The organism is Bradyrhizobium embrapense (genome assembly GCF_001189235.2).
Taxonomy (GTDB): domain Bacteria; phylum Pseudomonadota; class Alphaproteobacteria; order Rhizobiales; family Xanthobacteraceae; genus Bradyrhizobium; species Bradyrhizobium embrapense.
The window spans coordinates 675,893-732,008 of sequence record NZ_LFIP02000004.1 but is presented as its reverse complement, the minus strand read 5'-3'; the positions used below and the strand labels follow the sequence as shown (position 1 = coordinate 732,008).

Here is a 56,116-nt window from a genome sequence, read left to right as displayed (position 1 = left end):
TGCGATCGCGGCCAACATCTCGTCGAAGGAAAACCTGCAGAACCTGGTCGACGAGAGCAACCGCGCCTTCGGCAAGATCGACGTGCTGGTCTGCAACGCGGCATCCAACCCCTACTATGGCCCGCTCGCCGGCATCTCCGACGATCAGTTCAGAAAAATCCTCGACAACAACATCGTCGCCAACAACTGGCTGATCTCGATGGTGGTGCCGCAGATGATCGAGCGCAAGGACGGCTCGATCATCATCGTGTCCTCGATCGGCGGCCTCAAGGGCTCGACCGTGCTCGGCGCCTACGCGATCTCGAAGGCCGCCGACATGCAGCTCGCGCGCAACCTCGCCTGCGAATACGGCAAGCACAATATCCGCGTGAACTGCATTGCGCCCGGCCTGATCAAGACCGACTTCGCCAAGGCGCTGTGGGACAATCCGGACACGCTGAAGGCTTCGACCGCGCGCTCGCCGCTGCTGCGCATCGGCGTGCCCGACGAGATCGCCGGCGCCGCCGTGTTCATGGGCTCGCGCGCCGGCGACTTCATGACCGGGCAGACCATCGTGATCGACGGCGGCGCGACGATCAGCTGACGCGCGTTGCTGAAGGCGGTTGTCGTCATGGCCGGGCTTGTCCCGGCCATCCACGTCTTCCTTCGTGGCCTCAAAGACGTGGATGCCCGGTACTAGGCCGGGCATGACGGAGAAGGAGTGGCGCGCAGCCTCACTCCACCGCCGCATACACCCCGTTGCGGACCAGCGAGCGGGTGTATTCGCGCTGGCCCGGACCCTGCATCATGAATACCGCGATGAGGTCTTCGCGCGGATCGATCCAGAAGAACGTGCCGGCCATGCCGCTCCAGAAGTACTGGCCGACCGAGCCGGAGAACGGCGCGACACCCTGCTGCATGCGCACCGCGAAGCCGAGCCCGAAGCTGTGGCCGGGCGACACCAGCGTGCCCTGAACCTTAACGCCTGCGCCGAGGTGATCGGACGCCATGAATTCCAGCGTCTTGCGTCCGATGATCCTGGTGCCGTCGAGCGCGCCGCCATTGAGTAGCATTTGTGCGAAGCGGGCATAGTCCATCGTGGTCGAAACCAGTCCACCGCCGCCGGATTCCATCGCCGGCTTCTCCAGCATATTGAACAGCTGCACCTTCTCGTTGGTCCAGGGATCGTTGGCAAAGGCCTCGGCGAGCCGGCCGGCATTGGCTTCCGGCGTGTGGAAGGCAGTCTCGTTCATCTGCAGCGGCGAGAGGATGCGCTCGGTGAGGAAAGCGCCGAGCGTCTGGCCGCTGACGACTTCGATGATGCGGCCGAGGATGTCGGTGGAACGGCTGTAGTTCCATTCGGCGCCGGGCTGGCAGACCAGCGGCATGGCGGCCAGCATGGTGGCGTGCTCGGCATTGGTGATCTTGCGGCTGCGCAGCCGCGACTGCTTGTAGAACTGCTGCACCGGGCCGTTGCCGGTGTGGTCATACGTCAAGCCCGACGTGTGGCGCAGCAGGTCCTGGATCGTCATCTGCCGCTGCACCGGGACCAGCTCCAGCTTGCCGTTGTGCTCGACGCCGACCTTGGTCTCGGCGAATTCGGGGATGAACTTCGCGACGGGGTCGTTGAGCAGGAAGTGGCCGTCCTCGAGCAGCTGCATGATGCCGACCGAGACGATCGGCTTGGTCATCGAGAAGATGCGGAAGATCGTGTCGTGCGCCATCGGCGCAGCGGCGGCCGGGCTTTGCCGGCCGATCGCGTCGAACCAGCCGATCTGGCCGCGCCGCGCCACCAGCACCGTGAAGCCCGGCGCGGTTCCCTTGTCGACCTCGCGCTTGAAGGTGTCGGACAGCGCCTGCAGCCGCGCGCGCGACAGCCCGATCGATTCGGGCTTGACGAGGGGGAGGGACGGGGTGATCTGGCTGGCGGCATGCTTGGCGGCGGTCTGGGCGTTCATGGTCTCTCCCGGTTCTGGATTCTTGGGTTCTTGATTCTTGCGGCGCGGTGCCGACGTGGCGTGATGGCCGAACTGTGGCGCAGAAGTTTTGCAATGAACAGGAGCTTCGCTGCTTCGCCCTTGCAAACCGGCCATGCCCTGTGCTTGAAACGGCGCGAACCGGCGGCCACGCTGGTTCCCTGCAGGAGTGTAGCTCAATTGGTAGAGCACCGGTCTCCAAAACCGGGGGTCGCAGGTTCGAGCCCTGCCACTCCTGCCATAAAAATCAAATACTTAGCCAGAATCGCGCAGCGAACGCACCAAGAACGCTGAACACGCGAGATCCGGTTCGGACCCAAACATGTTCGGTCGCCTCGCGGACGGCAGCCGATCGGCCGATGCAAGGGGTGCGTTCCGGATGCGTCCGACGTGGGGTGAAGACGTCCTGCGGATCAGCTTCGCTAGGATTGCATTGGGACGTATTTCGTTCTCCGTACGAAGAACTGCTCGTACAATTTGTCGTCGCCAATGTCCCTGCCGACCTCCCTCAACGCGAAGAACGGCATTAGGACCACGAACATGATCAGCGTGACGACAAGCATTTCCTCCGGCCTTCCTCCGCCTAATGCAGCGATGCTTTCGCCGAGCGCCTTGCCGCGCCACAGGCCCACGAGAGTATCCTCAACCACGTGAAAGGACATCAAGATCACGGCATACACGGCCGACTTGTATACGATCGGATAGATCAGTGGCCTGTGCTTCATGTCTTCGGCGACGTTAAACGCCTCTGCGACGAACATGATCTTGGCCAGCACCAACGCATTGATTAAGGCAAAGCCCTGATGATACAGCAGGCTTTGCTGGTTCAGGACGATTGATCTGTGAACGGCAAATAGGCCGAGCAGAACCCAAAGGTAGAGAACAATCCAGAACAGCTTCCGCGCCTCCGCGACGCCCTTCTCCTTGATATGAGCGAGTTGTTGGTCGTGCATTGGCCGGTCTCCGACTTTGAGGCACCAATCAAGGTTCTGCACCAATTCGCCGCCGCCGCTCCAATTCATCGGCAAGGATCGGCACGCCGAGATTGCAGGCTTGCACGCCTTGAACAACGCAGCGCTTCAGCACCTCCATGATTTCCTCCATGGTCGCGCCTGCCTCGAGGGCACCCTTGATGTGCCGTCGCGTACCGGCGCGTACATGTGGGTGTAGGAGGCATCGAAGGCGATGCTGAGCGCGGATGTGACGCCGTGTTCCGTCTGGATCGAGATTTGTGAGGCGGCATTCAGTGCGACGCCGACGAGCTCGACAGGTTTCCGAGGCAGTACCTCGTGGGTCCACAGGCTGGTCGTCATCTTCACGCACGCGCGTGCCCAGGTTGGGTCCCATTCGTGGAGTGTACCGACCGCCGCATCCCATGGACCCGTCTGATGCGGCGAGCGGGTTGCGGTGCTCGTTTCAGTTTGCAGATTGCCGGTCATGTCCTCGCCTCAACAAGTGTCGAGCAAATGCTGCGGGTCCCGCATCAATGCATGCGAGACCCGCAGCAGGGATCTACTCCGCCGCCATCTGTGTCGGAGGCACCATGCAGTAGGCCATCGGATGGGAATCGCCGCCGGTCTTTGCGACCGCCTTCTTGCCGTCGGTCTCCCACACCAGGAACCCGGTCTGTCCGTCCTTGCGGGTCGGCGGCAGGCCGAGGTTGTGCAGCGTCTCCTCGACGCTGTCATACCAGACGCCGATCTTCATGATCTGGCGAGCTTCTTCCGCGGTTGCGAGCTTGCGGCCGAACTCCTTGCATATCCGCACGGCACCTTCGATCTGCTGCACTGTGGTCCGGCGCTTCTTGTCCGGCCCCCACAGATTGTCCTCATTGCCGACGCGCACGTGCTGCCCGAGCACGATCGCCATGGCGGAGATCGGGATCAGCCCGCGCATGCTGGTCCAGAAGGTCGCAGACGCTCCCTGTGGGACCTGACGAAGGAACTCCATCCAGTGATAGGGATTGCGGCCGAGCGTGCCGCCACCATAGCCGGCAATCGCAAGGTTCATCGGCCCCATATAGACGCCGGCGCGGATCAGCCGCTCTATGAGCTCGAGCTGATGGACGTGGGCCGGGACGAAATACGGTTGAATCCGATTCTTCCGCAATCGCTTCAAGTGTTCGAGGTAGAAGGCCGGCCCAGCATCAACCCACATGCCTGCCCATGCCGCCTGGACCTTAGCGTTATTCTCGAGGTGGGTGCCCTTGATATCGTCGGCTGACATCCAAGACATGATGTCCCATTGGGTTGTGCCGGTCGCGATCGTGACGCATTCCGGCTTTGGATCGAGCTCCGTCAGCATGTGTCTCGTATCATAATCGAGCCATTTCGCCTTGGCATCGGCCGACTTGGGGGCAAACGAGATCGAGCCGCCGACCTGCAGGATCATCTTGGGTACGGCCTGCTTCAGCCGGCCGATGAAGTAGTTGAACTGGTCGAAATCGACCGATCCGTGCCCGGTGGCGGGGTCACGCACATGCACATGGAGCATCGTGGCTCCGGCATTGTAGCAGTCCACCGCGGCCTGAACCTGTTCATCCCACGTCACCGGGATGTCGGCGTCGCCGGGAATCCACTCCGGCCCATATGGGGCCGCGGTGATGATCAGTGGCGCCATGTTCTCTGGCAGAATCGAATCGTCAGTATAGTACATCTGCGTCTCCTCTATTGTGTGATCGTTCCCTTTCACTTCAAAACTGCGCACTGGCGCGACAGGAAGGTGGTTCAGTCTGGTTCTGGCGATGGAAATGCAGTGCGATCCGCCTGCCAGATGGCAAAGCAGTTTCCCTCAGGATCCGTGAGCACCGCATACCACCCGGTTCTGGGCACCGCTGTCTTGGGACGCACGATATGTGCGCCGATGCGCTGCGCTTCCGAAAGGGTGTCGTCCAGCGCGCTGACCGTCACGTAGGGCAGCCATGAACTCGGGCCATCCGCTGCGCGGTATGTGAGACCGCCCCCGAAGCTCTTGCCATTCGCCGGTTCGGTTTGAATTCGCCAATAGTCGACGCCCGGCGCCTTCTCGATCTGCCAGCCGAACAGGCTGGCGTAGAACCGCGCGAGTTGCGCAGGAGCTTCGCCGTAGACTTCAAAGTGAGTCACCGGGCTGGTCATCGATCCACTCCCTCCATTGTTTGGCCGCAAGCCGTCGTCGCTGCAGGTTGCGGCTCTCGACCGGAATACGTCGGGAGGCTAGCTGCGCTCTCCTGTTCCGCCTCTTGCAACCTGCAACACACAAAGTGCAAGAAGCGCAGAGATCGCCCATCCCGCCTTGTTGAACTTGACCAACATTGCGGCCAACAACATCGCTAAAATCGTTATCGATGCAGGCAATTGCGGACCTTTCGTCAGAATACCGAATAGCCTTTTCATGCCAGCCATCCGATTTTGATCAAACAAGCTCGCGTTAAAGCTTGTGACCCTTCTGCCGTAGCGCTTCCGTTAGCCGCTGACGTAAATCCTCGCTTGCCTTGCGGCCGACGTCCTGACCGATTTGAGCGGTTTGCTGCGACATCGCAGACCATTTTTCGATTAGCTTTTGTCCTGCCGGCTGACGAAAGAAAGCGTCCATTTGACGCAATTCGTCGAGCGTGAAATTGGCGGCGTAGACGGCTGCCGCCTGCTCACGCATTTCATTGTAGTAGGGCGCATAGAGATCGCCGGCTTTGGTGACGATGAGATCGTAGTCGCTTTCGAGCTCCGCTCTCTCTTGCGTGACCAGAGGTTTGATGCGGAACAGGATAGCAGGAAGCAGCGCCTTGTACTGATCCCCGAGCTTCAGGGTGACCACCAGGCTTCTCGCCACCGTCATTGCGTCGGGCGGCGGTGTTTGTGCGGACGTGGTCAAAGTTAAACCAAGAAGAATGCCGCCGATGACCAATGAATGTCTGGGCATGGAAAACCCCGCAAGGTTGCGTATCCAAGCAATCGTCGCCTATTGGGCCGCAACTTGCGCCCCCTCGATGATGGTTTCTCCGACCTCGGGTGCGGGTTGGCCGCTCTCCGCACGGACAAACAGGTCGGGCACCTTTGCCGCGCGGTCCAGGAACCAAGCTATGACCACCATGATCAGAACGCCGGCGAAACTAACCGCAAGCTGCTCCCAGGCACCCTTGGTGTACTGCGTCAAAATCCAGTGCGCCGAAAATGACAGCAGCACTCCGATACAGAAGATCGGCAGGGAATGCTGACCGCATAGGATCGTCGGGTGCAGCCACTTTGATTTCAGCGGCTTCCACTTGGGTGAAATAAAGAGTGTGACGACGGTGGCGAGCGCCAGGAAGTGCGTGAAGCGCAGCATGTCGAGGTCGGTCTTGTCGATAGGATAGATCGCCTTGACCATCCATTTCGGGATCAGGGATTCGAGGAATGCGCTGTGCCAGGTCATGACGATGACGAACGCGAACAATATCCAGGCCGCGGCTATCGTGAGCGCGGTCTTCGACCACACCCATTTCGAGTACTTGGCGATTTCTCCATGCCCGCACCAGGCGGCGAACACGAACAGGAGCTGCCAGCAGAACGGATTGAAGTACCAGGTCGTGCCCGGCGGATAGGACGCGATGTTCCAGTCGAAAAGCCGCGACAGGATATAGAGCACCACAGAGCCGGCCAGGGTCAGGTTGGGACGGCGCACCAGGCACCAGACCATGAAGGGCGCAGCGAGTACCAGCACAATGTAGAGCGGCAGCACGTCGAGATTGACCGGCTTGTAACGCAACGTAATCGCCTGCTGAATCAGCACGTCTGGATGCTGAAGGAAGTTGAACACGTTGAATTCGTTTTCGTACATTGGATTGTCGAACCGCCGCGCAGTGCGCGCGATCTGCGCCGTAAAGATCAGAAACAGCATGATATGCGCGACGTACATCTGAGTTGCTCGCTTCCACAGACGTTTCATCGCCGCCGCGAACTGGCCACCGCGAATAATCGGGGTATAAATCCATCCGACCAGATAGCCGGAAATGAAGACGAAGAATTCGGCTGCGTCGCTGAATCCATAATTTCGCAATGTCAGCCACGACACGACGTCGTGGGGGATGTGATCAAGAAAGATCATCCACAGTCCGATTCCACGAAAGAAATCGAGCCGAAGATCGCGCTCGACTGGCCTGAAAAGAGCTAACGAGTCTTGCTCAAGCATGTCACGCTCCATTTGCTGGATGACGCGCCATCGCGCTGCGACGCCTCTCGAACGCGGCGGGGGCAAACTTGTCGGGCGGATCTACCGGAAATGCCCGCGCCGTCGCGTACGCGAGGTCGCGGGCTGCGCCGGAGGCACCCGGCCTTGCGCCTGAAATACCCATGCCAGACCTCTACTCGTTACAAAATGCACGGTTGGATTGTCAGGGTACCGCGTCATCTGACGGGACGTCTCAGTTTGACATGTTGATCAAGATCAACTCGTGCCGCTTGTTATTTTGCGACACGTCCCATGGTCTTGTGTCCCCGAAGTGTAGTTAACCCGCAGGCGTCAAGCTGAGGTGCCGCGAATGGAAGGGCAGCAACGCGTCGGAGCTCTGGTTGAGCTTCCCCAGGTCTTGCGCGAACTGGGCAAGGATCCCGCGGGCGTCATCGCGGGCGCGGGCATCAATCCCGACTTGCTGCGCAACCCTGAAAACTCGATCTCATTCATCGAGTTGGGCAGGCTCATCGAGGCCGGCGTAGCGGCGACCGGATGCAAGCATTTCGGATTCCTGGTCGGGCAGCGGTCAGGGACCGCCAGCCTTGGGCTCGTCGGGCGACTGATGCATACTGCTCCGACGCTCAAGGATGCGATCCTGGACCTCTGCACCAACCAGCGACGCTATGTCCGCGGGGCAGTTACTTACCTTGTGATCCAGAACGACGTAGCTTTTTGGGGTTATGCCGTCCACTATCCGGGTGTGCAGGCCGTTGACCAGATCAGTGACGGAGCGATCGCGATCGGGTTCAATATGATGAGGGAGCTGGTGGGTGCAGCGCCCGAAGAGGTGCGCACCTCTCATCGAACCCCAAGCAACGTTGAACCCTATCGCCGTTTCTTTGGATTCGTTCCACGATTTGACGCAGAACAGCATGCGCTGGTGTTTCCGGCCAGTCTCCTCGACAGTCCTGTTCGCGGCGCAAACGAGGAACTGCGCCGAATACTGCAGAAGTCGATCGCCGCTTATTGGGCCGTCGAACAACCCTGCGTCACCGACACGGTTACCCGCATGTTGCGCGCAAGAGTGATATTTCGGGACGTCTCATTGGAAGAGGTCGCTAGCGAACTGTCGGTGCGACCCCGGACGCTGAACCGCCGGCTGCAGGCGGAGGGCAAGAGCTTTCGTGAACTGGTGAACCAATCACGGTTCGAAGTTGCCCGCCAGCTGCTCGCGGGTACGCGGATGGATATTACCGACATAGCCCTTGCGCTCGGCTACGCTGAGACGAGCGGCTTTAGCCATGCCTTTCAGCGCTGGTCCGGTGTGGCGCCCAGCGAATGGCGGAGCAACTGATTGGCTTTGGCCCAATCCGGTTCTTGACGTGGCCTGTATGTTGAATTGGTAGCGAAACGCTGACCGCCCGCGAGCAAGCAAGCCCGTAAGAGAGCCGCATCTGGCCGAGGTCCCGGACCCCGGCCATGATAACTTTGACCTACTTGATCAGCGGGCAGCCGCCGTCCTTCAGCGGCCGGAACGCCTGGTCGCCGGGGACCTCGGCGAGCACCTTGTAGTAATCCCACGGCGCCTTCGATTCCTCGGGCTTCTTGACCTCGAACAGGAACATCGAGTGCACCATGCGGCCGTCCTCGCGCACTACGCCGTTGTCGGTGAAGGCGTCGCGCACCGGGGTCGCGCGCATCTTGGCCAGCACCGGCTTGGTCTCCTTGGTGCCGGCGGCCTTCACTGCGTTGAGGTAGTGCAGGGTGGCGCTGTAGGTCGCGGCCTGGTTCATGGTCGGCATCCGCTTCATGCGCTCGAAGAAGCGCTTGCCGAAGGCGCGGGTGCGGTCGTTGAGATCCCAGTAGTAGGCCTCGGTGATGATCAGGCCCTGCGCGAGCTTCAGCCCCAGGCTGTGGATATCAGAGATGAACATCACGATACCAGCCAGATTCTGCCCGCCCGCCACGATGCCGAATTCGGCGGCCTGCTTGATCGCGTTGATGGTGTCGCCGCCGCCATTGGCGAGGCCGACGATCTTGGCCTTCGACGATTGCGCCTGCAGCAGGAAGGACGAGAAGTCCGGCGTGTTGAGCGGATGCCGGGCGCTGTCGAGCACCTTGCCGCCGGCGGTGCGGACGACGTCGCCGGTGTCGCGCTCGATCGAATGGCCGAACACGTAATCCGCGGTGATGAAGAACCAGCTGTCGCCGCCGTTCTTTACGATCGCGCTGCCGACGGTATGGGCGTTGGCGTAGGTGTCGTAGGTCCAGTGCAGCGTGTAGGGCGAGCAGGACTTGCCGGTGATGTCGGAGCTTGCCGCATCCGTCACGATCATGATCTTCTCGAACTGCTTCGACATCTCCATGCCGGCGAGCGCGGTCGCCGAGGTCGGCATGTCGATGATCATGTCGACATTCTCGGCCTCGTACCATTTGCGGGTGATGGTGGCGGCGACGTCGGCCTTGTTGAGGGCGTCCGCGGTGACGAGCTCGATCGGCTTGCCGAACATCGAGCCGCCGAACTCCTCGATCGCCATCTTGGTGGCCTCGACATTCCCGGCTCCGCCGATGTCGGAATAGACCGACTGGAAATCGGTCAGCACGCCGATCTTGAGCGGCGCCTGTTGCGCGAGCGCGGGCCCTGCCAGTGCGGCGGCGATCAGGCCGGCAGCGGACAGACTCGTGACGATGGATTTCATGGTGGTGCGCCTCCCAGGATGTTCTTATCGGCTTGTCCGACAAAGCTAGATTTGCCCAGTTCCGCTGTCAATTCTCGACGGCCGGTGCGACAATCCGGCCGCAGAGAGCCCATTTGACGCTTCAAGGGCCTTCGCCTATCTTTTGTCCGACAAACGACAATGGGGAGCTCAAGTGCCCGCCACGCCGCTGTTCCGGCGCATCGACGTCGCGCCGGCCTACCAGAAGGTCGCGGACGCGATCGAACGCGAGATCATCAACGGCCGGATCAAGCCGGGCGAGCCGATCGGCACCGAGCAGCAGCTCGTGGCGCAGTTCGGCGTCAACCGCTCGACGGTGCGCGAAGGCATTCGCGTGCTCGAGGAGGGCGGGCTGATCCGCCGCGACTCTAGCCGCCGCCTGCAGGCTTGCCTGCCGCGCTACAACAAGCTCGCCACGCGGCTGTCGCGCGCGCTGATCCTGCACGAGGTGACGTTCCGCGAATTGTTCGAGGCCTCGATGACGCTGGAGGTGGCGAGTGTCGAGGGCGCCGTGGAGCGCGCGAGCGATGACAACATCGCCGAGCTCGCCGGCAATCTCGAGCGCAGCGCTGCCGTCGTCGGCAATCCCGCAGATCTCGCCGAGCTCGATGCGGAATTCCACGTCCTGATGGCCAAGGCCTCGCAGAACCGCGTGCTGCAGCTCGCCCGCGAGCCAGCCGCGCAATTGTTCTTTCCGACCACCGAGATGATCGTCGGCCGCGTGCCCGAGGGCGGCGCTCGCCTTGTCGAGGCGCATCGCCACATCCTCGATGCGATCAAGCGGCGCGACAAGGAGGCCGGCGTGCTGTGGACGCGGCGGCATTTGCAGGACTGGCGGCGCGGCTTCGAGAAGATCGCCTCGCTCGATCGTTCGGTCGAGCACACCTACATGGAACACGCCTACGCCGCCCGGCAATAGGGACGGCAGGGCGAAGACAAGACAACGACAAAAAGCACATTCGGGAGGGACAAATGAGCGGAAACATCGCAGCAACCATCCAGCGCGCCCGCGAGCACAGCATCGGCGATCTGCTGCGCCGGTCGGCCAAGCGCTACCCCAGCAAGACCGCGCTGATCTGCGGCGAGGTCAGCTGGAGCTTCGCGGAGATGGACGCGATCTGCAATCGGCTCGGCCGCGGCCTGCTCGGTCTTGGCGTTGCGAAGGGCGACCGCGTCGCGGTGCTGTCGCGCAACTCGCACGGCTTCGCCGCGTTGCGCTTCGCGGTGGCGCGGATCGGCGCGATCCTGGTGCCGATCAACTTCATGCTCAATCCGGACGAGATCAATTTCATCCTGGCCAATTCCGGCGCGAAGCTGCTCGCAGTCGGCCCCGATTTCGTGGAGACCGGGCACGCCGCGGCCGCCAGGGGTTCGGCGGTCGAAACCCTGATCTGGCTGCCGGGTGAGGATCCGGCCACCGCGCCTGAAGGCATCACGACGTTCGACAGCCTGCTGCACAGCGACGCCTCGGCGCCGGATACGTCAGTCGACAGCCGCGATCCCGCGCAGATCATCTACACCAGCGGTACGGAGTCGCTGCCGAAGGGTGCGATCCTCACCCATGAAGCCGTGATGTGGCAGTATGTCAGCTGCATCATCGACGGCGGCATGGCGGCCGACGACACCGTGCTGCACGCGCTGCCGCTGTATCACTGTGCGCAGCTCGACGTCTTCCTGGGGCCCGCGATCTATCTCGGCGCGACCAGTCTCATTACCGGCAAGCCGGTGCCCGACAATGTCTTGGCGCTGATCGCGGCCCACAAGATCAACGCGTTCTTCGCGCCGCCGACGATCTGGATCGCGATGCTGCGCTCGGGCGCGTTCGATCGCACCGATCTCTCGACCCTGCGCAAGGGCTATTACGGCGCCTCGATCATGCCGGTCGAAGTGCTGCTCGAATTGCAGCGGCGTCTGCCCGACGTAAAATTCTGGAATTTCTACGGCCAGACCGAGATCGCGCCGCTCGCGACCGTACTGGCGCCGGCGGACCAGCTGCCGAAGGCGGGGTCGGCCGGCAAGCCCGCGATCAATGTCGAGACGCGGGTGGTCAAACCGGACATGACCGACGTGAAGGTGGGCGAGGTCGGCGAGATCGTGCACCGTTCGCCGCACCTGCTGTCCGGCTACTACAATGATCCGGTCAAGACCGCGGCGGCGTTCGCCGGCGGCTGGTTTCATTCCGGCGATCTCGCGACCGTCGACGCCGACGGCTACATCACGGTCGTCGATCGCGTGAAGGACATGATCAAGAGCGGCGGCGAGAACGTCGCGAGCCGCGAGGTCGAGGAGATGATCTACCGGCTGCCCGGCGTGTCGGAGGTCGCGGTGGTCGGGCTGCCCGATCAGCGCTGGATCGAGGCGGTGACGGCGATCGTCGTGGTCAAGGCCGGCGCGAACCTCGATGCTGGCGCCGTGATCAAGCACTGCGCGGCGTCGATGGCCCATTTCAAGGTGCCGAAGCGGGTCATCTTCGTCGATGCCCTGCCGAAGAACCCGAGTGGCAAGCTGCTGAAGCGCGAGCTGCGCCAGCGCTATGTCGGCGGCGCCACGCTGGATCAGGCGGTGCAGAAGAGCTTTGCCGGGTGATCTGCCCGGCTTCCGCGGTAGGCGGCCGGGGCAACGGACATCGTGCCGTCAGCCTAAGTGCTTGATTCGAGAGGCCCCGTTCCGGCCTGCTGGGACCCGGGCGGGGCGGGGCGTGACCCCGCCGACCTTGACGTTTGGCCGGTCTCGCAGTAGATACCGCCCACTCGCAGCCGGCCCGCTTTGATCGCGGATATCCGGCGCGGCCTAATTCCCCGAACATTCGAGCTCGTTTATCGGCTCAACCTTCCAAACGAGGGCTGGGTCCGCAAGGTCGGCTGTTCGGATTCCTTGAAACGTTGCAATCGTCCGGAGACGGACGCGGATCTCACGATGGCTTTCAGCCCGTTCAAATTCCTGCAGGAAGTGCGCTCGGAGACCGCCAAGGTCACGTGGCCGACGCGCCGCGAGACGACCATCACAACCATTATGGTGTTCGTGATGGTGGCGCTGGCCTCGATCTTCTTCTTCGCCGCAGATCAGATCATCCGCTATCTGATTACCCTGATACTGGGCATCCACTGATGAGCACGGGAACTCAATTGATGGACAAGCGCTGGTACATCGTTCACGCCTATTCGAACTTCGAGAAGAAGGTTCAGGAATCGATCCGCGAGCAGGCCAAGCAGCGCGGGCTGGAAGAGCTGTTCGAGCAGATTCTGGTACCGACCGAGAAAGTCACCGAGGTGCGCCGCGGCCGCAAGATCGACGCCGAGCGCAAGTTCTTCCCGGGCTATGTGCTGGTGAAGATGAAGCTGACCGACGAGGCGTTCCATCTGATCAAGAACACCCCGAAGGTGACCGGCTTCCTCGGCGCGGAAAACAAGCCGATGCCGATCTCGGAGGCCGAGGCGATGCGCATCCTGCATCAGGTGCAGGAGGGCGTGGAGCGTCCGAAGGCGTCGGTGTCGTTCGAAATCGGCGAGAATGTGCGCGTGGCCGACGGCCCGTTCGCCTCGTTCTCAGGCGTCGTGGAAGAAATCGACGAGGCACGCTCGCGCGTGAAGGTCGCGGTGTCGATCTTCGGCCGCGCGACCCCGGTGGAACTGGAATTCGGTCAGGTCGAAAAGGTGGTCTGACCGGACGGCGCGGGGTATATCCCCCTGCGTCAAGTGAGAGGCCGTGGGAGGGAGGAGGCGGTCGCCAGCCCCTTCAACCGAACCACGGAACCTGAAACCGCCGGCACCGTCCGGCACAACAGGAGTGATAAATGGCAAAGAAGGTGACCGGATACCTGAAGCTTCAGGTCCCGGCCGGTGCGGCGAATCCTTCGCCCCCGATCGGTCCCGCGCTTGGTCAGCGCGGTCTCAACATCATGGAGTTCTGCAAGGCGTTCAACGCGCAGACCCAGAAGGAAGAGAAGAATACCCCAATCCCGGTGGTGATCACGATCTACGCCGATCGTTCGTTCACCTTCGAGATGAAGACCCCCCCGATGTCGTTCTTCCTCAAGCAGGCTGCCAAGATCCAGTCCGGCTCGAAGGCGCCGGGCCGCGACAAGGCCGGCAAGGTGACCAAGGCGCAGGTGCGCGAGATCGCCGAGAAGAAGATGAAGGACTTGAATTGCGATACCATCGAATCGGCCATGAAGATGGTCGAGGGCTCTGCCCGTTCGATGGGTCTGGAAGTTGCGGGGTAACGGGCCATGGCAATCGGAAAGCGTTTGAAGAAGGCCCGCGAGGGCGTCGATCGCGAGAAGCTCTACCCGCTCGCGGACGCCATCAAGATGGTCAAGGAGCGCGCCAAGTCGAAGTTCGACGAGACGATCGAGATCGCGATCAATCTCGGCGTCGACCCGCGCCACGCCGACCAGATGGTCCGCGGCGTCGTCAACCTGCCGAACGGAACCGGCCGTACGCTCCGCGTCGGCGTGTTCGCGCGCGGCGCCAAGGCTGAGGAAGCCAAGGCCGCCGGTGCCGACGTCGTCGGTGCCGAAGACCTGGTCGAGAAGGTGCAGGGCGGTGCGATCGATTTCGATCGTTGTATCGCCACGCCCGATATGATGCCGCTGGTCGGCCGTCTCGGTAAGGTGCTCGGCCCGCGCGGCATGATGCCGAACCCGAAGATCGGCACGGTGACCATGGACGTCACCAACGCCGTGAAGGGCGCCAAGGGCGGCTCAGTCGAGTTCCGCGTCGAGAAGGCCGGCATCGTGCAGGCCGGCATCGGCAAGGCCTCGTTCTCCGAGGACAAGCTGGTCGAGAACGTCAAGGCGCTCGCCGACGCGGTCTCCAAGGCAAAGCCGGCGGGTTCCAAGGGCACCTACATCCAGCGCGTGGCGGTTTCCTCCACCATGGGCCCGGGCGTGAAGGTCGAGCCGGGCACGATCCTCGGCTGAGGTATCCGGCCGTGATGAGATAAAGAGGGCGGGATCGGGCAACCGGTTCCGCCCTTTGTTTTTGTCAGCGCGTTTTCGAGTGAGGAAGCGCAGACAAGATCTGAAGCGTCTCGCAGGAAACAAGAACGATGCCCGATAAGGTCCTGGTCTATTCGCGCTTTCCCAAGGCCCAGCTGATCCGCTTCGGCGAGCGCTATGAGCTGCTGAACGCGGCCGGCAGGCGGCTCGACGAAGCGATCCCGGCAACCGAGCTCGCCGACGTCAGAGCCATGATCACTGCGGGCGGCACGGCGCTCGGCGCAGGTGCCATGGAGATGCTGCCGAAGCTCGGCGCTATCGTCTGCTACGGCACCGGCTATGACGGGGTCGATCTCGCTGCCGCCGCGAAGCGCGGCATCGCGGTCGGCCACAGCCCGGGGGCGAACGCGGCCTCGGTCGCCGACACGGCGCTGACCCTGATGCTGGCGTCGGTGCGGCGCCTGCACGTCGCCGACAATTATGTCCGGAGCGGCGAGTGGGCCGGGGCAAAGCCATCGCCGATGATGCGGCCGCAGGCCGGCATGCGCGGCCGCAAGGTCGGCGTCTACGGCATGGGCGAGATCGGCCGCAAGATCGCCAGCCGCGTCGCTGCCTTCGAGACCGAGGTCGGCTATTTCAGCCGCACCCGGTACGACCTGCCGTACCAGTACCTGCCGAGCCTGGAGGCTCTCGCCGACTGGTGTAGTGTGCTGATGATTGCGGTGCGTGCCGGCGCCGACACCGAGCATGTGGTCAATGCCGACATCCTACGCCGGCTCGGCAGCGACGGCTTTGTCGTCAATATCTCGCGCGGTTCCGTCATCGACGAGGCCGCGTTGGTCGCTGCGCTGACCGAGGGGGTGATCGCCGGCGCCGGCCTCGACGTGTTCGCCAGGGAGCCGCACGCGCCGGACGCGCTGACCGCGCTGCCGAACGTCGTGCTGTCGCCGCATCTTGGCGGCCACACCCTTGAATCGCACGTCGCGATGCAGGACTGCGTGCTCGCCAACCTCGACGCGTTCTTCTCCGGCAAGCCGCTGCCATACCAAGTGAGGGCGCCTAGGCAGCCGCCGGTTCCGGCCTCGGAACCAGCTCCAGCCGCCAGATGAAACTGGTCTGAAATTTGCTCTTGGCAAGCCGGGCAGGACCAGCTAAATAGCGCCTTCCGGGCGTGCTGGCACTTGCTGGCATGTCCGTGCTCGCATTCCGAAAACCTGAGATGATAGGAGATCATTCCTTTCCGCATGCCCGCAAGGATGCTCGAAAGGAAGGAGACCCGTCGCCTCCACCGGAATGAGGGCAGGGCGTTCGGCCCCGGCCGATAGCCCGATCCTGTCCAAGACTGCAGGCGCCCGCGAGAACTTCGTGTTTTCAACGGCTTAATCGAATGGCCTGCATAGACGGGTGAAGACCGGATTTTGCGTTCCAGTTCGCGGCTGGGAGGCTGGTTTGGTTCGAACCTCGACAGCCCATGGCCGCAAGGCTTTGGGAGGGCAGGCTTCTAGATGTCGTCTTGCCCGGCATGTCCGAAGGGTCTTGCACCCTGCGGATCAGGTTTAGGGCGGGACGATGGGTGCAACCCGGCGGTCCTGCCTTCGCGGAAAGGCCGCCAACCGGAAAGAGCTTGCTGTGGAACGAGCGGCAAAAAAAGAGTCGGTCGAACAACTCAACGAGGTCTTCAAGACCACGTCGGTTGCGATCGTTGCTCATTATTCCGGCCTCACCGTGGCCCAGATGCAGAAGCTGCGCATGCAGATGAAGCAGGCGGGCGCATCGGTGAAGGTCTCGAAGAACCGTCTCGCCAAAATTGCTCTTGAAGGCACTGACGTCGCTGCCATCGGCTCCCTGCTGAAGGGACCGACCGTGATCGCTACTTCGAACGATCCGGTTGCGGCGCCAAAGGTTGCCATCGAATTCGCCAAGGCGAACGAGAAGTTCGTCATCCTCGGCGGTTCGATGGGTAAAACCGTCCTGAATGTCGACAGCGTGAAGGCGCTTGCCTCACTGCCGTCGCTCGACGAGCTGCGCGGCAAGATCGTTGGCCTCCTCGTGGCGCCGGCGACCAAGCTTGCTCAGCTGTCCAACGCGCCTGCGGCCAAGCTCGCACGCGTCATTCAGGCTCATGCCTCAAAGAGCGAAGCGGCCTGACCCCTTCGCTAATCTCAAACCTGGTTCGAACCAAACGTTTAAGGAACTGAACAATGGCTGATCTGCAGAAAATCGTCGACGACCTCTCGAGCCTCACCGTGCTCGAAGCGGCCGAACTCGCCAAGCTCCTCGAAGAAAAGTGGGGCGTGTCCGCCGCTGCCGCCGTCGCGGTTGCCGGCCCGGCTGCCGGCGGCGCTGCCGCTGCTCCGGCTGAAGAGAAGACCGACTTCACCGTCGTGCTGGCTGCCGCCGGCGACAAGAAGATCGAAGTCATCAAGGAAGTCCGCGCCATCACCGGCCTGGGCCTGAAGGAAGCCAAGGACCTCGTCGAAGGCGCTCCGAAGCCCGTCAAGGAAGGCGTCAACAAGGAAGAAGCCGACAAGATCAAGGCCCAGCTCGAGAAGGCTGGCGCCAAGGTCGAGCTCAAGTAATGCGCGATCCGGGAGCGCCGCAGGGCGCTCCCGGACCATGCAACCGGCGTGCGACAGGTTGTCGCGTGGCGCGCCAGACACAAAAAAGTGCGGGGATCCGTGGACTTAACCCTCGAATCTCCTTTATTGCCATCCCATATCGGGTTGGCAGCGGAAAAACACGGTAGGCGGCGGGGGCGGCAGGGCACCCGGCGGAAGCCGTTGGGAGACAGTCAGATTTCGGGCTTTTTCAGTCCGTAAAGCGGAGCGTTTGGACGAGCGGGTGCAGTGATGTGCCTCGCGCGTCGTTTTGCGTTTTGGAGGTGATGGGGGCCGGGCCGGGGATTTAATTCCTGACTTTGCGCTTCGTTCCTTCGGGACGATTCGAAATTCAACCCGGGGCCGATGGCAGTCGCTCCCGGAAGGTTCGCCCCACAAAGGCGACGAAAATGAGAGGCCACGATGGCGCAGCAGACATTCACCGGTCGCAAACGCGTACGCAAGTTTTTCGGTCACATCAAGGAAGTCGCCGAGATGCCGAACCTCATCGAGGTTCAGAAGGCGTCCTACGACCAGTTCCTGATGGTTGACGAGCCGGCCGGCGGTCGCCTCGACGAGGGCCTGCAGGCGGTGTTCCGCTCGGTGTTTCCGATCTCGGATTTTTCGGGCACCTCGATGCTCGAATTCGTCCGCTACGAGTTCGAACAGCCGAAATATGACGTCGACGAGTGCCGCCAGCGCGGCATGACCTTCGCTGCCCCGCTCAAGGTGACGCTGCGCCTCATCGTGTTCGATATCGACGAGGAAACCGGCGCCAAGTCGGTGAAGGACATCAAGGAGCAGGACGTCTACATGGGCGACATCCCGCTCATGACGATGAACGGCACCTTCGTCGTCAACGGCACCGAGCGCGTCATCGTCTCGCAGATGCACCGTTCGCCCGGCGTGTTCTTCGACCACGACAAGGGCAAGACCCATTCGTCCGGCAAGCTGTTGTTTGCTGCGCGCGTGATTCCCTATCGCGGTTCCTGGCTCGACATCGAGTTCGACGCCAAGGACATCGTGTTCGCGCGCATCGACCGCCGCCGCAAGATCCCCGTGACCTCGCTGATGTACGCGCTCGGTCTCGACGGCGAGCAGATCCTGTCGACCTTCTACAAGAAGATCACCTACAAGCGGACCAAGGACGGATGGCGCGTGCCGTTCGACGCCAACCGCTTCCGCGGCTACTCGACCGTCAACGACCTGGTCGACGCCGACACCGGCAAGGTGGTGCTCGAGGCGGGCAAGAAGCTGACCGTGCGCCAGGCGCGCCAGCTCCAGGAGAAGGGCCTCAAGGCGCTGCGGATGTCGGACGAGGAGCTCGTCGGCAACTATCTCGCCGAGGATCTCGTCAACCCGAAGACCGGTGAGATCTACGCCGAGGCCGGCGAGGAGATCACCGAGAAGTCGCTCAAGGTGCTGAACGAGCAGGGCTATAAGGACCTGCCGCTGCTCGACATCGACCACGTCAATGTCGGCGCCTACATCCGCAACACGCTGTCAGCCGACAAGAACATGACGCGTGAGGACGCGCTGTTCGACATCTACCGCGTGATGCGTCCGGGCGAGCCGCCGACGCTGGATTCGGCGCAGGCGATGTTCCAGTCGCTGTTCTTCGATGCCGAGCGCTACGACCTCTCCGCGGTCGGCCGCGTCAAGATGAACATGCGCCTCGAGCTCGATGCGCCCGACACCCATCGCACGCTGCGCAAGGAAGACATCCTGGCGGTGATCAAGACGCTGGTCGACCTGCGCGACGGCAAGGGCGAGATCGACGACATCGACCACCTCGGCAACCGCCGGGTGCGCTCGGTCGGCGAACTGATGGAGAACCAGTACCGGATCGGCCTGCTCCGCATGGAGCGCGCCATCAAGGAGCGCATGTCGAGCGTCGATATCGACACCGTGATGCCGCAGGACCTGATCAACGCCAAGCCCGCGGCCGCCGCGGTGCGCGAGTTCTTCGGTTCCTCGCAGCTGTCGCAGTTCATGGACCAGACCAACCCGCTGTCGGAGATCACCCACAAGCGGCGCCTGTCGGCGCTTGGCCCAGGCGGTCTGACCCGCGAGCGTGCCGGCTTCGAAGTCCGCGACGTGCATCCGACGCATTACGGCCGCATCTGCCCGATCGAGACGCCGGAAGGTCCGAACATCGGCCTGATCAACTCGCTGGCGACGTTCGCGCGCGTCAACAAGTACGGCTTCGTCGAGACGCCCTATCGCAAGATCAAGGAGGGCCGGGTCACCGACGAGGTGGTCTATCTGTCGGCGATGGAAGAGGGCCGCTACCGCGTCGCGCAGGCCAACGTGCCGCTCGATGCCAAGGGCCGTTTCACCGACGATCTGGTGGTCTGCCGTCATGCCGGCGAAGTGCTGCCGGTGACGCCGGACAAGGTCGACTACATGGACGTGTCGCCGAAGCAGCTGGTTTCGGTCGCCGCGGCGCTGATCCCGTTCCTCGAGAACGACGACGCCAACCGCGCGCTGATGGGCTCGAACATGCAGCGCCAGGCGGTGCCGCTGGTTCGCGCCGAGGCGCCGTTCGTCGGCACCGGCATGGAGGGCGTGGTCGCCCGCGACTCGGGCGCGGCGATCGCCGCGCGCCGTTCGGGCGTGATCGACCAGATCGACGCCACCCGCGTCGTGATCCGGGCCACCGAGGATCTCGATCCGACCAAGTCGGGCGTCGATATCTACCGGCTGATGAAGTACCAGCGCTCCAACCAGTCGACCTGCATCAACCAGCGTCCGCTGGTGAAGGTCGGCGACGTCGTCAAGAAGGGCGACATCATCGCCGACGGTCCGTCGACCGATCTCGGCGAGCTCGCGCTCGGCCGCAACGTGCTGGTCGCGTTCATGCCGTGGAACGGCTACAACTTCGAAGACTCGATCCTGCTCTCCGAGCGGATCGTGAAGGACGACGTCTTCACCTCGATTCACATCGAGGAGTTCGAGGTGATGGCCCGCGACACCAAGCTCGGTCCTGAGGAAATCACCCGCGACATTCCGAACGTCTCGGAAGAAGCGCTGAAGAACCTCGACGAAGCCGGTATCGTCTACATCGGTGCGGAAGTCCGCGCCGGCGACATCCTGGTCGGCAAGATCACGCCGAAGGGCGAGAGCCCGATGACGCCGGAAGAGAAGCTGCTGCGCGCCATCTTCGGCGAGAAGGCCTCCGACGTCCGCGATACCTCGCTGCGCGTGCCTCCGGGCGTGCAGGGCACCATCGTGGAAGTCCGCGTGTTCAACCGCCACGGCGTCGACAAGGACGAGCGTGCGCTGGCGATCGAGCGGGAAGAGATCGAGCGTCTGGCCAAGGACCGCGACGACGAGCAGGCGATCCTGGACCGCAACGTCTACAACCGCCTCGCCGAGCTCTTGGAGAACCGCCAGGGCATCGCCGGTCCGAAGGGCTTCAAGAAGGATACCAAGATCACCCGTGCGGTGCTCGACGAGTATCCGAAGTCGCAGTGGTGGCTGTTCGCCTCGCCGAACGACAAGCTGATGGCCGAGATCGAGGCCATGCGGAAGCAGTACGACGAGTCGAAGAAGGGCCTCGAGCAGCGCTTCCTCGACAAGGTCGAGAAGCTGCAGCGTGGCGACGAATTGCCGCCCGGCGTGATGAAGATGGTCAAGGTCTTTGTCGCGGTGAAGCGCAAGATCCAGCCCGGCGACAAGATGGCCGGCCGTCACGGCAACAAGGGCGTGGTGTCGAAGATCGTGCCGATCGAGGATATGCCATTCCTCGAGGACGGAACGCATGCCGACATCGTGCTCAATCCGCTCGGCGTGCCGTCGCGCATGAACGTCGGTCAGATCCTCGAGACCCATCTCGGTTGGGCCTGCGCCGGCCTCGGCAAGCGCATCGGCCAGACCATCGACGCCTACTATCAGAAGCAGGATCTCAAGCCGCTGCGCGAGACCCTGAAGAAGATCTACGGCGAGGATGAAACCATCAAGTCGCTGAACGACAACGAGCTGGTTGAACTCGGCCGCAATCTGAGCCACGGCGTGCCGATCGCAACGCCGGTGTTCGACGGCGCCAAGGAAGCCGACATCGAGGAGATGCTGAAGCTCGCGGGCTTCGACGCCTCCGGCCAGTCGACCGTCTATGACGGCCGCACCGGCGATGCGTTCGATCGCAAGGTGACGATGGGCTACATCTACATGCTCAAGCTGCACCATCTCGTGGACGACAAGATCCACGCGCGTTCGATCGGTCCGTACTCGCTCGTCACCCAGCAGCCGCTGGGCGGCAAGGCGCAGTTCGGCGGCCAGCGCTTCGGCGAAATGGAGGTCTGGGCGCTGGAAGCTTACGGCGCCGCCTACACGCTGCAGGAAATGCTGACCGTGAAGTCGGACGACGTCGCCGGCCGTACCAAGGTGTACGAGGCGATCGTGCGCGGCGACGACACCTTCGAGGCCGGCATTCCGGAATCGTTCAACGTGCTGGTCAAGGAAATGCGCTCGCTCGGCCTCAACGTCGACCTGCACAATTCCAAGGTGGGACCGGCGCCGACGTCGGAAGCGGCCGAGTAACGCTGTGATTGACGCCCGGCGCGAAAGCGCCGGGCCTTCGCGCTCCGCTCGGACGTTGAGTGGGGCGCGCGTTGAATAAAACTTTCGAATTTGCTGCCGGTGACGATCGGCACGCGAGGAGAAGACCATGAATCAAGAGATTATGAATCTTTTCAATCCGACGACGCCGGCTCAGGTCTTCGACCAGATCCGGATTTCGATCGCGTCTCCGGAGAAGATTCTGTCCTGGTCCTACGGCGAGATCAAGAAGCCGGAGACCATCAACTACCGCACCTTCAAGCCGGAGCGTGACGGCCTGTTCTGCGCGCGCATCTTCGGGCCGATCAAGGACTACGAGTGCCTGTGCGGCAAATACAAGCGGATGAAGTACAAGGGCATCATCTGCGAGAAGTGCTCGGTCGAGGTGACGCTGTCGCGCGTCCGGCGCGAGCGCATGGGCCATATCGAGCTGGCTGCTCCCGTCGCCCACATCTGGTTCCTGAAGTCGCTGCCGTCGCGCATCGGCCTGTTGCTCGACATGACGCTGAAGGATCTCGAGCGGATCCTGTACTTCGAATACTACGTCGTTCTCGAGCCGGGTCTGACCGCGCTGAAGGACCGCCAGCTGCTGTCGGAAGACGAGTATCTGAAGGCGCAGGACGAGTACGGCCAGGACAGCTTCACCGCCATGATCGGCGCGGAAGCGATCCGCGAACTGCTGAAGGGACTCGAGCTCGAGAAGCTCGAGGCGACGCTGCGCGCCGACATGGCGGAGACCGACTCCGACATCAAGCACAAGAAGCTCGCCAAGCGTCTGAAGATCGTCGAGGCCTTCCGCGTCTCCGGCAACAAGCCGGAATGGATGATCATGACGGTCGTGCCGGTGATCCCGCCGGACCTGCGTCCGCTGGTGCCGCTCGACGGCGGCCGGTTCGCGACCTCCGACCTCAACGACCTGTATCGCCGCGTCATCAACCGCAACAACCGCCTGAAGCGGCTGATGGAGCTGCGTGCGCCCGACATCATCATCCGCAACGAAAAGCGCATGCTGCAGGAGGCCGTCGACGCGCTGTTCGACAACGGCCGCCGCGGCCGCGTCATCACGGGCGCCAACAAGAGACCTTTGAAGTCGCTCGCCGACATGCTGAAGGGCAAGCAGGGCCGGTTCCGTCAGAACCTGCTCGGCAAGCGCGTCGACTATTCGGGCCGTTCGGTGATCGTGGTCGGTCCCGAGCTGCGCCTGCATCAGTGCGGCCTGCCGAAGAAGATGGCGCTCGAGCTGTTCAAGCCGTTCATCTACTCGCGGCTCGACGCCAAGGGTCTGTCCACCACGGTGAAGCAGGCCAAGAAGCTGGTCGAGAAGGAGCGTCCGGAGGTCTGGGATATCCTCGATGAGGTGATCCGCGAGCATCCGGTGCTGCTGAACCGCGCGCCGACGCTGCATCGCCTCGGCATCCAGGCGTTCGAGCCGGTGCTGATCGAGGGCAAGGCGATCCAGCTGCATCCCTTGGTCTGCGCCGCCTTCAACGCCGACTTCGACGGCGACCAGATGGCCGTGCACGTTCCGCTGTCGCTCGAAGCGCAACTGGAAGCGCGCGTCCTGATGATGTCGACCAACAACATCCTGCATCCGGCGAACGGCCAGCCGATCATCGTGCCGTCGCAGGACATCGTGCTCGGTCTCTACTACGTCTCGATCATGCGCGAAGGCCTGCCCGGCGAGGGCAAGATCTTCGGCGACATGGCCGAGCTCGAGCACGCCCTGCATTCGAAGGTCATCCACCTCCACACCAAGATCAAGTATCGGTGGGAGAGCCTCGACGACGAAGGCAAGCTGACCAAGCGGTGGATCGAAACCACCGCCGGCCGCGTCATGCTCGGCAATTTGCTGCCGAAGAGCACCAAGATCTCGTACGACATCATCAACAAGCTGATGACCAAGCGCGAGATCTCGGGCGTGATCGACCAAGTCTACCGTCACTGCGGTCAGAAGGAGACGGTGATCTTCTGCGACCGCATCATGGCGCTCGGCTTCTACAACGCCTTCAAGGCGGGCATCTCGTTCGGCAAGGACGACATGGTCGTGCCGGCGTCGAAGTGGAAGATCGTGGACCAGACCCGTACGCTGGCAAAGGATTTCGAGCAGCAGTACAATGACGGCCTGATCACCCATGGCGAGAAGTACAACAAGGTCGTCGACGCCTGGTCGAAGGCCGGTGAAGAAGTCGCCAAGGCGATGATGAAGGAGATCTCGTCCACCAAGAAGACGGCGGCGGGCGCGGATGCCGACATCAACTCGATCTACATGATGGCGCACTCCGGTGCGCGTGGTTCGCCGGCCCAGATGCGCCAGCTCGCCGGCATGCGCGGCCTGATGGCCAAGCCGTCGGGCGAGATCATCGAGACGCCGATCATTTCCAACTTCAAGGAAGGTCTGTCGGTGCTCGAGTACTTCAACTCGACCCACGGCGCCCGCAAGGGCCTTGCGGACACCGCGTTGAAGACCGCGAACTCCGGCTACCTGACCCGCCGTCTGGTCGACGTCGCGCAGGACTGCATCATCACGCAGACCGACTGCGGCACCACGCTCGGCATCAAGATGCGCGCCATCGTCGACGCCGGCACGGTCGTTGCCTCGCTCGGCTCGCGCATCCTGGGCCGCACGGCCTGCGATGACGTGCGCGATCCCGCCACCAACGAGGTCATCATCAAGCGTGATACCTTGATGGAGGAGAGCCACGTCGACGCGATCCAGCAGGCCGGCATCCAGGAAGTGAAGATCCGCTCGGCGCTGACCTGCGAGCTGATTAACGGCATCTGCGCCAAGTGCTACGGCCGCGACCTGGCCCGCGGCACCCCGGTCAACCACGGTGAGGCCGTCGGCGTCATCGCGGCCCAGTCGATCGGTGAGCCCGGTACGCAGCTGACGATGCGCACGTTCCACATCGGCGGCGCCGCTCAGCTCAACGAGCAGTCGTTCGTCGAATCGAACTTCGACGGCAAGATCGTGATCAGGAACAAGGCGATCGCCCGCAACAGCGAGGGCAGCCTGATCGCGATGGTGCGCAATATGGTCGTTGCGATCGTCGATGCCGACGGCACCGAGCGTGCAACCCACCGTATTCAGTACGGTTCGAAGATGCACGTCGACGAAGGCGACATGGTCAAGCGCGGCCAGCGCATCGCGGAGTGGGATCCCTATACCCGCCCGGTGCTCACCGAAGTCGAGGGCACGATCGGGTTCGAGGACCTGGTCGAAGGCCAGTCGATCTCGGAAACGCTCGACGAGTCGACCGGTATCGCCAAGCGCGTGGTCATCGACTGGCGCACGACGCGCGGCGGTTCGGACCTGCGCCCGGCCATCGTGGTCAAGGGCAAGGACGGCAAGGTGATGAAGCTCGCGCGTGGCGGCGATGCCCGCTACATGCTGTCGGTCGACGCCATTCTGTCGGTCGACACCGGCGCGAAGGTGATGCCCGGCGACATCCTGGCGCGTATCTCGACCGAGAGCGCCAAGACGCGTGACATCACCGGCGGTCTGCCGCGGGTGGCGGAACTGTTCGAGGCTCGCAAGCCGAAGGATGCGGCGATCATCGCGGAGACCGCGGGAACGATCCGCTTCGGCCGCGACTACAAGAACAAGCGCCGCATCTCGATCGAGCCGATGGACAAGACCGAGGAGCCGCGCGAGTACCTGATCCCGAAGGGCAAGCACATCCACCTTCAGGACGGCGACATCGTCGAAAAGGGCGATTTCATCGTCGAAGGCAATCCGGCGCCGCACGACATCCTGGCGATCAAGGGCATCGAGGAGCTCGCTGCCTACCTGGTCAACGAAATCCAGGAGGTCTACCGGTTGCAGGGCGTGCTCATCAACGACAAGCACATCGAGGTGATTGTCCGTCAGATGCTGCAGAAGGTCGAGGTCACCGATCAGGGCGACACCGACATGATCTCGGGCGAGCAGGTCGACAAGATCGAGTTCGACGCGCTCAACACCAAGGCCAAGGAGGAGGGCAAGAAGCCCGCCACGGGTACGCCGGTTCTGCTCGGCATCACCAAGGCGAGCTTGCAGACCCGCTCCTTCTTCTCGGCGGCGTCGTTCCAGGAGACCACACGCGTGCTCACCGAAGCGGCGGTCAACGGCAAGATCGACCCGCTCGAGGGCCTCAAGGAGAACGTCATTGTCGGCCGCCTGATTCCGGCCGGCACCGGCGCCTCGATGGCGCGGATTCGTGAAGTCGCGGTCAAGCGCGACAAGCTGATCCTCGACGAGCGGGAGAAGCAGCAGGCGGCGATCGTGCCGACGGCCCCGGAAGCGGAGCCGCTGGCGCTGCCGCCCGCGGAATAGGCATCCGCAAGATTACGGGTGCGACGAGAAGGCCGGCGTTCTGCCGGCCTTTTTGTTGCTTTCTTGCCTTGCTGCGGTGCAGGGACGCAGTTTGTTCATCTTCCCTTCAGGCAAAAAAGTGCCTTTGCTAGGGTGACTTAGACCGGCTGTTTGGCTCGAGCCGGAGACGACGGAATCGATATGCTCGACTTGGCGATTGTAGGCGGCGGCCCCGGGGGGCTGATGAGCGCCTGGTATCTGAAGCGCAAACTCGGCGACCTCTGCCGCATCACCATCTTCGAGGCGTCGAACCGCCTCGGGGGCAAGATCGTCACGCGCAAATTCGACACCGCGCCCGCGATGTACGAGGCCGGCGTCGCCGAGATCTACGATTACTCGATGACGGGACCGGACCCGCTGCGCGAGCTGATCCAGCATTTCGGCCTGCAGACCATCCCGATGGATGCCGAGCAGGTGCAACTCGACGGCGAGCTGCTGGCTGACGTTCCCGGCATGCGGCGCAAATACGGCGCCAAGACCGCGGCCGCGATCGAGGCGTTCCGCAAGCGCTGCACCGAGCTGGTGTCGCCGATCGAATATTACGAGGGCGTCGGCGCCCACGACAACGAACATCCGTGGGCCTACAAGACCGCCGAGCAGATCCTCGACGAAGAGGTCGAGGATCCGACCGCCAAGCGGTTCTTCAAGGTAATGGCGCGCTCCGACCTCGCGACCGAGAGCCACAACACCAACGGCCTCAACGCGCTGAAGAACTACGTGATGGACGTCGACGGCTATATCGGCCTGTACTCGATCCAGAACGGCAACGAGCAGCTGATCGATTGCCTGCGCTCGGAGGTCAGCGCCGACATCCAGCTCAACCATCGCGTCCTCAAGGTCGGCAAGACCGAAGGTGGCCGCTACCAGCTCAACATGATGAACGGCAAGGGACCGGAGACGCGCGACTTCGACCTCGTGCTGGTCTGCCTGCCGCATTCCTGGCTCGCCACCATGCGCTGGGACGGCGAGCAGCTGCGCAAGTCGATGGTCAAGCACGTCGCCTATTTCGATCGTCCCGCGCACTATCTGCGCGTCTCGATCCTGTTCGACGAGCCGTTCTGGGGCGAGAAGATCCCGGGCGCCTGGTTCATGTCGGAGGCGTTCGGCGGCTGCTGCGTCTACAATGAGGGCGCGCGCCACGATGTCGGCAAGCACGGCGTGCTGAACTGGCTGATCGCCGGCTCCGACGCGCTCGCCTTCGCCAATCTCAGCGATGAGGAGCTGATCGACGCTGCGCTGAAGTCGCTGCCGGCTTCGTTCGGCGATGCGCGTGCGCATTTCCTCGAGGGCAAGACCCATCGCTGGCTGTCGTCGGTCAATGCGCTGCCGGGCGGCCTGCCGGTGCGCGACGTCATGACCAACCACCGTCCCGATCCGAAGGAGCACCCCGGCATCGTGGTGGTCGGCGACTATCTGTTCGATTCCACGCTGAACGGGCTGCTCGATTCCTCCGATGCCGCGACCGACATCGTCGTCACCGAGATGATGCGGCTGCGTCGCGCCCGGGCGCAGGACGAAGGTGCGCAGTCCGACAAGATCGACCGCGACTATTTCGAGAATTATCGCGGCGCCGGTCCCTACAGCGAAGTCTGGCGCAACTTCACCGACCCGGCCTATCTGACCGACCTGATCAAGACGGTGTGGGGCAGGGCGAAGGGCTACAAGCTGCTGATCGCCGGCTCGGCCAGCGGCGAGCTGGTCGGTGCGCTGCGCGAGCGCGGCATCGACGCCTGGGGCATCGAGAACAACCGCTACATCCACGGCAAGACGCCGAAGGCGCTCAGGAAGTACAACAAGCTCGGCTCGATCGCCGACATGCCGTTCAAGGACAACGAGTTCGACTTCGTGTTCGAGACCGCGCTGTGCCATCTCGGCGAGAAGCAGGTCGTGCGCGGGGTGCGCGAGCTCAACCGCGTGGTCAAGACCGGCGTCGTGTTCGCGTCGGTGACCTCGGACATGGCGCCGGCGGTGATCGATCGCTACGACCTGTTGCGCGGCGTGAAGAAGCTTGGCACCTGGTGGGAATGGTCGGAACTGTTCTTCGGCAACGGCTTCGACCTGTCGATGCACCGCCGCGACTGCACCGATGCGCTGTGGACCTTGACGCTGGCCGCCAACAAGGGACCGGGGCAGTGGTACGCCGACTCCGACAGCCTGCGCTATTCCTTCTTCGACAAGGTCGAGGCGGATCACGACGACTAGCAGCCCCGACGCGCGGCGCGCCAAACGCTTTGCCGAATTCATTGTGATCGCATAGGATTGTACCGGCAGCGTTCGCCCGCTGCGGTTTCGATTTGCGGTCATGCCGGCCGTGGAGCATCGGTTGGTTTCATGGCGCCAAGACCTCCTGCATCAAGACCTCCTGCATCAGACGATCCGAATCGATCGGCGGCGGACGATCCCGAGCTGAAGAAGAAGCCTGCGGCCGCGGCCGGTCCGCCTGCGGCAGGCGCCTCTGCCAGGCCGGCTGCTGCGCCGGCCGACGATGAGGATGATGAGGACGAGGACGACGAGTTCGAGCTCGACGACGATGATGACGAGGACCTCGTCGTCTTTACCGCCAAGGAAGCCGCCGGCGCGCTCTCCACGATCTTCGGCTTCGTCAGGCCGATCCTGGCCAACTACAGAAAGCCGCTCGCTTTCGTCACCATCGGCGTGCTGGTCGAGACGTTGTTCAACGTCATCATGCCGCTCAGCCTGAAATTCCTGATCGACGACGCGCTCGGCGAGGAGGATTTCGGGGCCCTCTACAAGATTCTCGGCGTGCTTGCGGTCGCCGGCATCGTCACCTCGATCATCGCGGTCTGGTATGAGCGCTGGGATGCCCGGCTCGGCGCGGGCATCATCGCCGACGTCCGGACGCGCATCTTCGAGCACGTCCAGAACCTTCCGTCGGCCTATTTCGCGCGCACCAAGCGCGGCGAGATCCTGTCGCGCTTCTCGATCGACCTGTCGGCCTTCGAGGGCTCGATCAAGACCTTCGCCAACAGCGCGGCGCTGCCAGGCTTCGAACTGGTGGCCGGCATCATCCTGATGCTGTTCCTGAACTGGCAGCTGGCCGCGGTCGCCCTGCTGGTGTTTCCGATCACGCTGATCGGGCCGCGCATCCTGACGCCGAAGGCGGTGCAGGCGAACTACGAGCAGAAGCAGAACGAAGCCGCACTGCTCGGAATGGTGCAGGAGAACGTCGCCGCCCAGGCGGTGGTGAAGGCGTTCAACCTGCAGCGCCGGGCGCTCGGCTGGTTCACGCTGCGCAACCGCGATGTCCGCGCCAAGGCCGCGTCAGCCATGTTCCTGTCGACCATGGTGGAGCGCACCGTCACCATCGCGGTGCTGCTGCTCCACCTCGTGGTGCTGGCGATCGGTGCCTATCTCGCCACCAAGGGCCAGATCACGGTCGGCACCTTCGTGACCTTCGAGAGCGCGTTCTGGGAGGTGTCGTACAACATCGCCCATCTGATGCATTTCATCCCGGTCTCGATCCAGTCGGCGGCGGCGGTGCGGCACATCCAGGAGCTGCTCGACGAGCCGACCCGCGGCGCCGACCGTCCCGGGGCGCCGGATCTGCCGCGCATCACCAACGACATCTCGTTCGACCGCGTCACCTTCCAGTATGAGGGGGCGCAGACGCCGGTGCTCGACAATCTCAGCCTCAAGTTGAAGGCCGGCAAGAGCATTGCGATCGTCGGTCCCAGCGGCTCCGGCAAGAGCACGCTGATCAACCTGATCCTGCGGCTCTACGTGCCCAACGAGGGGCGCGTCGCGATCGACGGCGTCGACATCCGCCGGGTGACGCGGGAGTCGCTGCGCGCCAGCATGGCGGTCGTGTTCCAGGAGAACATGCTGTTCAACATGTCGATCCGCGAGAATATCCGGCTCGGCAAGGAAGGGGCGACCGACGCGGAGGTCGAGGACGCCGCGAAGAAGGCCGAGATCCATCGCTACATCATGAGCCTGCCGCAGCGCTACGACACGCCGGTCGGCGAGCGCGGCGATACCTTGTCCGGCGGTCAACGGCAGCGCATCGCGATCGCGCGGGCGATCATCCGCAACCCGTCGGTGCTGCTGCTCGACGAGGCCACCTCGGCGCTCGACCAGACCACGGAGGCGGCAATCAACCGCACGCTGCTCAAGGTCGCCGAGGGCCGCACCATGATCTGGTCGACGCACCGTCTGACTTCGGTGGTCGAGATGGACGAGATCATCGTCATCGCTGGCGGCAGGGCGATCGAGCGCGGTTCGCACGAGGAGCTGCTGGCCAAGAACGGCGTCTACCGCAAGCTGTGGGACGACCAGGGGCATAAGCATCACGACGCGGACGACGAGGACGACGACGCGAACGATGATGAAGACGACGAGGATGAGGACGAAGACGAGGAGGCGTGATACCTGCTCGTCGACGTCCCAGGCTACGCCCTGTCGGCTGCGTGCGGACGTTGCCGGAAGTGATCGGCCGGCCGTGTCGCTGACGCCGCTTGCGGGCGTTGCAGCCGGCGCAGCGAGCCCCGGCCGAGATAGCCGAGGAAGCGCGCCCAGCGCTGGGCCTGCCAGTAGGGCCCGCTGCCGATCGACACCTCGCGGAAGTTGAATGCCTTGGCATTCGACCAGGCGTCGCATTCCGTCTTGACCGGATCGTCGTAGAACGCCGTGATCTTCTCCTCGCCCATGCCGTCGCTCGCAAGCCAGGCCGGGATATGGACGTTGCAGAGCTGGGACACGTCGGTGAACACCTTGTCGGTCCCGGTGCCGGTGACCGGGCAGGTGCTGGCGAAGGCGTCGCCGACCAGCACGACGCCGGCCTGCCGATAGCCGGTGCTGACATAGATGTCGGCGGGTCTGATCTTGATGTCGCCGGCGACGTCGAATTCGCCGGTGAGGCGGCGCAGCCGCGGGAGCGCGGCGTTCAGCGTCGCGACCGGATTGCGCCGCATCGCCCGCAGCCACGGATCGTCGGCCGGGCGATAGGTGAAGAGGTTGGCGCGCATCCGGTTTCCGATCGGAAACAGCGTGATGTAGGGGATCCGGTCGCTCGGCCGCTCCGAGAAATAGGTCATGGCCGCGAACGGAAAGGCGGGGCGGCCGACGGGGACGAGATCGAAGCCGATCGAGATCGAGTGGCAGAAGCTGGTCACCAGCCGCTCGATGCCGAGCATCCGGCGCAGCCCGACATTCAGGCCGTTGGCGAGCACCACGAGGCGCGCCGAAATCTCCTCGCCGCCCGACAGCACCAGCCGCTGCCGCTCGGAGCTGGTCGCGACGTTGACGACCTTGTCGCGGATGAATTCGGCCGGCGCGGCGATCTCCGTCCGAATCGCGGTGATCAGCGCGTCATACATGATGCCGTATTGCCGGCTCGGCTGCCGGTCGAGCAGATGGCCGAATCGCGCGATCCAGTTCTCGCCGTCCAGCGTCGCCGAGCGGAGTACGGATTCGGCAAGGCCGGTCCGGGCGAATCGCGCGAGCTGGAGGTCGCCACCGATCTTTTCGACGCGGAAGTCGAATGGATAGACCTGATGAGGGTCGATCAGGACGGCCGGTACCCCGGCACGGCCGAGCATGGCGGCCGCGGTCGAGCCCGCAAGACCTCCGCCGATGATCGCGATGTCGGTGTACTTCATGTCGCTTTCCGTGGCCGTAGACCGCAATTTTTGCGCTGCGAATGGCAAATAAAGGCTTAGTTTCGAATTTCGCCTTCTGGTCCAAGTTAGGGAGAATTGTTTCTAACCATATTTTACCCGGGTATAATGAGATTCCGCTGGCGTGCCAGGGATTCGGATTCGGGCGAGGGGAGTCGCAAACGCTGTCATATTTGGGCGTCCGACGAGCGCCGCGAAATGCGAAATCTGCAAGCGCCAGAGGCGTTTCTTTGCTTGTCGTTTTGCTTGACTTCACTATCTCTCGCTTATACAAGGCGCTCACTTAACGACAGGCGGTGAGCTACGCCAGCGTCGGAACGGATCACCCGAAGGCCTTTTTTCAGGCGCCGGACGGGCACCAACCTCGACGAATGCCGCTCAAACGCTGTCGATGATAGCTAGGCAATGCCAGGACGATTTTAGTTCTCTTGAGCACGTCCTCTTGAGAGTGAACTCGGATGCATGACCTCGGTAGCGGGCCGGACAGCAAACGCTGAACGGTTCGGAATCGCGGTCCTCTGTGGCGTCGATGCGCTTTCCGCTCAGTGATGAGTGGTTGGCGCGATTTCGCTTTGCGCGGGTATTTGCTCCGCGTCGAGCGGGCCGTACGGGACGGCTAGTCCTGAGAAGAAATTTGCGGAGCCATTCAAGGTTTCCGCGCGAACTAAAGGGTGAAGGCTGCATGCCGACGATCAACCAGCTGATCGCAAATCCGCGTGAAGTGCAGAAGTCGCGTAAGAAAGTGCCGGCGCTGCAGCAGTCGCCGCAGAAGCGCGGCGTGTGCACGCGCGTCTACACCACGACCCCGAAGAAGCCGAACTCGGCGCTTCGTAAGGTCGCCAAGGTGCGCCTGACCAACGGCTTCGAGGTGATCGGCTACATCCCGGGTGAGGGCCATAACCTGCAGGAGCACTCGGTGGTCATGATCCGCGGCGGCCGCGTCAAGGACTTGCCCGGCGTGCGCTACCACATCCTCCGTGGCGTGCTGGATACCCAGGGCGTCAAGAACCGTAAGCAGCGTCGTTCGAAGTACGGCGCGAAGCGTCCGAAGTAAGCGGGAAACGATCAGATGTCGCGTCGCCATTCTGCTGAGAAGCGTGAAGTTCTTCCGGATCCGAAGTTCGGGAACGTCATCATTACGAAGTTCATGAACTCGGTGATGTACGCCGGGAAGAAGTCGGTCGCCGAAAACATCGTCTACGGTGCGCTCGGCATGATCGAGGCCAAGACCAAGCAGCCGCCGCTCGGCGTGTTCGAGCAGGCGCTCGAGAACGTGATGCCGACCATCGAGGTCCGTTCCCGTCGCGTCGGCGGCGCGACCTACCAGGTGCCGGTGGAAGTCCGTTCGGTGCGCCGTCAGGCGCTCGGCATCCGCTGGCTGATCTCGGCCGCCCGTGAGCGCAACGAGAAGACCATGACGGAGCGTCTCTCGGCGGAGTTGCTCGACGCCTCGAATAACCGCGGCAACGCCGTCAAGAAGCGTGAAGACGTGCACCGGATGGCGGAAGCCAACCGCGCCTTCTCGCACTATCGCTGGTAAGGCGAACAACGGAATCTAAGGAACAGTCTCATGCCCCGCCAACATGCCATCGAGGACTACCGTAACTTCGGTATCATGGCGCATATCGACGCCGGCAAGACCACGACCACCGAGCGCATCCTGTATTACACCGGCAAGAGCCACAAGATCGGCGAAGTGCACGAAGGTGCCGCGACGATGGACTGGATGGAGCAGGAGCAGGAGCGTGGCATCACGATCACTTCGGCTGCGACCACCGCGTTCTGGAACGGCAAGCGCCTGAACATCATCGACACCCCCGGCCACGTCGACTTCACCATTGAAGTCGAGCGTTCGCTGCGCGTGCTCGACGGCGCCGTTTGCGTGCTCGACTCCAACCAGGGCGTCGAGCCGCAGACCGAGACCGTCTGGCGCCAGGGCGACAAGTACAAGGTTCCGCGTATCGTCTTCGCCAACAAGATGGACAAGACCGGTGCCGACTTCTTCAAGTGCCTGTCCGACATCGTCGACCGCCTCGGCGCCAAGCCGATCGCGATCCAGCTGCCGATCGGTGCCGAGAACAACTTCAAGGGTCTCGTCGACCTCGTGAAGATGAAGGGCATCGTCTGGAACGATGAATCGCTCGGCGCCAAGTTCGACTATGTCGACATCCCGGAAGATCTGGTCGAGCAGGCCAAGGAATATCGCGAGAAGATGGTGGAAGCCGCCGTCGAGCTCGATGACGATGCCATGGCCGCCTATCTCGACGGCAAGGAGCCGGACGAGGCGACCCTGAAGCGCCTGATCCGCAAGGCCGTGCTGACCGGTGCGTTCTATCCGGTGCTGTGCGGCTCCGCCTTCAAGAACAAGGGCGTGCAGCCGCTGCTCGACGCCGTCGTCGACTACCTGCCGTCGCCGATCGACGTGCCCGCGATCAAGGGCACCGATGAGGACGGCAACGAAGTCGTGCGCCATGCGGACGACAAGGAGCCGCTGGCTCTGCTCGCGTTCAAGATCATGGACGACCCTTTCGTCGGCACCATCACCTTCTGCCGCATCTATTCCGGCATCCTGCAGTCGGGCACCGGCGTCATCAACTCGACCCGCGAGAAGAAGGAGCGGATCGGGCGGATGCTGCTGATGCATGCGAACAACCGCGAAGACATCAAGGAAGCCTATGCCGGCGACATCGTCGCGCTGGCCGGCCTGAAGGAAGCGCGCACCGGTGACACGCTGTGCGATCCCGGCAAGCCCGTCATCCTCGAGAAGATGGAATTCCCGGAGCCGGTGATCGAGATCGCGATCGAGCCGAAGTCGAAGGCCGACCAGGAGAAGCTGGGCGTGGCGCTGGCCAAGCTCGCGGCGGAGGATCCGTCCTTCCGCGTGTCGACCGACCACGAGTCCGGCCAGACCATCCTCAAGGGCATGGGCGAACTGCATCTCGACATCAAGGTCGACATCCTCAAGCGTACCTACAAGGTCGACGCCAATATCGGCGCGCCGCAGGTGGCGTTCCGTGAGCGTGTCACCAAGCGGGTCGAGCACAGCTACACCCACAAGAAGCAGACCGGCGGTACCGGCCAGTTCGCGGCCGTCACCCTGATCGTCGAGCCGAACGAGCCCGGCAAGGGCTACGAGTTCGAATCGAAGATCGTCGGCGGCGCGGTGCCGAAGGAATACATCCCCGGCGTCGAAAAGGGCCTCGAGAGCGTGCTGTCCTCCGGCGTGGTCGCGGGCTTCCCGATCGTCGATGTCAAGGTGCAGCTGATCGACGGTAAGTTCCACGACGTCGACTCGTCGGCACTGGCCTTCGAAATCGCCACGCGCGCCTGCTTCCGCGAGGCGCTGCAGATGGGCAAGTCCGTTCTGCTCGAGCCGATCATGAAGGTCGAGGTGGTGACCCCGGAAGACTACACCGGTTCGGTCATCGGCGACCTGAATTCCCGGCGCAGCCAGATCCAGGGCCAAGACATGCGCGGCAATGCCAACGTCATCAACGCGATGGTGCCGCTCATGAACATGTTCGGTTACGTGAACAACCTGCGCTCGATGAGCCAGGGGCGCGCGACCTTCACAATGCAGTTCGATCACTACGCCGAAGCTCCGGCGAACGTGTCGGCTGAAGTCCAGAAAAAGTTTGCTTGATTGTCGTTGGTTAGCAGCTAACGACTGAACGGAGAGTCAAATGGCCAAAGCAAAATTCGAGCGTAACAAGCCCCACTGCAACATCGGCACCATCGGTCACGTCGACCATGGCAAGACCTCGCTGACCGCAGCGATCACCAAGGTGCTTGCAGAAACCGGGGGCGCGACGTTCACCGCCTACGACCAGATCGACAAGGCGCCGGAAGAGAAGGCACGCGGCATCACCATCTCGACCGCTCACGTCGAGTACGAGACGCAGAACCGCCACTACGCTCACGTCGACTGCCCCGGCCACGCCGACTACGTGAAGAACATGATCACCGGTGCCGCCCAGATGGACGGCGCGATCCTGGTCGTGTCGGCTGCTGACGGCCCGATGCCGCAGACCCGCGAGCACATCCTGCTCGCCCGCCAGGTCGGCGTGCCCGCGCTCGTCGTGTTCCTCAACAAGTGCGACATGGTCGACGATCCGGAACTGCTCGAGCTCGTCGAGATGGAAGTTCGCGAACTGCTCTCGAAGTACGAGTTCCCGGGCGACGATATTCCGATCATCAAGGGGTCGGCGCTCGCCGCCCTCGAAGACAAGGACAAGAAGCTCGGCCACGACGCCATCCTCGAGCTGATGCGCAATGTCGACGAGTACATTCCGCAGCCGGAGCGTCCGATCGACCAGCCGTTCCTGATGCCGGTTGAAGACGTGTTCTCGATCTCGGGCCGCGGCACCGTCGTCACCGGCCGTGTCGAGCGCGGCGTGATCAAGGTCGGCGAGGAAATCGAGATCGTCGGTATCCGCGACACCCAGAAGACCATCGTCACCGGCGTCGAAATGTTCCGCAAGCTGCTCGACCAGGGCCAGGCCGGCGACAACATCGGTGCGCTGCTCCGCGGCACCAAGCGCGAGGAAGTCGAGCGCGGCCAGGTGCTGTGCAAGCCCGGCTCGGTCAAGCCGCACACCAAGTTCAAGGCTGAGGCTTACATCCTCACCAAGGAAGAGGGCGGTCGTCACACCCCGTTCTTCACCAACTACCGTCCGCAGTTCTACTTCCGCACCACCGACGTGACCGGCGTTGTGCACCTGCCTGAAGGCACCGAGATGGTGATGCCGGGCGACAACATCGCGATGGAAGTGCACCTGATCGTGCCGATCGCGATGGAAGAAAAGCTGCGCTTCGCGATCCGCGAAGGCGGCCGCACCGTCGGCGCCGGCGTCGTCGCCGCGATCATCGAGTAAGAACGCGAATAGGGAATGGCGAGTAGCGGGTGGGTCACCATTCGCTATTCGCTACTCGCCACTCACTAAAGAAAGAATACGGCAATGAACGGCCAAAATATTCGCATCCGTCTCAAGGCGTTCGACCATCGAATCCTCGATACGTCGACCCGTGAGATCGTGAACACGGCGAAGCGCACCGGTGCGCAGGTTCGCGGACCGATTCCGCTGCCGACCCGCATCGAGAAGTTCACCGTCAACCGTTCGCCGCACGTTGACAAGAAGAGCCGCGAGCAATTCGAGATGCGCACCCACAAGCGCCTCCTCGACATTGTCGACCCGACCCCGCAGACCGTCGATGCGCTGATGAAGCTCGACCTGGCCGCCGGTGTCGACGTCGAGATCAAGCTCTAAGGTTTTGGATTTTTACGTCCGCCGCTTGCGGACAGAAAGACAGGAAGCACGCCGATGCGCTCCGGAGTGATCGCACAGAAGGTCGGGATGACGCGGGTCTTTACGGAGACCGGCGAGCATATCCCTGTGACCGTGCTGAAGTTGGGCAACTGCCAGGTGCTGGGCCACCGCACGACCGAGAAGAACGGCTATGTCGCGCTTCAGCTCGGCTCGGGCGCCCGCAAGACGGTGTACATGCCGAAGGCCGAACGCGGCCAGTTCGCGGTCGCCAAGGTCGAGCCGAAGCGCAAGGTTGCCGAGTTCCGCGTGTCCGAGGACGCGCTGATCCCGGTCGGCGCGGAAATCCAGGCGGACCATTTCGTGGTCGGCCAGTTTGTCGACGTGACCGGCACCTCGATCGGTAAGGGCTTCGCCGGCGGCATGAAGCGCTGGAATTTCGGCGGTCTGCGCGCCACCCACGGTGTGTCGATCTCGCACCGTTCGATCGGTTCGACCGGTGGCCGTCAGGACCCCGGCAAGACCTTCAAGAACAAGAAGATGCCCGGTCACATGGGCGTCGATCGCATCACCACGCTCAATCTGCGCGTGGTTTCGACCGACGTCGAGCGCGGCCTGATCCTCGTTGAAGGTGCCGTTCCCGGCTCCAAGGGCGGCTGGATCTCGGTGCGCGACGCCGTCAAGAAGCCGCTGCCGAAGGAAGCCCCGAAGCCCGGCAAGTTCAAGGTCGCCGGCGGAGAAGCTGCCGAAGCTGTGGCCGAGAAGGAGGGCGCGTGAGATGGAACTGAAAGTCACGACCCTTGAAGGCAAGGACGCCGGATCTGTCCAGCTCTCGGACGCGATCTTCGGTCTCGAGCCCCGCGCCGACATCATTCAGCGCTGCGTGCAGTGGCAGCTGAACAAGCGTCAGGCCGGCACGCACAAGGCCCAGAGCCGCGCCGACGTCTGGCGCACCGGCAAGAAGATGTACAAGCAGAAGGGCACCGGCGGCGCCCGTCACGGCTCGGCCCGCGTGCCGCAGTTCCGCGGCGGTGGCCGTGCATTCGGTCCGGTGGTTCGCTCCCATGCGACCGACCTGCCGAAGAAGGTGCGCGCGCTGGCACTGAAGCATGCGCTGTCGGCCAAGGCCAAGGACGGCGGGCTGATCGTGATCGACAATGCGCAGCTCGAGGCCGCCAAGACCAAGGCGCTGCTCGGTCACTTCTCCGGCCTCGGGCTCACCAACGCGCTGATCATCGACGGTGCGGAGCTGAACGCCGGTTTCGCGACCGCGGCCCGCAACATTCCCAACATCGACGTGCTGCCGATCCAGGGCATCAACGTCTACGACATTCTCCGCCGCCACAAGCTGGTGCTGACCAAGGCTGCGGTTGATGCGCTGGAGGCGCGCTTCAAATGAAGAACATCGATCCGCGCCACTACGACGTCATCATCTCGCCGGTCGTGACGGAAAAGGCGACGCTCGCCTCCGAGCACAACAAGGTGCTGTTCAAGGTCGCCGGCAAGGCGACCAAGCCGCAGATCAAGGAAGCGGTCGAGAAGCTGTTCGACGTCAAGGTGAAGAGCGTCAACACCCTCGTCCGCAAGGGCAAGACCAAGGTGTTCCGCGGCAATCTCGGCTCGCAGTCGGACACCAAGCGCGCGATCGTGACCCTGGAAGAGGGCCACCGCATCGACGTGACTACCGGACTATAAGGCGCAACGACGATGGCATTGAAAACCTACAATCCCACGACGCCGGGCCAGCGCCAGCTGGTCATGGTCGATCGTTCGGCGCTCTACAAGGGCAAGCCGGTGAAGACCCTGACCGAGGGCAAGCTCGGCAACGGCGGTCGCAACAACACCGGTCGCATCACCGTGCGCTTCCGCGGCGGCGGCCACAAGAAGGCCTACCGCACCGTCGACTTCCGCCGCGACAAGGTGGACGTGCCGGCGGTCGTGGAGCGGCTGGAGTACGATCCGAACCGCACCGCGTTCATCGCGCTGATCAAGTACCAGGACGGTGAGCTGGCCTACATCCTGGCGCCGCAGCGCCTGGCGGCGGGCGACACCGTCGTCGCCGGCAACTATGTCGACGTCAAGCCGGGCAACGTCATGCCGCTCGGCAACATGCCGGTCGGCACGATCGTGCACAACATCGAGCTGAAGATCGGCAAGGGCGGCCAGCTGGCGCGCTCCGCCGGCACCTATGCCCAGATCGTCGGCCGCGACCAGGACTACGTGATCGTCCGCCTGAACTCGGGCGAGCAGCGTCTCGTGCACGGCCGTTGCCGCGGCACGATCGGCGCGGTCTCGAACCCCGATCACATGAACATCTCGATCGGCAAGGCCGGTCGTACCCGCTGGCTCGGCTGGCGTCCGCACAACCGCGGCGTCGTCATGAACCCGATCGACCACCCGCACGGCGGTGGTGAAGGTCGTACCTCGGGCGGTCGTCACCCGGTCACTCCGTGGGGCAAGCCGACCAAGGGCAAGAAGACCCGCACCAACAAGTCGACCAACAAATTCATTCTCCTCAGCCGCCACAAGCGGAAGAAGTAAGGAACGCCGGACATGGTTCGTTCAGTCTGGAAAGGCCCGTTCGTCGAGGGTTCTCTGCTCAAGAAGGCAGATGCCGCCCGCGCGTCCGGCCGTCACGACGTCATCAAGATCTGGAGCCGCCGCTCCACCATCCTGCCGCAGTTCGTCGGCCTGACCTTCGGTGTCTACAACGGCCAGAAGCATGTGCCGGTGGCGATCAACGAGGAAATGGTGGGTCACAAGTTCGGCGAGTTCTCGCCGACCCGGACCTTCCACGGCCACTCGGGCGACAAGAAAGCCAAGAAGGCTTGAGGAATAGACGATGAGCAAACCAAAGCGCGAACGTAGCCTCGCGGACAATGAGGCCAAGGCCGTCGCCCGCATGCTGCGCGTCAGCCCGCAGAAGCTCAACCTGGTGGCGCAGCTGATCCGCGGCCGCAAGGCGTCCGCTGCGCTCGCCGACCTGCAGTTTTCGCGCAAGCGGATCGCGGTCGACGTCAAGAAGTGCCTGGAATCGGCGATCGCCAACGCCGAGAACAACCATGACCTCGATGTCGACGATCTCGTCGTTGCCGAGGCGCATGTCGGCAACGGCATCGTGATGAAGCGTTTTGCTCCGCGCGGCCGTGGCCGTTCGGGCCGTGTGTTCAAACCGTTCTCGCACCTGACCATCGTGGTTCGTCAGGTCGAGGCCGAGGCAAGCGCCTAAGAAGGGCGCAGGAGAAGACGATGGGTCAAAAGATCAATCCAATCGGGCTGCGTCTCGGCATCAACCGGACCTGGGACTCCCGTTGGTTCGCCGGCAAGCAGGAATACGGCAAGCTGCTGCATGAGGACGTCAAGATCCGCGAGATCCTGCACAAGGAACTCAAGCAGGCGGCCGTCGCCCGCATCGTGATCGAGCGTCCGCACAAGAAGTGCCGCGTGACGATCCATTCGGCCCGTCCGGGCGTCGTGATCGGCAAGAAGGGCGCCGACATCGACAAGCTGCGCAAGAAGGTCGCCGACATCACCTCGTCGGACGTCGTGATCAACATCGTCGAAATCCGCAAGCCGGAGCTCGACGCGACCCTGGTCGCTGAATCGATCGCGCAGCAGCTCGAGCGCCGCGTTGCGTTCCGCCGCGCCATGAAGCGCGCCGTGCAGTCGGCGATGCGTCTCGGCGCCGAGGGCATCCGCATCAACTGCTCGGGCCGTCTCGGCGGCGCCGAAATCGCGCGCATGGAGTGGTACCGCGAAGGTCGCGTGCCGCTGCACACGCTGCGCGCCGACGTCGATTACGGCGTTGCCACCGCGTTCACGACCTTCGGCACCTGCGGCGTCAAGGTCTGGATCTTCAAGGGCGAGATCCTCGAGCACGATCCGATGGCCCAGGACAAGAAGATGGCCGAGGGCGACAACACGCCGCGTTCGCGCCGCGACGCCGCTTGAGGCAAAGCAGGAATTTGAGGGCTTAAAGCCATGATGCAACCTAAGAAGACGAAGTTCCGGAAGGCGCATAAGGGCCGTATCCACGGCGTTGCGACCTCTGGCGCGACGTTGGCGTTCGGCCAGTTCGGCCTGAAGGCGATGGAGCCTGAGCGCGTCACCGCCCGTCAGATCGAAGCCGCCCGCCGCGCGCTGACCCGTCACATGAAGCGCGCCGGCCGCGTCTGGATCCGCGTGTTCCCGGACGTGCCGGTGTCGAAGAAGCCCGCCGAAGTCCGCATGGGCTCCGGCAAGGGTGCGCCTGAATTGTGGGTGGTCCGGATCAAGCCGGGCCGCGTGATGTTCGAGATCGACGGCGTGCCGGTACAGACCGCCAAGGAGGCGCTGTCGCTCGCCGCCGCCAAGCTGCCGATCAAGACGCGCTTCGTTGCGCGCATTGCGGAGTAATCGCCATGGCCGAGATGAAAGTTGAAGACATTCGCGCGATGAGCGACGACCAGCGGGAAGACGCGGTCCTGAACCTGAAGAAGGAACGCTTCAACCTGCGCTTCCAGCGCGCCACCGGGCAGCTGGAGAACACGTCGCGGATGCGGGAAGCCCGCCGCGATATCGCTCGAATCAAGACCATCGCCGCGCAGCTGCGCGCGAAGAAGAAGTAAGGGGCAAGCCTATGCCGAAACGTACTCTGCAGGGCGTGGTCGTCAGCGACAAGCAAGCCAAGACGATCGTGGTGCGCGTCGATCGCCGCTTCACCCACCCGATCTACAAGAAGACGATCCGCCGTTCCAAGAACTACCACGCGCACGACGAGAACAACCAGTTCAAGCCGGGCGACATGGTCTGGATCGAGGAATCGAAGCCGATCTCGAAGCTGAAGCGCTGGACCGTGGTCCGGGGCGAACACAAGAAAACGGCCTGATTACTTCGGCCTGGCCGAAGTCATTCAGGGAAATTTTGAGCGCGCTCAAGCGCAGAAAGAGGACGAGGTGCATCAATGATTCAGATGCAGACCAACCTCGACGTGGCCGATAATTCAGGCGCACGCCGTGTCATGTGCATCAAGGTTCTTGGAGGTTCCAAGCGCCGCTATGCCACCGTGGGCGACGTTATCGTTGTGTCGATCAAGGAAGCCATTCCGCGTGGCAAGGTGAAGAAGGGCGACGTGATGAAGGCCGTCGTGGTCCGGGTCCGCAAGGACATCCGCCGCGCCGACGGTTCGGTCATCCGTTTCGACCGCAACGCCGCCGTGCTGATCAACAATCAGTCCGAGCCGGTCGGCACCCGTATCTTCGGGCCGGTGCCGCGCGAGCTGCGCGCCAAGAACCACATGAAGATCATTTCGCTCGCGCCGGAGGTGCTGTGATGGCTGCCAAGATCCGCAAGGGCGACAAGGTGATGGTGCTCACCGGCCGCGACAAGGGTCGCACCGGCGAGGTGTTCGAGGTGCGTCCGGACGAGAACAAGGCTCTCGTTCGCGGCATCAACATGGTGAAGCGTCACCAGAAGCAGAGCCAGACCCAGGAAGGCGGCATCATCTCCAAGGAGATGCCGATCGACCTTTCGAACATCGCGTATGTCGGCAAGGACGGAAAGCCGACCCGCATCGGGTTCAAGATTCAGGCCGATGGCAAGAAGGTTCGTGTTGCCAAGAGCTCGGGAGCAGAGATCGATGGCTGATACAGCTTACACGCCGCGTCTGCGCGCGGAGTACGACAAGAAGATCCGCGGCATGATGACCGAGAAGTTCGGTTATGCCAACGTGATGCAGGTGCCGCGCCTCGACAAGGTCGTGCTCAACATGGGCGTTGGCGATTCCGTCAACGACCGCAAGAAGGCCGAGACCGCCGCCGCCGAGTTGAGCCAGATCGCCGGCCAGAAGGCGATCGTGACCTATTCGCGGATCGCGATCGCGACCTTCAAGCTGCGTGAGAACCAGCCGATCGGCTGCAAGGTCACGCTGCGCAAGGCCCATATGTACGAGTTCATCGACCGCCTGGTGAACGTGGCGCTGCCCCGCGTCCGCGACTTCCGCGGCCTGAACCCGAAGAGCTTCGACGGCCGCGGCAACTATTCGCTCGGCATCAAGGAGCACATCATTTTCCCCGAGATCGACTTCGACAAGGTCTCGGAAGCGCGTGGCATGGACATCACGGTCTGCACCACCGCCAAGACCGACGACGAGGCGAGGGCCTTGTTGACCGCTTTCAATTTCCCGTTCCGGCAGTGAGTAGCTGAGCCAAAGCCACTCAAACGCGGATACCCAGGAGCCAAGCATGGCAAAGAAGAGTTCAGTCGAGAAGAACAACCGGCGCAAGCGGATGGCGAAGAACGCCGGCCCGCGCCGCGAGAAGCTGAAGGCGATCATCGCCGACAAGACCAAGCCGATGGAAGAGCGCTTCGCGGCGACGCTGAAGCTCGCCGAGATGCCGCGCAACTCGTCGCCGACGCGCATCCGCAACCGTTGCGAGCTGACCGGGCGTCCGCGCTCGAACTATCGCAAGAACAAGCTCTCGCGCATCGCGCTGCGTGAACTCGGCTCCAAGGGCCTGGTTCCCGGGCTCGTGAAGTCGAGCTGGTAAGGGGAGGGTCGGAACAATGTCTACGCACGATCCGATCAGCGATCTCATCACCCGCATCCGCAACGCGCAGATGCGTTCGAAGTCCAAGGTCTCGAGCCCCGGCTCGAAGATGCGCGCCAACGTGCTCGAGGTGCTGAAGTCCGAGGGTTACATCCGCGGCTACGCCAGCGTCGAGCATGCCTCGGGCCGCAGCGAGCTCGAGATCGAGCTGAAGTATTTCGACGGCGAGCCCGTCATCCGCGAGATCGAGCGGGTGTCGAAGCCGGGCCGCCGCGTTTACGCCTCGGTGAAGAACCTGCCGCGCGTGAACAACGGTCTCGGCATTTCGGTGTTGTCGACGCCGAAGGGAATCATGGCTGACCACGAGGCGCGCGACGCCAACGTGGGCGGCGAAGTTCTCTTCACGGTGTTCTGAGGAAGGATTTTTTACGATGTCACGTATCGGCAAAAGGCCGGTGGCGATCCCGTCGGGTGTGACGGCGACCGTCGAGGGCCAGACCGTCAAGGTGAAGGGGCCGAAGGGCGCGCTTCAGTTCGTCGTGCATGACGACGTCGAGGTGAAGTTCGAGAACGGCCAGGTCAAGGTCGCTCCGCGCGTCAAGACCAACCGCGCGCAGGCGATGTACGGCACCGCGCGCGCGCAGGTCGCCAACCTCGTCGAGGGCGTCACCAAGGGCTTCGAGAAGAAGCTCGAGATCACCGGCGTCGGCTACCGCGCCGCGATGCAGGGCAAGAACCTGCAGCTCGCGCTCGGCTACAGCCACGACGTGGTCTACGCGATCCCGGAAGGCATCACCATCGCGGTGCCGAAGCCGACCGAGATCACGATCACCGGCAACGATCCGCAGCGCGTCGGCCAGGTCGCCGCCGAGATCCGCGCCTACCGTCCGCCGGAGCCCTACAAGGGCAAGGGCGTGAAGTACGCCAACGAATTCATCTTCCGCAAGGAAGGCAAGAAGAAGTAACGGAGCCGGTCATGTCACTCAAGGTTACGAATGCCCGGCGCAAGCAGCGCGTGCGCCTTGCGCTTCGCCGCTCGGCAAACGGCCGTCCGCGGCTGTCGGTGTTCCGCTCGTCCAAGCACATCTACGCCCAGGTCATCGACGACCAGAAGGGCGAGACGCTCGCGTCCGCCTCGTCGCTGGAGAAGACCCTGCGCGACACCGGCAAGACCGGCGCCGACATCGATGCGGCGAAGGCCGTCGGCAAGCTGCTGGCGGAACGCGCGGCGCAGAAGGGTGTCAAGGAAGTCGTGTTCGATCGCGGCGCCTACATCTATCACGGGCGCGTCAAGGCGCTCGCGGATGCAGCGCGCGAAGGCGGATTGAGCTTCTAACCGAATCGAACGATTACGAGGAAAGAGGCGTAAGGCCTCCTAGAGATTGGAAAACACCATGGCAGGTGAACGCGAACGCGGCGGACGCGAACGGAGCAGGGAGCGCGAGGAGCGCGACAGCGAGTTCGTCGACAAGCTCGTCCACATCAATCGCGTGGCGAAGGTCGTCAAGGGCGGCAAGCGCTTCGGCTTTGCGGCGCTGGTCGTGATCGGCGATCAGAAGGGCCGGGTCGGTTTCGGCCACGGCAAGGCGCGCGAAGTGCCGGAAGCGATCCGCAAGGCGACCGAATCGGCGAAGCGCAATCTGACCCGGGTCGCGCTGCGCGAAGGCCGCACGCTGCATCACGACGTCGCCGGTCGTCACGGCGCCGGCCGCGTCTATCTGCGCACCGCTCCGGCGGGTACCGGCATCATCGCCGGCGGCCCGATGCGCGCGGTGTTCGAGACGCTCGGCATCCAGGACGTGGTGGCGAAGTCGATCGGCTCGTCGAATCCCTACAACATGGTTCGCGCCACCTTCGACGCGCTGAAGCATCAGGATTCGCCGCGTTCGGTGGCTGCGCGCCGCAACATCAAGGTCTCCACCCTGCAGTCGCGCCGCGTGGGCGGCGACGCCGAAGTGGTGGCGGAATAACCCGCGCGACCAGCGCTTTCTGGAGTTCAAGACGATGGCCAAGGCCAGCAAGACGATCAAGGTCGAGCAGACCGGCAGCGCAATCCGCCGCCATCACTCGCAGCGTTCGACGCTGATCGGCCTCAAGCTCAACAAGATCGGCCGGGTTGCCGAGCTGCAGGATACCCCTGAAGTTCGCGGCATGATCAGCAAGGTTCAGCATCTCGTCCGCGTCGTCGGCGAGTAAGCAGAGATAAGGAGAAGGGCGATGAAGCTCAGCGATATCGCCGACAACGCCGGCTCGCGCAAGAAGCGCATGCGTGTCGGCCGTGGCATCGGTTCCGGCAAGGGCAAGACCTCGGGCCGCGGCGGCAAGGGCCAGACCGCGCGTTCGGGCGTCCGCATCAAGGGTTTCGAAGGCGGCCAGATGCCGATGCATCGCCGTCTGCCGAAGCGCGGCTTCAACAACATCTTCCGGCTCGACTTCGCCGAGATCAATCTCGACCGTCTGCAGGAAGCGATCGACAACAAGCTGGTCAACGCCGGCGAGACCGTGACCGTCGAGTCGCTGGTGAAGGCCGGCGTGCTGCGCCGCGCCAAGGACGGCCTGCGGTTGCTCGGCCGTGGCGAGATCAAGACCAAGCTGACGATCGAAGCGCACGGCGCTTCCAAGTCGGCCATTGCCGCGGTCGAGAAGGCCGGCGGCTCGGTCAAGATCCTGGCCCCCGCCAAGGACGAAGGCGAGGCGGCGTAACATCTGCGTCATTGCCCGCGCGCGGCGCGGGCAATCCGCAGATCGAATGATGGACTTATCGAGGCCGAGCACCAGATAATGTCCGGTGTCTGCCGATCGCCCCGATAGAACGAGTTCTTGGGGCGTCGGCGAAGCGGGCTCCGGGAGAAAGCCGAACATGGTCTCAGCAGCCGAACAACTTGCCGCCAACCTCAATTTCGGACAGCTGGCGAAAGCCGACGAGCTGAAGAAGCGCATCTGGTTCACCCTGGGTGCGCTGCTTGTTTATCGGCTGGGCACCTACATCCCGCTGCCGGGCATCGATCCCAACATCTGGGAGCAGGTGTTCCGCAGCCAGTCCGGCGGCATCCTCGGCATGTTCAACATGTTCGCCGGCGGCGGCATCCACCGCATGGCGATCTTCGCGCTCAACATCATGCCGTACATCTCGGCATCGATCATCGTACAACTCTTGACAACCGTGTCGCCGCAGCTCGAGGCGCTGAAGAAGGAAGGCGAGGCGGGCCGCAAGACGCTGAACCAGTACACCCGCTATCTCACGGTGATCCTGGCGCTGTTCCAGTCCTACGGCATCGCGATCGGCCTCGAAGGCGCCGGCAACGTCGTCAGCGACCCCGGCATGTTCTTCCGGATCTCGACCGCGATCACCCTGACCGGCGGCACCATGTTTCTGATGTGGCTGGGCGAACAGATCACCTCGCGCGGCATCGGCAACGGTATCTCGCTGATCATCCTGTCCGGCATCGTCGCCGAGCTGCCGTCGGCGCTCGCCAACATGCTGGAACTCGGCCGCCAGGGCGCGATGTCGACCGGCCTGATCCTGATCGTCATCGCGATGGCGGTCGCGGTGATCGCCTTCATCGTGTTCATGGAGCGGGCGCAGCGCCGGCTGCTGATCCAGTATCCGAAGCGCCAGGTCGGCAACAAGATGTTCGAGGGCCAGTCCTCGCATCTGCCGCTCAAGCTCAACACCTCGGGCGTGATTCCGCCGATCTTCGCCTCATCGCTGCTGCTGCTGCCGACCACAGTTGCGAACTTCAACGCCGGCAAGGGGCCGGAGTGGTTCCAGTGGCTCACCACCCAGCTCAGCCACGGCCGTCCGCTGTTCCTGCTGATGTATCTCGCGCTGATCGTGTTCTTCGCCTTCTTCTACACCGCGATCGTGTTCAACCCGACCGAGACCGCGGACAATCTGAAGAAGCATGGCGGCTTCATTCCGGGCATCCGGCCGGGTGAGCGCACGGCGGAATATATCGATTACGTGCTGTCGCGCATCACGGTGCTCGGCGCGATCTATCTGGCGATCGTCTGCCTGATTCCCGAAATTCTGATTTCCTACGCCTCGGTCCCGTTCTACTTTGGTGGCACCTCACTTTTGATCGTCGTCAGTGTAACGATGGATACGGTGTCGCAGGTTCAGGGCTATCTGCTCGCCCACCAGTATGAAGGGCTGATCAGGAAGTCGAAGCTCAGGGGAGGCCGCCGCCGCTGATCGCGGCGCGGCTTCAAACGCAAAACACAGGTGTGCGGAATTCGCCACCTAGCCGGGGGGCGAAACAGATATGAGACTGATCCTTTTGGGGCCGCCGGGCTCGGGCAAGGGAACCCAGGCGCAGCGGCTGGTGCACCGGCATGGCATCGTTCAGCTTTCGACCGGCGAGATGCTGCGTGCCGCAGTTGCCGCGGGCACCCCGGTCGGCTTGCAGGCCAAGGAGATCATGGCCAATGGCGGGCTGGTTCCCGACGAGGTCGTGGTGGGAATCATCGCCGATCGGATCGAGGAGCCTGATGCCAAGAAGGGCTTCATCCTCGACGGCTTCCCGCGCACCGTGCCGCAGGCGGAGGCCCTCGACGAGCTGCTCCGCAAGAAGCACCTCAAGCTCGACGCCGTGGTCGAGCTGCGCGTCAACGAAAGCGCGCTGCTGGCCCGCGTCGAGAAGCGTGCCGAGGAAACCCGCGCGCGCGGCGAGGAAGTCCGCCTCGACGATACGCCGGAAGTGCTGACCAAGCGCCTGGCGCAGTACCGTTCGTTGACGGAGCCGCTGATTCACTATTATTCGGAGCGGCGCAAGCTTCTGACGGTCGATGGCATGATGACCATCGAGCACGTCACCCGCGAGATCAACCGGATCCTGACGGCGCTCGGCGCATTGGAACCGAAGGAGCACGAGGAGGCCAAGAGCGCCTCGAAGGCGTCCAAGACCGCGAGGAAGACGACCAAGGCGGTTAAATCGGCCAAAAAGGCCGCCAAACCGGCCCGCAAGGCCGCGGAGGCGGGTCGCAAGGCTAAAGCTGCCAGGAAGGCTGCCAAGAAAACCGCGAAGCAGCCGGCCAAGAAAGCCGTTAAGAAAGCCGCAAAGCAGGCTGCCCGCGCCGCGAATGCCCGGAAAGGGGCAAAAGCCGCCAAAAAGACAGCAAAAAAGCTCACGAAAAAGCGAGCTAAGCGCTAGGAGCGGTTGACGAAACCGACATGAATCCTTTAATAAGCCCCGCATCCAAGTTGGATAGTTTTATGACGATGCCGGGCCCCGAAGGACATGAGGGGAAGGGCGTCGTGTTCGCGTTTGTGGACACAAGCCCGCAGAGAGCAAGAACTTGAGAAGCCCGTATCCGTGATGGATCGGCGACAGGAGAGAAGTCCGTGGCCCGTATTGCCGGCGTCAACATTCCTACCAACAAGCGCGTCCTGATCGCGCTTCAGTACATCCATGGTATCGGCCAGAAGAATGCGGCCGACATCATCGAGAAGGTCAAGATCCCCGCGGACCGTCGCGTCAACCAGTTGACCGACCAAGAGGTCCTGCAGATCCGCGAAGTCATCGACCGCGACTATCTGGTCGAGGGCGATCTCCGTCGTGAGGTCGGCATCAATATCAAGCGGCTGATGGATCTCGGCTGCTATCGCGGCCTGCGTCATCGCCGCGGTCTGCCGGTGCGCGGCCAGCGCACCCACACCAATGCGCGTACGCGCAAGGGGCCGGCCAAGGCGATCGCCGGCAAGAAGAAGTAAGTTTTGCGAATTGCAGGTGGGGGGTAGCGAATCGAAATTCGCTGCTCGCCATTTGCGTTTTGAGGTGTAGCCGCTGGGACTACGGCGGCGTTGAGATCACAGGAAAGGTTTGAAATGGGCAAGGAAGCCACCCGCGTACGCCGCCGCGAACGCAAGAACATCGCCTCCGGCATCGCGCACGTGAATTCGTCGTTCAACAACACGACCATCACCATCACCGACGCGCAGGGCAACACCATCGCCTGGTCGTCGGCCGGCACGATGGGCTTCAAGGGCTCGCGCAAGTCGACCCCCTATGCCGCGCAGGTCGCGGCCGAAGACGTCTCCAAGAAGGCGCAGGAACACGGTATGCGCACGCTGGAGGTTGAGGTGGCTGGCCCCGGTTCGGGCCGTGAGTCGGCGCTCCGTGCGCTGCAGGCTGCGGGCTTCACCGTCACCTCGATCCGCGACGTGACCACGATCCCGCACAATGGCTGCCGTCCGCGCAAGCGTCGGCGCGTTTGATCTGTGAGTCGCGGGCGGCTTCCGGCCGCCCTGCGATGGTTTTTGGAATTGACCGCGCGGACTGTTCCGCGATCTCCAACGCCAGGTTCGGCCATTCGACGGGCCCTGCGACTGGCACATGGGTGAACAAGTGACGATCCAGAAAAATTGGCAAGAACTCATTCGACCGAACAAGCTGCAGGTGACGCCGGGCTCGGACGCGAGCCGGTTCGCCACCGTGGTCGCCGAGCCGCTCGAGCGCGGCTTCGGCCAGACGCTCGGCAACGCGCTGCGCCGCATCCTGCTGTCGTCGCTGCAGGGCGCGGCGGTGCAGTCGGTGCATATCGACGGTGTGCTCCACGAGTTCTCCTCGATCGCCGGTGTCCGTGAAGACGTCACCGACATCGTCCTCAACATCAAGGACATCTCGATCAAGATGCAGGGCGAAGGCCCGAAGCGCATGGTCGTGAAGAAGCAGGGCCCGGGCGCTGTCACCGCCGGCGACATCCAGACCGTCGGCGACGTCACCGTGCTCAACCCCGACCTGCAGCTCTGCACGCTGGACGACGGCGCCGAGATCCGCATGGAGTTCACGGTCACGACCGGCAAGGGCTATGTCGCCGCCGAGCGCAACCGGCCTGAGGATGCGCCGATCGGCCTGATCCCGGTCGACAGCCTGTTCTCGCCGGTCCGCAAGGTCTCCTACAAGGTCGAGAACACCCGTGAGGGTCAGATCCTCGACTACGACAAGCTGACCATGACGATCGAGACCAACGGCGCGATCACGCCGGAGGACGCGGTGGCCTATGCCGCGCGCATCCTGCAGGATCAGCTCAACGTGTTCGTCAACTTCGAAGAGCCGCGCAAGGAAGTCACGCAGGAGATCATCCCCGATCTCGCGTTCAACCCGGCGTTCCTCAAGAAGGTCGACGAGCTCGAGCTGTCGGTGCGTTCGGCAAACTGCCTGAAGAACGACAATATCGTCTACATCGGCGATCTCGTGCAGAAGTCGGAGGCGGAAATGCTCCGCACCCCGAACTTCGGCCGCAAGTCGCTGAACGAGATCAAGGAAGTGCTGGCCCAGATGGGTCTGCACCTCGGCATGGAAGTGCCGGGCTGGCCGCCGGAGAACATCGACGAGCTCGCCAAGCGCTTCGAGGATCACTACTGATCCGCATCAATCATCATGGCCGGGCTCTCCCGGCCATGATTCTAACGGGCGAACGCAGGCAGCCCACCTGAGCAACATGTCCGACGAACCGTCGCGGCAGATTACAAAGTAGGGAATAGACAATGCGTCACGGCAAGGTTCATCGGAAGCTCAACCGCACCGCCGAGCATCGGCGTGCGATGTTCGCCAACATGGCGGCCGCGCTGATCAAGCACGAGCAGATCGTCACCACGCTGCCGAAGGCCAAGGAACTGCGGCCGATCGTCGAGAAGCTCGTCACCCTCGGCAAGAAGGGCGGTCTCGCCCTGCGCCGCCAGGCGATCTCGGAGCTGCGCGACCAGGATCAGGTCAAGAAGCTGTTCGACACGCTGGCGACCCGCTACAAGGACCGCCAGGGCGGCTACACCCGCATCATCAAGGCCGGCTTCCGCTACGGCGACAACGCGGCGATGGCCGTGATCGAGTTCGTCGACCGCGACGTCGACGCCAAGGGCCAGGACTCCGGTCCCGCCCAGGACAAGGAAGCCGAGGCGGCGTAAGCCGCGCTTGAGCCGAGGTTTTGAAAACGGCGCCTTCGGGCGCCGTTTTTTTGTCGGGCTAGCCCGCGCGGATGGTGGCGATGAAGTTGTCGAGCTCCTGCTTCAGGCGGCTGTTGCCGTCCGACAGCAGCCGCGAGGAGCTCAGCACCTGGGATGAGGCGCTGCCGGTCCTGGATGCGCCGCTCGCCACCTGGCCGATGTTGACCGCCACTTGCGCCGTTCGCTCCGAGGCGATCTGAACGTTCTGCGCGATGCTCCGCGTCGCGCCGCCTTGCGCATCGATCGCTTTGGTGACGTCGGAGGCGATCTGCGAGATGCGCTGGATGGTGCCGGTGATATCGCTGATCGCGCCGGCGGACTCCCGCGTGGCGGCCTGGATATCCGCGATCTGGGCGCGAATGTCCTCGGTGGCGTCCGCGGTCTGCCTGGCGAGCGTCTTGACCTCCTGCGCGACCACGGCGAAGCCGGAGCCGGCCTTGCCGGCCCGTGCGGCCTCGATCGTCGCGTTGAGCGCGAGCAAATTGGTCTGCCGCGCGATGGTTGCGATCAGCTGCACCACGTTGCCGATGCGGTCGGCGGCGGATGCGAGCTGCGCCATCCGCTCGTCGGTCTGCTGCGCCTGCGCGACGGCGTCGCTGGCGATGTCGGCGGATTCGCCGACCCGGCGCCCGATCTCGGAAGCCGATGCCATCATCTGTTCGGTCGCTGCCGCAACCCGCCGGACATTGTCCGAGGCCTCCTCGGAGGCGGCTGCGACATTGGCGGACAGATCCTGCGTGTGATGGGCGGTGTCGCTCAGATCGCGGGCGGAAGCCGCGAGCTCTTCGGACGCCGCCGAAACCGTCGCGATGACGCCGCCGGCGCTGGCCTCGAACGCTGCCGCGAGCCGTGCCAGTTCGGTCTTATGCCGCTCGGCCGTGCGGCGGTCTTCCTCGAGCCGGGCGTCGAGCTCGGCGCGCGCCTTGTCCTGCGCCCTGGTCTTGAAGCGCTCGACCGCCCGCGCCATGCCGCCGATCTCGTCGGTGCGCTCGAGGCCGGGCAGGACGACCTCGAATTGTCCTTCGGCCAATTGCCGCATCGCCGCACTCATCCGGCTGATCAGGCCAGCGACGCGCCGGCCGAACAGAATCGCAGACAGCGTCAGCACGAACGCAACGATCCCGATCAGCCAGCTGAAGGTCTGCCTGAACGCGTCGGCTCTTTGCTGTGCGAGCTCGGCGCGGATGTTGGCGGCGTCAGCGACCTTGACCAGCGCCGGCCGGGTGCGGTCGAAGATCTGCGACAGGTCGTCGAGCTGGTCGTCGAGCGTCTGACGCGAAACCAGGAAACCGGCGAAGGCGAGCTTGTAGGCGCGGGCAAGACCGAGCAGTTCGCCCTTCCGATCCGCCGGCACCGCGGACGCCGCCAGGGCGGTTTCGAACTCGGATTCCCTGTCATTGAGCTGGTCGCCAAACCGTTCCTCGCCGCTCAGCGCAAAATCCTTTTCGAGACGGCGCATCGTCAGCAGGAGCGCGGTCAGCTGCGGCTGATCGACCTGTTGGACCCTCGTTTCGAATTGCTGGACCGCGCTGCGCAGCTTGCCCTGCAAGCCGTCATTCGGATTCAGGCCGAGGATACGCTGGGCGCCGACGATATTCTGGAAGCGCGTCGCATAGAGGTTGATTCCGCTCCGCAGCGAGGTGACTTGCCGGATCGGATCACCGTCGGGCACAGTCGCGGCAAATGCTTCGAGCTGGTCGAGCAAAGCGATCTCGTCGGCGACGCGACCGGAAAGCTTCTTCGCCAGTGCTTCGTCGCGCGACTTCAGGAATCTGGTCGCGATTTGCTGCGTTTCCAGGAAGCCGTCCGAGAGCTCGGACAGCTGGGCCCTGAAGCGCATGCTGTCGTTCGACTCGCGTTGAATACGAGCAGCGTAGTTGAGGCCGCCGAGGCAGGTGACGCTGATGATGGCGACGCCGCCAATCCCGAGCATCGCGATCTGGCTTTTGAGGCTGGGGCGAAATCGTTTCAGGATAAACGCGGCAAGCGGCTTCATCCTGGAGATCACGAACATCTGATGCATTCCTGTCAGTCGCAGGGCTCCGGGCGTCGTTATGAACAGACTGGCGCGTCCGGTTGCCAACACAACAGCCCAGGCACGCCCGGGCTGTTTGCGGCGACGCTTAGCGGCCGCGAATTGACAATGTGTGAAAGCAATCCATGTGGGCGCGATGTTTCATGTGAAGATTGGATGAAGCCCGGCGAGACGATCCATCAACCATGATTGCTCGTGGCAATTTGACCCGCAACGCAAATGCGCACCGTGCTCAATGCGTCATCAGCGCGACATGATTGTCTTTCGCAGCTGCCGGTGCTGAGATGTCGTCCGCACCGCCGCGACGTCGTACTCCGCGGTTGCATCCGCGGGACGCGCATCCAAATATGTCCGGTACGACTGACGGGAGACTTCTCATGAAAATCGATCTTTCCGGAAAGACTGCGCTGGTGACCGGCTCGACGGCAGGTATCGGCAATGCGATCGCAAAGGGACTGGCGGGGACCGGCGCCGATGTCGTCATCAACGGTCGCGGCCAGGCCAAGGTCGATGCGGCGGTTGCCGCGATCGGCAAGGCGGTACCCGGCGCCACGGTCCGCGGCATCGCCGCGGACGTCTCGACAGCGGCCGGTTGCGAAGCGCTGCTTGCGGCGCTGCCGGAGGTCGACATCCTCGTCAACAATGCCGGCATCTTCGAGCCGAAGCCGTTCTTCGACATTCCCGACGCGGACTGGAGCCGCTTCTACGAGGTCAACGTGATGTCGGGCGTACGGCTGTCGCGCGGCTACATGCAGGGCATGCTGAAGCGCAACTGGGGCCGCATCGTCTTCATCTCCTCGGAATCCGGGCTCAACATCCCGACCGAGATGATCCACTACGGCATGACCAAGACCGCACAGCTCGCGATCGCGCGCGGCCTCGCGGAGCTGACCAAGGGCACCGCCGTGACCGTCAACTCGGTGTTGCCCGGACCGACCATGTCGGAGGGCGTCGAAACCTTCGTCAAGGATCTCGCCAGGCAGAACGGCCAGTCGCTCGAGGAGGCGGCTTCCAATTTCGTCAAGCAGCACCGGCCGACCTCGCTGCTGCAGCGCTTTGCCAGCACCGAGGAGATCGCCAACCTCGTGGTCTATGTCTGCTCCAAGCAGGCCTCCGCGACCAACGGCGCCGCGCTGCGCGCCGAGGGTGGCATCGTCAATACGATCGCGTGAGGCGGCATGCCGGCCTATGTGATCTCGGAGGTCGAGATGCGGGATGCTGCCGCGTTCGCGGCCTATCGCACGCAGGCGGCGAAGACCATTGAACAGTACGGCGGCCGTTACGTCGTCCGCGGCGGCGCCGCCGAACTGGTCGAGGGCGGTCCGCCGCCGAACGCGATCGTCATCGTCGAATTTCCGACCATGGCGCGTCTGCGCGAGTGGTACGCGTCACCGGAATATGCCGAGGCGCTCAGGCATCGACAGACGGCATTGGACCGCCGGCTGATCTTCGTCGAAGGCGTGCCGCCAGACTAACCCTTGGCGCCGTCCAGGAACTCGCTGAAGCCGGCCGGACGGTAGGGGCCGAAGCAGATCTGCTCGAGTACCCCAATTCCCGCCCGGTCACCCTGGCGGGCGCGCACCACCTGCTGCACGTGCACGTTCTCGCGGGCCAGCGGGTCGAGCGTTGCAGGATCGAACGTTTCGCCGCCGATCTCGAGCTCGCCCTTCCACATGCCCTGGCCCCATTGCGGATGGCCGTAGCCGAGGCCCTTCATCTGGAATTTGAGGATCGGGTCGAGTGCGATGGTCGTGGTGTGGCCGTCGATGTCGACGAGGTCGATTTCGGCCGATTGCGCGAGCCGCGTGTTCGGCACGTATTTGACGCGGTGCCGCGCGGTCGCCATGCGGCGGTCGAGCCCGTCGACGACGCCGGGGATCTCGGCCTCGCTCCGGTAGAGCGGCGCGGTGATGCCTTCGCGGACCAGCGCTTCGCCATGCGTCCCGTCGAAGAAGATGGCGTGCGAGATGTGGTCGTCCCAGACCAGCGGCGCCCACAGGAAGAACACGCTCGGCAACGGCATCGGCGCGCCGCCGATGTCGCGTTCGCCGACATTGCGAACGCCCCAGGAGCGATCCTTGGTGCCGTAGCAGGTGCGATCGTCGACCTTGATCTCGCCGTCCGGGTGACGCACGATGCCGCTCCAGCGGCCGAACTGGTCGAACCGGGTCGAATCCATCGCGCGGCGGTCGCCCGACCAGAGCGTCTGGCGCGCTTCCTGGATCGCCGCCGTGCGCGCGGAGAAGGTCAGGTCGCAGGAAAGGCCCGTCGCATTGTCGTCGAGCACGACGCGGGTCCGCAGCATCGGCTCGATGACCTCGAGCCTGAACGGGCCGACCTGCATCTCGGTGCGTTCGAGCGGCGCCCGCCGCGAACCGTAGAAGCAATGCTGACGCCCGCCGCGCTCTACGACGCTGAAGGCGCAGTCGAGGATCCTGCGATGCGGGTAGATCGCCATCCCGA

General features: G+C 63.4%; 59 protein-coding genes and 1 tRNA gene (2 of these 60 cut by a window edge). 49 read left to right on the top strand and 11 right to left on the bottom strand.

Features of this window, described 5'->3' with window-relative positions; genetic code table 11:
• Positions 1-583, top strand: partial view of an SDR family NAD(P)-dependent oxidoreductase gene (locus tag AKN83_RS22365; protein WP_050402231.1) — the 3' portion only. It extends 185 nt beyond the left edge of the window; 583 of the gene's 768 nt are visible here — the last part of the coding sequence; its start codon lies beyond the left edge, outside the window; the stop codon is at positions 581-583.
• A gap of 130 nt (positions 584-713) precedes the next feature.
• Here AKN83_RS22365 and AKN83_RS22360 read toward each other — a convergent pair whose 3' ends face one another.
• Entirely contained in the window at positions 714-1,937 is a 1,224-nt protein-coding gene (locus AKN83_RS22360) for a serine hydrolase domain-containing protein (protein ID WP_050402232.1), read from the bottom strand.
• Between the two features lie 183 nt (positions 1,938-2,120).
• Between AKN83_RS22360 and AKN83_RS22355 the strand changes: the two genes are divergently transcribed.
• A tRNA-Trp gene (locus tag AKN83_RS22355) sits at positions 2,121-2,196 on the top strand.
• Between the two features lie 181 nt (positions 2,197-2,377).
• Here the strand turns inward: AKN83_RS22355 and AKN83_RS22350 are convergent.
• The 6 genes from AKN83_RS22350 to AKN83_RS22325 all read right to left on the bottom strand — a co-directional run bounded on the left by AKN83_RS22350 (position 2,378) and on the right by AKN83_RS22325 (position 7,100).
• Entirely contained in the window at positions 2,378-2,908 is a 531-nt protein-coding gene (locus AKN83_RS22350; protein WP_050402233.1) for a hypothetical protein, read from the bottom strand.
• Positions 2,909-3,467: 559 nt separating this feature from the next.
• Positions 3,468-4,610, bottom strand: a complete 1,143-nt coding sequence (locus AKN83_RS22340; protein ID WP_244522042.1) for a beta-keto acid cleavage family enzyme — start codon at positions 4,608-4,610, stop codon at positions 3,468-3,470.
• A 71-nt stretch (positions 4,611-4,681) separates the two neighbouring features.
• The gene (locus AKN83_RS22335; protein ID WP_050402235.1) at positions 4,682-5,071 is read right to left on the bottom strand and encodes a VOC family protein; all 390 of its coding nucleotides are present in this window, start codon (positions 5,069-5,071) and stop codon (positions 4,682-4,684) included.
• A 78-nt stretch (positions 5,072-5,149) separates the two neighbouring features.
• Entirely contained in the window at positions 5,150-5,329 is a 180-nt protein-coding gene (locus AKN83_RS39825) for a hypothetical protein (RefSeq protein ID WP_157113500.1), read from the bottom strand.
• A gap of 34 nt (positions 5,330-5,363) precedes the next feature.
• The gene (locus tag AKN83_RS22330; RefSeq protein ID WP_083992160.1) at positions 5,364-5,768 is read right to left on the bottom strand and encodes a DUF2059 domain-containing protein; all 405 of its coding nucleotides are present in this window, start codon (positions 5,766-5,768) and stop codon (positions 5,364-5,366) included.
• A gap of 123 nt (positions 5,769-5,891) precedes the next feature.
• Positions 5,892-7,100, bottom strand: a complete 1,209-nt coding sequence (locus AKN83_RS22325; protein ID WP_050402295.1) for an OpgC domain-containing protein — start codon at positions 7,098-7,100, stop codon at positions 5,892-5,894.
• Positions 7,101-7,449: 349 nt separating this feature from the next.
• On the opposite strand from AKN83_RS22325, the gene AKN83_RS22320 reads away from it, so the two are divergent.
• On the top strand, positions 7,450-8,436 hold the full coding sequence (locus tag AKN83_RS22320) for an AraC family transcriptional regulator (protein ID WP_050402237.1): 987 nt from the start codon (positions 7,450-7,452) through the stop codon (positions 8,434-8,436).
• A 139-nt stretch (positions 8,437-8,575) separates the two neighbouring features.
• Here AKN83_RS22320 and AKN83_RS22315 read toward each other — a convergent pair whose 3' ends face one another.
• Positions 8,576-9,781 carry an ABC transporter substrate-binding protein gene (locus tag AKN83_RS22315; RefSeq protein ID WP_050402238.1) on the bottom strand — a complete coding sequence of 402 codons (1,206 nt, stop codon included), beginning with the start codon at positions 9,779-9,781 and terminating at the stop codon, positions 8,576-8,578.
• Positions 9,782-9,953: 172 nt separating this feature from the next.
• Here AKN83_RS22315 and AKN83_RS22310 point away from each other — a divergent pair, with 172 nt between their 5' ends.
• From AKN83_RS22310 to AKN83_RS22250, 13 genes are all read left to right on the top strand, one after another.
• Positions 9,954-10,718 (top strand): FadR/GntR family transcriptional regulator, encoded by a 765-nt coding sequence (locus tag AKN83_RS22310; RefSeq protein WP_050402239.1) that lies wholly within the window; start codon positions 9,954-9,956, stop codon positions 10,716-10,718.
• Between the two features lie 53 nt (positions 10,719-10,771).
• Positions 10,772-12,385 carry an acyl-CoA synthetase gene (locus AKN83_RS22305; protein WP_050402240.1) on the top strand — a complete coding sequence of 538 codons (1,614 nt, stop codon included), beginning with the start codon at positions 10,772-10,774 and terminating at the stop codon, positions 12,383-12,385.
• 330 nt (positions 12,386-12,715) lie between these two features.
• Positions 12,716-12,907 (top strand): preprotein translocase subunit SecE, encoded by a 192-nt coding sequence (secE, locus tag AKN83_RS22300; protein WP_016840554.1) that lies wholly within the window; start codon positions 12,716-12,718, stop codon positions 12,905-12,907.
• Positions 12,908-12,927: 20 nt separating this feature from the next.
• Positions 12,928-13,461, top strand: a complete 534-nt coding sequence (gene nusG, locus AKN83_RS22295) for a transcription termination/antitermination protein NusG (RefSeq protein WP_021081670.1) — start codon at positions 12,928-12,930, stop codon at positions 13,459-13,461.
• A gap of 131 nt (positions 13,462-13,592) precedes the next feature.
• A complete protein-coding gene (gene rplK, locus AKN83_RS22290) occupies positions 13,593-14,021 on the top strand; it encodes a 50S ribosomal protein L11 (RefSeq protein ID WP_008136439.1) in 429 nt (142 codons plus the stop codon).
• A 6-nt stretch (positions 14,022-14,027) separates the two neighbouring features.
• Positions 14,028-14,720, top strand: a complete 693-nt coding sequence (gene rplA, locus AKN83_RS22285) for a 50S ribosomal protein L1 (RefSeq protein ID WP_029081784.1) — start codon at positions 14,028-14,030, stop codon at positions 14,718-14,720.
• A 128-nt stretch (positions 14,721-14,848) separates the two neighbouring features.
• Entirely contained in the window at positions 14,849-15,847 is a 999-nt protein-coding gene (locus AKN83_RS22280) for a 2-hydroxyacid dehydrogenase (RefSeq protein ID WP_050402241.1), read from the top strand.
• 520 nt (positions 15,848-16,367) lie between these two features.
• Complete coding sequence (rplJ, locus tag AKN83_RS22275) at positions 16,368-16,886, top strand: 50S ribosomal protein L10 (protein WP_050402242.1); 519 nt, start codon at positions 16,368-16,370, stop codon at positions 16,884-16,886.
• A gap of 53 nt (positions 16,887-16,939) precedes the next feature.
• Positions 16,940-17,317: a 50S ribosomal protein L7/L12 gene (gene rplL / locus AKN83_RS22270; RefSeq protein WP_050402243.1), complete on the top strand. Its 378-nt coding sequence runs from the start codon at positions 16,940-16,942 to the stop codon at positions 17,315-17,317.
• Between the two features lie 441 nt (positions 17,318-17,758).
• A complete protein-coding gene (gene rpoB / locus AKN83_RS22265) occupies positions 17,759-21,877 on the top strand; it encodes a DNA-directed RNA polymerase subunit beta (RefSeq protein WP_050402244.1) in 4,119 nt (1,372 codons plus the stop codon).
• 127 nt (positions 21,878-22,004) lie between these two features.
• Positions 22,005-26,207: a DNA-directed RNA polymerase subunit beta' gene (rpoC, locus tag AKN83_RS22260; protein ID WP_050402245.1), complete on the top strand. Its 4,203-nt coding sequence runs from the start codon at positions 22,005-22,007 to the stop codon at positions 26,205-26,207.
• 180 nt (positions 26,208-26,387) lie between these two features.
• Positions 26,388-28,448 carry an FAD-dependent oxidoreductase gene (locus AKN83_RS22255; RefSeq protein WP_050402246.1) on the top strand — a complete coding sequence of 687 codons (2,061 nt, stop codon included), beginning with the start codon at positions 26,388-26,390 and terminating at the stop codon, positions 28,446-28,448.
• Positions 28,449-28,577: 129 nt separating this feature from the next.
• Positions 28,578-30,632, top strand: coding sequence for an ABC transporter ATP-binding protein (locus AKN83_RS22250; protein WP_050402247.1), 2,055 nt, complete (start codon positions 28,578-28,580; stop codon positions 30,630-30,632).
• Between the two features lie 23 nt (positions 30,633-30,655).
• Here the strand turns inward: AKN83_RS22250 and AKN83_RS22245 are convergent, their stop codons facing one another.
• Positions 30,656-31,864, bottom strand: coding sequence for an FAD-dependent oxidoreductase (locus AKN83_RS22245; protein WP_063695463.1), 1,209 nt, complete (start codon positions 31,862-31,864; stop codon positions 30,656-30,658).
• 700 nt (positions 31,865-32,564) lie between these two features.
• Here AKN83_RS22245 and rpsL point away from each other — a divergent pair.
• From rpsL to rplQ, 31 genes are all read left to right on the top strand, one after another.
• Entirely contained in the window at positions 32,565-32,936 is a 372-nt protein-coding gene (rpsL, locus tag AKN83_RS22240) for a 30S ribosomal protein S12 (protein ID WP_006611834.1), read from the top strand.
• 15 nt (positions 32,937-32,951) lie between these two features.
• The gene (rpsG, locus tag AKN83_RS22235; protein ID WP_050402248.1) at positions 32,952-33,422 is read left to right on the top strand and encodes a 30S ribosomal protein S7; all 471 of its coding nucleotides are present in this window, start codon (positions 32,952-32,954) and stop codon (positions 33,420-33,422) included.
• A gap of 30 nt (positions 33,423-33,452) precedes the next feature.
• Positions 33,453-35,525 (top strand): elongation factor G, encoded by a 2,073-nt coding sequence (fusA, locus tag AKN83_RS22230; protein ID WP_050402249.1) that lies wholly within the window; start codon positions 33,453-33,455, stop codon positions 35,523-35,525.
• 40 nt (positions 35,526-35,565) lie between these two features.
• Entirely contained in the window at positions 35,566-36,756 is a 1,191-nt protein-coding gene (tuf, locus tag AKN83_RS22225) for an elongation factor Tu (RefSeq protein WP_021081658.1), read from the top strand.
• An 84-nt stretch (positions 36,757-36,840) separates the two neighbouring features.
• The gene (rpsJ, locus tag AKN83_RS22220; RefSeq protein WP_002712302.1) at positions 36,841-37,149 is read left to right on the top strand and encodes a 30S ribosomal protein S10; all 309 of its coding nucleotides are present in this window, start codon (positions 36,841-36,843) and stop codon (positions 37,147-37,149) included.
• Between the two features lie 54 nt (positions 37,150-37,203).
• Positions 37,204-37,923 carry a 50S ribosomal protein L3 gene (rplC, locus tag AKN83_RS22215; protein WP_050402250.1) on the top strand — a complete coding sequence of 240 codons (720 nt, stop codon included), beginning with the start codon at positions 37,204-37,206 and terminating at the stop codon, positions 37,921-37,923.
• A 1-nt stretch (position 37,924) separates the two neighbouring features.
• Positions 37,925-38,545, top strand: a complete 621-nt coding sequence (gene rplD / locus AKN83_RS22210) for a 50S ribosomal protein L4 (protein WP_050402251.1) — start codon at positions 37,925-37,927, stop codon at positions 38,543-38,545.
• Positions 38,542-38,841: a 50S ribosomal protein L23 gene (locus AKN83_RS22205; RefSeq protein WP_016843746.1), complete on the top strand. Its 300-nt coding sequence runs from the start codon at positions 38,542-38,544 to the stop codon at positions 38,839-38,841. Before rplD ends, AKN83_RS22205 begins: the two co-directional genes overlap by 4 nt.
• Positions 38,842-38,853: 12 nt before the next feature.
• A complete protein-coding gene (gene rplB, locus AKN83_RS22200) occupies positions 38,854-39,687 on the top strand; it encodes a 50S ribosomal protein L2 (RefSeq protein WP_050402252.1) in 834 nt (277 codons plus the stop codon).
• A gap of 12 nt (positions 39,688-39,699) precedes the next feature.
• Positions 39,700-39,978 (top strand): 30S ribosomal protein S19, encoded by a 279-nt coding sequence (rpsS, locus tag AKN83_RS22195; protein ID WP_018272137.1) that lies wholly within the window; start codon positions 39,700-39,702, stop codon positions 39,976-39,978.
• Between the two features lie 10 nt (positions 39,979-39,988).
• On the top strand, positions 39,989-40,375 hold the full coding sequence (gene rplV / locus AKN83_RS22190) for a 50S ribosomal protein L22 (RefSeq protein WP_018272136.1): 387 nt from the start codon (positions 39,989-39,991) through the stop codon (positions 40,373-40,375).
• Positions 40,376-40,395: 20 nt separating this feature from the next.
• Positions 40,396-41,097, top strand: a complete 702-nt coding sequence (gene rpsC / locus AKN83_RS22185) for a 30S ribosomal protein S3 (RefSeq protein ID WP_018272135.1) — start codon at positions 40,396-40,398, stop codon at positions 41,095-41,097.
• Between the two features lie 30 nt (positions 41,098-41,127).
• Positions 41,128-41,541 (top strand): 50S ribosomal protein L16, encoded by a 414-nt coding sequence (gene rplP, locus AKN83_RS22180; protein WP_016843752.1) that lies wholly within the window; start codon positions 41,128-41,130, stop codon positions 41,539-41,541.
• A 5-nt stretch (positions 41,542-41,546) separates the two neighbouring features.
• Positions 41,547-41,753, top strand: coding sequence for a 50S ribosomal protein L29 (rpmC, locus tag AKN83_RS22175; protein WP_021081654.1), 207 nt, complete (start codon positions 41,547-41,549; stop codon positions 41,751-41,753).
• Positions 41,754-41,764: 11 nt separating this feature from the next.
• Complete coding sequence (gene rpsQ / locus AKN83_RS22170) at positions 41,765-42,013, top strand: 30S ribosomal protein S17 (RefSeq protein ID WP_016843754.1); 249 nt, start codon at positions 41,765-41,767, stop codon at positions 42,011-42,013.
• A gap of 75 nt (positions 42,014-42,088) precedes the next feature.
• On the top strand, positions 42,089-42,457 hold the full coding sequence (gene rplN, locus AKN83_RS22165; protein WP_011473865.1) for a 50S ribosomal protein L14: 369 nt from the start codon (positions 42,089-42,091) through the stop codon (positions 42,455-42,457).
• Positions 42,457-42,771: a 50S ribosomal protein L24 gene (rplX, locus tag AKN83_RS22160; RefSeq protein WP_050402253.1), complete on the top strand. Its 315-nt coding sequence runs from the start codon at positions 42,457-42,459 to the stop codon at positions 42,769-42,771. The genes rplN and rplX overlap by 1 nt, the downstream gene beginning before the upstream one ends.
• Positions 42,764-43,321, top strand: a complete 558-nt coding sequence (gene rplE, locus AKN83_RS22155; RefSeq protein WP_021081652.1) for a 50S ribosomal protein L5 — start codon at positions 42,764-42,766, stop codon at positions 43,319-43,321. The genes rplX and rplE overlap by 8 nt, the downstream gene beginning before the upstream one ends.
• Before the next feature lie 46 nt (positions 43,322-43,367).
• On the top strand, positions 43,368-43,673 hold the full coding sequence (gene rpsN, locus AKN83_RS22150) for a 30S ribosomal protein S14 (protein ID WP_016843757.1): 306 nt from the start codon (positions 43,368-43,370) through the stop codon (positions 43,671-43,673).
• A 16-nt stretch (positions 43,674-43,689) separates the two neighbouring features.
• Positions 43,690-44,088, top strand: a complete 399-nt coding sequence (gene rpsH, locus AKN83_RS22145; protein WP_021081651.1) for a 30S ribosomal protein S8 — start codon at positions 43,690-43,692, stop codon at positions 44,086-44,088.
• 16 nt (positions 44,089-44,104) lie between these two features.
• Complete coding sequence (rplF, locus tag AKN83_RS22140) at positions 44,105-44,638, top strand: 50S ribosomal protein L6 (RefSeq protein ID WP_050402254.1); 534 nt, start codon at positions 44,105-44,107, stop codon at positions 44,636-44,638.
• 11 nt (positions 44,639-44,649) lie between these two features.
• Entirely contained in the window at positions 44,650-45,009 is a 360-nt protein-coding gene (gene rplR, locus AKN83_RS22135) for a 50S ribosomal protein L18 (RefSeq protein WP_050402255.1), read from the top strand.
• A gap of 58 nt (positions 45,010-45,067) precedes the next feature.
• Positions 45,068-45,643 carry a 30S ribosomal protein S5 gene (rpsE, locus tag AKN83_RS22130; RefSeq protein ID WP_021081649.1) on the top strand — a complete coding sequence of 192 codons (576 nt, stop codon included), beginning with the start codon at positions 45,068-45,070 and terminating at the stop codon, positions 45,641-45,643.
• Between the two features lie 34 nt (positions 45,644-45,677).
• Positions 45,678-45,869 carry a 50S ribosomal protein L30 gene (rpmD, locus tag AKN83_RS22125; RefSeq protein WP_024578582.1) on the top strand — a complete coding sequence of 64 codons (192 nt, stop codon included), beginning with the start codon at positions 45,678-45,680 and terminating at the stop codon, positions 45,867-45,869.
• 21 nt (positions 45,870-45,890) lie between these two features.
• Entirely contained in the window at positions 45,891-46,376 is a 486-nt protein-coding gene (gene rplO / locus AKN83_RS22120; protein WP_050402256.1) for a 50S ribosomal protein L15, read from the top strand.
• Positions 46,377-46,533: 157 nt separating this feature from the next.
• A complete protein-coding gene (secY, locus tag AKN83_RS22115) occupies positions 46,534-47,868 on the top strand; it encodes a preprotein translocase subunit SecY (RefSeq protein ID WP_063695462.1) in 1,335 nt (444 codons plus the stop codon).
• Between the two features lie 70 nt (positions 47,869-47,938).
• Positions 47,939-48,826: an adenylate kinase gene (locus AKN83_RS22110; protein WP_050402257.1), complete on the top strand. Its 888-nt coding sequence runs from the start codon at positions 47,939-47,941 to the stop codon at positions 48,824-48,826.
• A 191-nt stretch (positions 48,827-49,017) separates the two neighbouring features.
• The gene (rpsM, locus tag AKN83_RS22105; protein ID WP_050402258.1) at positions 49,018-49,386 is read left to right on the top strand and encodes a 30S ribosomal protein S13; all 369 of its coding nucleotides are present in this window, start codon (positions 49,018-49,020) and stop codon (positions 49,384-49,386) included.
• Positions 49,387-49,500: 114 nt separating this feature from the next.
• Positions 49,501-49,890, top strand: coding sequence for a 30S ribosomal protein S11 (gene rpsK, locus AKN83_RS22100; protein ID WP_006021048.1), 390 nt, complete (start codon positions 49,501-49,503; stop codon positions 49,888-49,890).
• A 118-nt stretch (positions 49,891-50,008) separates the two neighbouring features.
• Positions 50,009-51,040, top strand: coding sequence for a DNA-directed RNA polymerase subunit alpha (locus tag AKN83_RS22095; protein WP_050402259.1), 1,032 nt, complete (start codon positions 50,009-50,011; stop codon positions 51,038-51,040).
• Positions 51,041-51,162: 122 nt separating this feature from the next.
• Positions 51,163-51,579, top strand: a complete 417-nt coding sequence (rplQ, locus tag AKN83_RS22090; RefSeq protein WP_021081645.1) for a 50S ribosomal protein L17 — start codon at positions 51,163-51,165, stop codon at positions 51,577-51,579.
• Positions 51,580-51,637: 58 nt separating this feature from the next.
• On the opposite strand, the gene AKN83_RS22085 is transcribed toward rplQ, so the two are convergent.
• The gene (locus AKN83_RS22085; RefSeq protein WP_172803590.1) at positions 51,638-53,632 is read right to left on the bottom strand and encodes a methyl-accepting chemotaxis protein; all 1,995 of its coding nucleotides are present in this window, start codon (positions 53,630-53,632) and stop codon (positions 51,638-51,640) included.
• 398 nt (positions 53,633-54,030) lie between these two features.
• Between AKN83_RS22085 and AKN83_RS22080 the strand changes: the two genes are divergently transcribed.
• Together AKN83_RS22080 and AKN83_RS22075 are read left to right on the top strand one after the other, a co-directional pair.
• Positions 54,031-54,825: an SDR family NAD(P)-dependent oxidoreductase gene (locus AKN83_RS22080; protein WP_050402261.1), complete on the top strand. Its 795-nt coding sequence runs from the start codon at positions 54,031-54,033 to the stop codon at positions 54,823-54,825.
• A gap of 6 nt (positions 54,826-54,831) precedes the next feature.
• On the top strand, positions 54,832-55,128 hold the full coding sequence (locus tag AKN83_RS22075) for a DUF1330 domain-containing protein (RefSeq protein ID WP_050402262.1): 297 nt from the start codon (positions 54,832-54,834) through the stop codon (positions 55,126-55,128).
• On the opposite strand, the gene AKN83_RS22070 is transcribed toward AKN83_RS22075, so the two are convergent.
• A protein-coding gene (locus AKN83_RS22070) for an Rv3169 family protein (protein ID WP_050402263.1) crosses the window boundary here: on the bottom strand, positions 55,125-56,116 show its 3' portion. It continues 136 nt past the right edge of the window; the window shows 992 of its 1,128 coding nt (coding positions 137-1,128); its start codon lies beyond the right edge, outside the window — the gene reads right to left on this strand; it ends in the stop codon at positions 55,125-55,127. The genes AKN83_RS22075 and AKN83_RS22070 overlap by 4 nt on opposite strands.

Coding starts and splice junctions, on each gene's coding strand:
- AKN83_RS22360 (WP_050402232.1), bottom strand. CDS start 1,937: ATGAACGCCCAGACCGCCGCCAAGCATGCCGCCAGCCAGATCACCCCG.
- AKN83_RS22350 (WP_050402233.1), bottom strand. CDS start 2,908: ATGCACGACCAACAACTCGCTCATATCAAGGAGAAGGGCGTCGCGGAG.
- AKN83_RS22340 (WP_244522042.1), bottom strand. CDS start 4,610: ATGTACTATACTGACGATTCGATTCTGCCAGAGAACATGGCGCCACTG.
- AKN83_RS22335 (WP_050402235.1), bottom strand. CDS start 5,071: ATGACCAGCCCGGTGACTCACTTTGAAGTCTACGGCGAAGCTCCTGCG.
- AKN83_RS39825 (WP_157113500.1), bottom strand. CDS start 5,329: ATGAAAAGGCTATTCGGTATTCTGACGAAAGGTCCGCAATTGCCTGCA.
- AKN83_RS22330 (WP_083992160.1), bottom strand. CDS start 5,768: ATGACGGTGGCGAGAAGCCTGGTGGTCACCCTGAAGCTCGGGGATCAG.
- AKN83_RS22325 (WP_050402295.1), bottom strand. CDS start 7,100: ATGCTTGAGCAAGACTCGTTAGCTCTTTTCAGGCCAGTCGAGCGCGAT.
- AKN83_RS22320 (WP_050402237.1), top strand. CDS start 7,450: ATGGAAGGGCAGCAACGCGTCGGAGCTCTGGTTGAGCTTCCCCAGGTC.
- AKN83_RS22315 (WP_050402238.1), bottom strand. CDS start 9,781: ATGAAATCCATCGTCACGAGTCTGTCCGCTGCCGGCCTGATCGCCGCC.
- AKN83_RS22305 (WP_050402240.1), top strand. CDS start 10,772: ATGAGCGGAAACATCGCAGCAACCATCCAGCGCGCCCGCGAGCACAGC.
- secE (WP_016840554.1), top strand. CDS start 12,716: ATGGCTTTCAGCCCGTTCAAATTCCTGCAGGAAGTGCGCTCGGAGACC.
- nusG (WP_021081670.1), top strand. CDS start 12,928: ATGGACAAGCGCTGGTACATCGTTCACGCCTATTCGAACTTCGAGAAG.
- rplK (WP_008136439.1), top strand. CDS start 13,593: ATGGCAAAGAAGGTGACCGGATACCTGAAGCTTCAGGTCCCGGCCGGT.
- rplA (WP_029081784.1), top strand. CDS start 14,028: ATGGCAATCGGAAAGCGTTTGAAGAAGGCCCGCGAGGGCGTCGATCGC.
- AKN83_RS22280 (WP_050402241.1), top strand. CDS start 14,849: ATGCCCGATAAGGTCCTGGTCTATTCGCGCTTTCCCAAGGCCCAGCTG.
- rplL (WP_050402243.1), top strand. CDS start 16,940: ATGGCTGATCTGCAGAAAATCGTCGACGACCTCTCGAGCCTCACCGTG.
- rpoB (WP_050402244.1), top strand. CDS start 17,759: ATGGCGCAGCAGACATTCACCGGTCGCAAACGCGTACGCAAGTTTTTC.
- rpoC (WP_050402245.1), top strand. CDS start 22,005: ATGAATCAAGAGATTATGAATCTTTTCAATCCGACGACGCCGGCTCAG.
- AKN83_RS22255 (WP_050402246.1), top strand. CDS start 26,388: ATGCTCGACTTGGCGATTGTAGGCGGCGGCCCCGGGGGGCTGATGAGC.
- AKN83_RS22250 (WP_050402247.1), top strand. CDS start 28,578: ATGGCGCCAAGACCTCCTGCATCAAGACCTCCTGCATCAGACGATCCG.
- AKN83_RS22245 (WP_063695463.1), bottom strand. CDS start 31,864: ATGAAGTACACCGACATCGCGATCATCGGCGGAGGTCTTGCGGGCTCG.
- rpsL (WP_006611834.1), top strand. CDS start 32,565: ATGCCGACGATCAACCAGCTGATCGCAAATCCGCGTGAAGTGCAGAAG.
- rpsG (WP_050402248.1), top strand. CDS start 32,952: ATGTCGCGTCGCCATTCTGCTGAGAAGCGTGAAGTTCTTCCGGATCCG.
- fusA (WP_050402249.1), top strand. CDS start 33,453: ATGCCCCGCCAACATGCCATCGAGGACTACCGTAACTTCGGTATCATG.
- tuf (WP_021081658.1), top strand. CDS start 35,566: ATGGCCAAAGCAAAATTCGAGCGTAACAAGCCCCACTGCAACATCGGC.
- rpsJ (WP_002712302.1), top strand. CDS start 36,841: ATGAACGGCCAAAATATTCGCATCCGTCTCAAGGCGTTCGACCATCGA.
- rplC (WP_050402250.1), top strand. CDS start 37,204: ATGCGCTCCGGAGTGATCGCACAGAAGGTCGGGATGACGCGGGTCTTT.
- rplD (WP_050402251.1), top strand. CDS start 37,925: ATGGAACTGAAAGTCACGACCCTTGAAGGCAAGGACGCCGGATCTGTC.
- AKN83_RS22205 (WP_016843746.1), top strand. CDS start 38,542: ATGAAGAACATCGATCCGCGCCACTACGACGTCATCATCTCGCCGGTC.
- rplB (WP_050402252.1), top strand. CDS start 38,854: ATGGCATTGAAAACCTACAATCCCACGACGCCGGGCCAGCGCCAGCTG.
- rpsS (WP_018272137.1), top strand. CDS start 39,700: ATGGTTCGTTCAGTCTGGAAAGGCCCGTTCGTCGAGGGTTCTCTGCTC.
- rplV (WP_018272136.1), top strand. CDS start 39,989: ATGAGCAAACCAAAGCGCGAACGTAGCCTCGCGGACAATGAGGCCAAG.
- rpsC (WP_018272135.1), top strand. CDS start 40,396: ATGGGTCAAAAGATCAATCCAATCGGGCTGCGTCTCGGCATCAACCGG.
- rplP (WP_016843752.1), top strand. CDS start 41,128: ATGATGCAACCTAAGAAGACGAAGTTCCGGAAGGCGCATAAGGGCCGT.
- rpmC (WP_021081654.1), top strand. CDS start 41,547: ATGGCCGAGATGAAAGTTGAAGACATTCGCGCGATGAGCGACGACCAG.
- rpsQ (WP_016843754.1), top strand. CDS start 41,765: ATGCCGAAACGTACTCTGCAGGGCGTGGTCGTCAGCGACAAGCAAGCC.
- rplN (WP_011473865.1), top strand. CDS start 42,089: ATGATTCAGATGCAGACCAACCTCGACGTGGCCGATAATTCAGGCGCA.
- rplX (WP_050402253.1), top strand. CDS start 42,457: ATGGCTGCCAAGATCCGCAAGGGCGACAAGGTGATGGTGCTCACCGGC.
- rplE (WP_021081652.1), top strand. CDS start 42,764: ATGGCTGATACAGCTTACACGCCGCGTCTGCGCGCGGAGTACGACAAG.
- rpsN (WP_016843757.1), top strand. CDS start 43,368: ATGGCAAAGAAGAGTTCAGTCGAGAAGAACAACCGGCGCAAGCGGATG.
- rpsH (WP_021081651.1), top strand. CDS start 43,690: ATGTCTACGCACGATCCGATCAGCGATCTCATCACCCGCATCCGCAAC.
- rplF (WP_050402254.1), top strand. CDS start 44,105: ATGTCACGTATCGGCAAAAGGCCGGTGGCGATCCCGTCGGGTGTGACG.
- rplR (WP_050402255.1), top strand. CDS start 44,650: ATGTCACTCAAGGTTACGAATGCCCGGCGCAAGCAGCGCGTGCGCCTT.
- rpsE (WP_021081649.1), top strand. CDS start 45,068: ATGGCAGGTGAACGCGAACGCGGCGGACGCGAACGGAGCAGGGAGCGC.
- rpmD (WP_024578582.1), top strand. CDS start 45,678: ATGGCCAAGGCCAGCAAGACGATCAAGGTCGAGCAGACCGGCAGCGCA.
- rplO (WP_050402256.1), top strand. CDS start 45,891: ATGAAGCTCAGCGATATCGCCGACAACGCCGGCTCGCGCAAGAAGCGC.
- secY (WP_063695462.1), top strand. CDS start 46,534: ATGGTCTCAGCAGCCGAACAACTTGCCGCCAACCTCAATTTCGGACAG.
- AKN83_RS22110 (WP_050402257.1), top strand. CDS start 47,939: ATGAGACTGATCCTTTTGGGGCCGCCGGGCTCGGGCAAGGGAACCCAG.
- rpsK (WP_006021048.1), top strand. CDS start 49,501: ATGGGCAAGGAAGCCACCCGCGTACGCCGCCGCGAACGCAAGAACATC.
- AKN83_RS22095 (WP_050402259.1), top strand. CDS start 50,009: ATGGGTGAACAAGTGACGATCCAGAAAAATTGGCAAGAACTCATTCGA.
- rplQ (WP_021081645.1), top strand. CDS start 51,163: ATGCGTCACGGCAAGGTTCATCGGAAGCTCAACCGCACCGCCGAGCAT.
- AKN83_RS22085 (WP_172803590.1), bottom strand. CDS start 53,632: ATGTTCGTGATCTCCAGGATGAAGCCGCTTGCCGCGTTTATCCTGAAA.
- AKN83_RS22080 (WP_050402261.1), top strand. CDS start 54,031: ATGAAAATCGATCTTTCCGGAAAGACTGCGCTGGTGACCGGCTCGACG.
- AKN83_RS22075 (WP_050402262.1), top strand. CDS start 54,832: ATGCCGGCCTATGTGATCTCGGAGGTCGAGATGCGGGATGCTGCCGCG.